At 41.6% G+C, this 57,671-nt stretch carries 45 protein-coding genes (2 of these 45 running past the window's edge); 37 read left to right on the forward strand and 8 right to left on the reverse strand.

The features are described 5' to 3' along the window. The 23 genes from NML69_RS04800 to NML69_RS04910 form a co-directional block, all read left to right on the forward strand. A protein-coding gene (locus tag NML69_RS04800) for an ABC transporter ATP-binding protein (RefSeq protein WP_254725486.1) crosses the window boundary here: on the forward strand, nucleotides 1-1,227 show its 3' portion. Its footprint begins 534 nt before the window's first position; 1,227 of the gene's 1,761 nt are visible here — the last part of the coding sequence; the start codon falls outside the window, past its left edge; it ends in the stop codon at nucleotides 1,225-1,227. Between the two features lie 96 nt (nucleotides 1,228-1,323). Further along, complete coding sequence (locus tag NML69_RS04805) at nucleotides 1,324-1,827, forward strand: phosphatase PAP2 family protein (RefSeq protein WP_254725487.1); 504 nt, start codon at nucleotides 1,324-1,326, stop codon at nucleotides 1,825-1,827. 113 nt (nucleotides 1,828-1,940) lie between these two features. Continuing rightward, the gene (locus tag NML69_RS04810) at nucleotides 1,941-2,387 is read left to right on the forward strand and encodes a LytTR family DNA-binding domain-containing protein (RefSeq protein ID WP_198459189.1); all 447 of its coding nucleotides are present in this window, start codon (nucleotides 1,941-1,943) and stop codon (nucleotides 2,385-2,387) included. 6 nt (nucleotides 2,388-2,393) lie between these two features. Further along, entirely contained in the window at nucleotides 2,394-3,068 is a 675-nt protein-coding gene (locus tag NML69_RS04815) for a hypothetical protein (protein ID WP_198459190.1), read from the forward strand. Between the two features lie 104 nt (nucleotides 3,069-3,172). Next, the gene (gene rpmB, locus NML69_RS04820; RefSeq protein WP_001140948.1) at nucleotides 3,173-3,361 is read left to right on the forward strand and encodes a 50S ribosomal protein L28; all 189 of its coding nucleotides are present in this window, start codon (nucleotides 3,173-3,175) and stop codon (nucleotides 3,359-3,361) included. Nucleotides 3,362-3,513: 152 nt separating this feature from the next. Beyond that, nucleotides 3,514-3,879, forward strand: a complete 366-nt coding sequence (locus NML69_RS04825; protein ID WP_000216434.1) for an Asp23/Gls24 family envelope stress response protein — start codon at nucleotides 3,514-3,516, stop codon at nucleotides 3,877-3,879. 2 nt (nucleotides 3,880-3,881) lie between these two features. Beyond that, complete coding sequence (locus NML69_RS04830) at nucleotides 3,882-5,549, forward strand: DAK2 domain-containing protein (RefSeq protein WP_254725488.1); 1,668 nt, start codon at nucleotides 3,882-3,884, stop codon at nucleotides 5,547-5,549. Between the two features lie 176 nt (nucleotides 5,550-5,725). Then, the gene (locus NML69_RS04835) at nucleotides 5,726-12,661 is read left to right on the forward strand and encodes a YSIRK-type signal peptide-containing protein (RefSeq protein ID WP_254725489.1); all 6,936 of its coding nucleotides are present in this window, start codon (nucleotides 5,726-5,728) and stop codon (nucleotides 12,659-12,661) included. A gap of 110 nt (nucleotides 12,662-12,771) precedes the next feature. After that, nucleotides 12,772-12,978 carry a hypothetical protein gene (locus NML69_RS04840; RefSeq protein WP_000390700.1) on the forward strand — a complete coding sequence of 69 codons (207 nt, stop codon included), beginning with the start codon at nucleotides 12,772-12,774 and terminating at the stop codon, nucleotides 12,976-12,978. Beyond that, a complete protein-coding gene (locus NML69_RS04845; protein ID WP_000709174.1) occupies nucleotides 12,975-13,169 on the forward strand; it encodes a hypothetical protein in 195 nt (64 codons plus the stop codon). Before NML69_RS04840 ends, NML69_RS04845 begins: the two co-directional genes overlap by 4 nt. Next, on the forward strand, nucleotides 13,156-14,031 hold the full coding sequence (locus tag NML69_RS04850; RefSeq protein ID WP_254725490.1) for an ABC transporter ATP-binding protein: 876 nt from the start codon (nucleotides 13,156-13,158) through the stop codon (nucleotides 14,029-14,031). Before NML69_RS04845 ends, NML69_RS04850 begins: the two co-directional genes overlap by 14 nt. 12 nt (nucleotides 14,032-14,043) lie before the next feature. Continuing rightward, the gene (locus tag NML69_RS04855; RefSeq protein ID WP_138099729.1) at nucleotides 14,044-14,778 is read left to right on the forward strand and encodes an ABC transporter permease; all 735 of its coding nucleotides are present in this window, start codon (nucleotides 14,044-14,046) and stop codon (nucleotides 14,776-14,778) included. Nucleotides 14,779-14,782: 4 nt separating this feature from the next. Then, nucleotides 14,783-15,880 (forward strand): sensor histidine kinase, encoded by a 1,098-nt coding sequence (locus tag NML69_RS04860; protein WP_254725491.1) that lies wholly within the window; start codon nucleotides 14,783-14,785, stop codon nucleotides 15,878-15,880. 1 nt (nucleotide 15,881) lies between these two features. Then, nucleotides 15,882-16,481, forward strand: coding sequence for a response regulator transcription factor (locus tag NML69_RS04865; RefSeq protein WP_000772063.1), 600 nt, complete (start codon nucleotides 15,882-15,884; stop codon nucleotides 16,479-16,481). A gap of 318 nt (nucleotides 16,482-16,799) precedes the next feature. Beyond that, complete coding sequence (rpsL, locus tag NML69_RS04870) at nucleotides 16,800-17,213, forward strand: 30S ribosomal protein S12 (RefSeq protein WP_001142332.1); 414 nt, start codon at nucleotides 16,800-16,802, stop codon at nucleotides 17,211-17,213. A 19-nt stretch (nucleotides 17,214-17,232) separates the two neighbouring features. Then, complete coding sequence (rpsG, locus tag NML69_RS04875) at nucleotides 17,233-17,703, forward strand: 30S ribosomal protein S7 (RefSeq protein WP_000087873.1); 471 nt, start codon at nucleotides 17,233-17,235, stop codon at nucleotides 17,701-17,703. Nucleotides 17,704-17,981: 278 nt separating this feature from the next. Next, nucleotides 17,982-20,063, forward strand: coding sequence for an elongation factor G (gene fusA, locus NML69_RS04880; protein WP_254725492.1), 2,082 nt, complete (start codon nucleotides 17,982-17,984; stop codon nucleotides 20,061-20,063). A 325-nt stretch (nucleotides 20,064-20,388) separates the two neighbouring features. Beyond that, nucleotides 20,389-22,089, forward strand: coding sequence for an acetolactate synthase large subunit (locus NML69_RS04885; protein WP_000411745.1), 1,701 nt, complete (start codon nucleotides 20,389-20,391; stop codon nucleotides 22,087-22,089). Then, nucleotides 22,082-22,558, forward strand: coding sequence for an acetolactate synthase small subunit (gene ilvN, locus NML69_RS04890; RefSeq protein ID WP_001253813.1), 477 nt, complete (start codon nucleotides 22,082-22,084; stop codon nucleotides 22,556-22,558). The genes NML69_RS04885 and ilvN overlap by 8 nt, the downstream gene beginning before the upstream one ends. A 77-nt stretch (nucleotides 22,559-22,635) precedes the next feature. Next, the gene (ilvC, locus tag NML69_RS04895) at nucleotides 22,636-23,658 is read left to right on the forward strand and encodes a ketol-acid reductoisomerase (protein ID WP_000290683.1); all 1,023 of its coding nucleotides are present in this window, start codon (nucleotides 22,636-22,638) and stop codon (nucleotides 23,656-23,658) included. Between the two features lie 79 nt (nucleotides 23,659-23,737). Beyond that, nucleotides 23,738-24,988, forward strand: a complete 1,251-nt coding sequence (ilvA, locus tag NML69_RS04900) for a threonine ammonia-lyase IlvA (RefSeq protein ID WP_000947300.1) — start codon at nucleotides 23,738-23,740, stop codon at nucleotides 24,986-24,988. Nucleotides 24,989-25,070: 82 nt separating this feature from the next. After that, nucleotides 25,071-25,967, forward strand: a complete 897-nt coding sequence (locus NML69_RS04905; RefSeq protein ID WP_000244062.1) for an SPFH domain-containing protein — start codon at nucleotides 25,071-25,073, stop codon at nucleotides 25,965-25,967. A gap of 106 nt (nucleotides 25,968-26,073) precedes the next feature. Beyond that, nucleotides 26,074-26,289 (forward strand): hypothetical protein, encoded by a 216-nt coding sequence (locus NML69_RS04910; protein WP_001130031.1) that lies wholly within the window; start codon nucleotides 26,074-26,076, stop codon nucleotides 26,287-26,289. A 92-nt stretch (nucleotides 26,290-26,381) separates the two neighbouring features. On the opposite strand, the gene NML69_RS04915 is transcribed toward NML69_RS04910, so the two are convergent. After that, nucleotides 26,382-27,122 (reverse strand): amino acid ABC transporter ATP-binding protein, encoded by a 741-nt coding sequence (locus tag NML69_RS04915; RefSeq protein ID WP_254725493.1) that lies wholly within the window; start codon nucleotides 27,120-27,122, stop codon nucleotides 26,382-26,384. Further along, nucleotides 27,119-28,684: an ABC transporter substrate-binding protein/permease gene (locus NML69_RS04920; protein ID WP_254725494.1), complete on the reverse strand. Its 1,566-nt coding sequence runs from the start codon at nucleotides 28,682-28,684 to the stop codon at nucleotides 27,119-27,121. Before NML69_RS04920 ends, NML69_RS04915 begins: the two co-directional genes overlap by 4 nt. Before the next feature lie 129 nt (nucleotides 28,685-28,813). Between NML69_RS04920 and NML69_RS04925 the strand changes: the two genes are divergently transcribed. Both NML69_RS04925 and NML69_RS04930 read left to right on the forward strand, forming a co-directional pair. After that, on the forward strand, nucleotides 28,814-30,709 hold the full coding sequence (locus NML69_RS04925) for a DUF2207 domain-containing protein (protein ID WP_254725495.1): 1,896 nt from the start codon (nucleotides 28,814-28,816) through the stop codon (nucleotides 30,707-30,709). Nucleotides 30,710-30,768: 59 nt separating this feature from the next. Further along, on the forward strand, nucleotides 30,769-31,614 hold the full coding sequence (locus tag NML69_RS04930) for an undecaprenyl-diphosphate phosphatase (protein WP_000273567.1): 846 nt from the start codon (nucleotides 30,769-30,771) through the stop codon (nucleotides 31,612-31,614). Between the two features lie 34 nt (nucleotides 31,615-31,648). On the opposite strand, the gene dinB is transcribed toward NML69_RS04930, so the two are convergent. Then, a complete protein-coding gene (gene dinB, locus NML69_RS04935; RefSeq protein WP_129313466.1) occupies nucleotides 31,649-32,710 on the reverse strand; it encodes a DNA polymerase IV in 1,062 nt (353 codons plus the stop codon). Between the two features lie 232 nt (nucleotides 32,711-32,942). Between dinB and pflB the strand changes: the two genes are divergently transcribed. Continuing rightward, nucleotides 32,943-35,258, forward strand: a complete 2,316-nt coding sequence (pflB, locus tag NML69_RS04940) for a formate C-acetyltransferase (protein ID WP_254725496.1) — start codon at nucleotides 32,943-32,945, stop codon at nucleotides 35,256-35,258. A gap of 396 nt (nucleotides 35,259-35,654) precedes the next feature. Further along, nucleotides 35,655-37,760 carry an ATP-dependent Clp protease ATP-binding subunit gene (locus NML69_RS04945; RefSeq protein WP_254725497.1) on the forward strand — a complete coding sequence of 702 codons (2,106 nt, stop codon included), beginning with the start codon at nucleotides 35,655-35,657 and terminating at the stop codon, nucleotides 37,758-37,760. Between the two features lie 59 nt (nucleotides 37,761-37,819). Here the strand turns inward: NML69_RS04945 and NML69_RS04950 are convergent, their stop codons facing one another. Next, nucleotides 37,820-38,302: an S-ribosylhomocysteine lyase gene (locus NML69_RS04950; RefSeq protein WP_254725498.1), complete on the reverse strand. Its 483-nt coding sequence runs from the start codon at nucleotides 38,300-38,302 to the stop codon at nucleotides 37,820-37,822. Between the two features lie 156 nt (nucleotides 38,303-38,458). On the opposite strand from NML69_RS04950, the gene NML69_RS04955 reads away from it, so the two are divergent. From NML69_RS04955 to NML69_RS04975, 5 genes are all read left to right on the forward strand, one after another. Beyond that, on the forward strand, nucleotides 38,459-39,448 hold the full coding sequence (locus NML69_RS04955) for a LacI family DNA-binding transcriptional regulator (RefSeq protein WP_254725499.1): 990 nt from the start codon (nucleotides 38,459-38,461) through the stop codon (nucleotides 39,446-39,448). 160 nt (nucleotides 39,449-39,608) lie between these two features. Next, complete coding sequence (locus NML69_RS04960; protein WP_198459306.1) at nucleotides 39,609-40,526, forward strand: sugar ABC transporter permease; 918 nt, start codon at nucleotides 39,609-39,611, stop codon at nucleotides 40,524-40,526. Nucleotides 40,527-40,536: 10 nt separating this feature from the next. Next, nucleotides 40,537-41,427, forward strand: coding sequence for a carbohydrate ABC transporter permease (locus tag NML69_RS04965; protein WP_198459307.1), 891 nt, complete (start codon nucleotides 40,537-40,539; stop codon nucleotides 41,425-41,427). 29 nt (nucleotides 41,428-41,456) lie between these two features. After that, nucleotides 41,457-43,073 (forward strand): ABC transporter substrate-binding protein, encoded by a 1,617-nt coding sequence (locus NML69_RS04970; protein WP_198459308.1) that lies wholly within the window; start codon nucleotides 41,457-41,459, stop codon nucleotides 43,071-43,073. Nucleotides 43,074-43,082: 9 nt separating this feature from the next. After that, the gene (locus NML69_RS04975) at nucleotides 43,083-44,402 is read left to right on the forward strand and encodes a glycoside hydrolase family 32 protein (protein ID WP_254725500.1); all 1,320 of its coding nucleotides are present in this window, start codon (nucleotides 43,083-43,085) and stop codon (nucleotides 44,400-44,402) included. A gap of 64 nt (nucleotides 44,403-44,466) precedes the next feature. Here NML69_RS04975 and NML69_RS04980 read toward each other — a convergent pair whose 3' ends face one another. Beyond that, nucleotides 44,467-45,951 carry a DUF1846 domain-containing protein gene (locus NML69_RS04980; RefSeq protein ID WP_254725501.1) on the reverse strand — a complete coding sequence of 495 codons (1,485 nt, stop codon included), beginning with the start codon at nucleotides 45,949-45,951 and terminating at the stop codon, nucleotides 44,467-44,469. Nucleotides 45,952-46,103: 152 nt separating this feature from the next. Between NML69_RS04980 and NML69_RS04985 the strand changes: the two genes are divergently transcribed. Continuing rightward, on the forward strand, nucleotides 46,104-47,714 hold the full coding sequence (locus NML69_RS04985) for an alpha-glucosidase (protein WP_254725502.1): 1,611 nt from the start codon (nucleotides 46,104-46,106) through the stop codon (nucleotides 47,712-47,714). Nucleotides 47,715-47,879: 165 nt separating this feature from the next. Here the strand turns inward: NML69_RS04985 and NML69_RS04990 are convergent, their stop codons facing one another. Then, complete coding sequence (locus NML69_RS04990; RefSeq protein ID WP_254725503.1) at nucleotides 47,880-53,624, reverse strand: alpha-L-fucosidase; 5,745 nt, start codon at nucleotides 53,622-53,624, stop codon at nucleotides 47,880-47,882. 343 nt (nucleotides 53,625-53,967) lie between these two features. Next, nucleotides 53,968-54,444 carry a glutathione peroxidase gene (locus tag NML69_RS04995; protein ID WP_254725504.1) on the reverse strand — a complete coding sequence of 159 codons (477 nt, stop codon included), beginning with the start codon at nucleotides 54,442-54,444 and terminating at the stop codon, nucleotides 53,968-53,970. Between the two features lie 201 nt (nucleotides 54,445-54,645). On the opposite strand from NML69_RS04995, the gene NML69_RS05000 reads away from it, so the two are divergent. Genes NML69_RS05000 through NML69_RS05015 form a run of 4 tightly spaced genes read left to right on the forward strand, consistent with a single transcriptional unit; the run spans nucleotide 54,646 to nucleotide 57,556 of the window. Next, nucleotides 54,646-54,924 carry a TIGR04197 family type VII secretion effector gene (locus NML69_RS05000; RefSeq protein WP_254725505.1) on the forward strand — a complete coding sequence of 93 codons (279 nt, stop codon included), beginning with the start codon at nucleotides 54,646-54,648 and terminating at the stop codon, nucleotides 54,922-54,924. After that, complete coding sequence (locus NML69_RS05005) at nucleotides 54,921-55,280, forward strand: hypothetical protein (protein WP_254725506.1); 360 nt, start codon at nucleotides 54,921-54,923, stop codon at nucleotides 55,278-55,280. The genes NML69_RS05000 and NML69_RS05005 overlap by 4 nt, the downstream gene beginning before the upstream one ends. Then, a complete protein-coding gene (locus tag NML69_RS05010; protein ID WP_254725507.1) occupies nucleotides 55,270-56,922 on the forward strand; it encodes a T7SS effector LXG polymorphic toxin in 1,653 nt (550 codons plus the stop codon). Before NML69_RS05005 ends, NML69_RS05010 begins: the two co-directional genes overlap by 11 nt. 10 nt (nucleotides 56,923-56,932) lie before the next feature. Continuing rightward, nucleotides 56,933-57,556 (forward strand): TipC family immunity protein, encoded by a 624-nt coding sequence (locus tag NML69_RS05015; protein ID WP_254725508.1) that lies wholly within the window; start codon nucleotides 56,933-56,935, stop codon nucleotides 57,554-57,556. A gap of 113 nt (nucleotides 57,557-57,669) precedes the next feature. On the opposite strand, the gene NML69_RS05020 is transcribed toward NML69_RS05015, so the two are convergent. Then, on the reverse strand, nucleotides 57,670-57,671 hold a 2-nt sliver of the coding sequence (locus NML69_RS05020) for a DUF3278 domain-containing protein (RefSeq protein ID WP_254725509.1). Its footprint extends 538 nt past the window's final position; a 2-nt sliver of its 540-nt coding sequence is all that appears in the window; its start codon lies beyond the right edge, outside the window; the stop codon is cut by the window's right edge — 2 of its three bases fall inside, at nucleotides 57,670-57,671.

Here is a 57,671-nt window from a genome sequence, read left to right on the forward strand (position 1 = left end):
TTTGCGGCGGTTTCCGTAATCATGGCCAAGTCACAGGGTTATTTTAAAGCTCAGCAAAATAATCTAGCGGCCGTCAATGGTTACGTAGAAGAAATGTACTCAGGTCATAATGTTGTGACCAGCTACAACGCAGTGGACACCTCCAAAGCGAGATTTGCAGGTTTAAACCAAGACTTGCATGATAGTATCTGGAAATCTCAGTTTATCTCTGGTATCATGATGCCAGCCATGTTCTTTGTTGGGAACTTTAGTTATGTCTTAGTCATCATCGTTGGGGCCGCGCTGGCGTTAGAAGGGCATATCACTATAGGGATTATCGTAGCCTTTATGGTTTACGTACGGACCTTCTCTCAACCTCTGTCACAGATTGCCCAAGGGATTACGAGCTTGCAACAAGCGAGCGCAGCCATGACTCGTGTATTAGAATTTCTAGCTGAAGCAGAGATGCAGGATGAATCTCACAAGGAAAGACAATTGAGTAGCATGAAAGGGGAAGTGGTTTTTGATCACGTATCCTTTGGCTATACACCAGAGCGCACCATCATCCATGACTTTTCTGCGACAGCTCATGCAGGTCAGAAAGTCGCTATCGTTGGACCGACTGGAGCTGGTAAGACAACCATTGTCAATCTTTTGATGAAGTTCTATGAGCTAGATAAGGGAAGTATCCGCATCGATGGTGTGGATACCAAGGACATGAAGCGCTCAGAAGTACATGATGCCTTTTCAATGGTCTTGCAAGATACTTGGCTCTTTGAAGGAACGATTCGAGAGAACCTGATCTATAATCAGACAGACATCAGTGATGAACGAATGATGGAAGCCAGCAAGGCTGTGGGAATCCACCACTTTATCATGACTTTGCCAGATGGTTACGATACTGTTTTGGATGACACCGTGACCTTGTCTGTTGGACAAAAACAGCTCTTGACCATTGCTCGTGCCCTTCTCAAAGATGCACCGCTCTTGATTTTGGATGAAGCGACCTCTTCTGTCGACACACGTACAGAGGAATTGATTCAAAAAGCCATGGACCGTTTGATGGAGGGCAGAACTTCCTTTGTCATCGCCCATCGCTTGTCTACTATTCGTAATGCCGACTTGATTCTTGTCATGAAAGATGGCAATATCATCGAGCAAGGCAATCACGAGGAGCTGATGGCGCAAGGTGGCTTCTACGCTGATTTGTACAATAGTCAATTTACAGAAGACGAAGCAGAAGAATAAATCAAAAGAAGGCTTGACGGCCTTCTTTTTCTGCACTATACTAGAAGATAAACGTCTCACCTGTAGACGAAAACAAGGTAATGAATGAGAAATTTAATGAAAAATTATCAAGAATGGTATAGCAACCTTAGCTCCAAACTAACTAGCCATCCCACCCTTCTATTTCTGTTACGCAGTTTTAATCGCTTGATGACAGTCGCCATGCCCCTGGTCTATCTGACCTTGCTAGTCACTACTTATCTGAAACTGGGACTGGGTCAGCAAGTTGGGGTTTATGTGCTTATTCCTGCATCAGGTTTTGTGATTTTGTCTCTTTTTCGTAAGAGAATCAACCACCCGCGACCTTATGAAACTTGGGACATCCGTCCCCTGCTTGACAAGGATAGTTCGGGACAGTCGTTGCCCAGTCGCCATGTCTTTTCGGCAACTATCATCTCCATGGGCTGTCTGCATGCTAGTCTACCTGTTGGCTTAGCATGCTTGATCTTTTCAGCTTTGCTGGGCTTGGTGAGGGTTTTAGGGGGTGTTCATTATCCCGAGGATGTCTTGGTTGGCTATGCTTGTGGTCTGATGTGGGGATTCCTTTTCTTCCTATTCTGACATGTAAGTTAAGCTAGTCCTACAACCACTTACTGCTTCAAAATGACCACTTGCTTTTTTGCCCTTGTATTCCTGACTTAGCTTTGATATAGTAGAGTCAGAAAGGAGATGTGATGAAGTTACGAATTGAGATTGACGGCAATTTAGAGGAGACTGAAATTGTCATCAAGACACCCACTTTGACAGATGAAATTGCAGATTTGCAACGACTTTTGCAAGAGTCGAAGGCTCCGAGGTTGACTTTTTACAAGGGGACAGGTGAATATTATCTAGATCTGTCAGAAATTCTCTTCTTTGAAACAGAAGGGAGCAAGATCTACGCTCATAACCAGAAGGAAGCCTATGAAGTTCGTCTCAAACTTTATGAATTGGAGTCCATCTTGCCTCGCTATTTTAGTCGAGTTTCCAAGTCAACGATCGCAAACATCCGTCAGATTTACTCAGTGGACAAGTCCTTTTCAGGAACGGGCACCATTTCCTTTTATCATACGCACAAGGAGGTTCATGTCTCACGGCATTACCAATCCCTCCTAAAAGAAAATCTAAGAAACATGAGGTAAAAAAACATGAAAAAGAAAGCATTTGGTATTGTTTTATTGGTTTTAGCAGCTTGGATCTTGCTGCAAGGGAATTTTGGAATTCCTTCTTTGGATGGCAAGATATGGCCTTTGCTAGGTATTGTTTTCTTGGCTTATAAGTCCATTGAGTCCCTCCTTAGACGCCATCTCACTTCGGCAGTTTTTACAGGGTTACTAGCGCTCATCATTGCAAATTACGCTTATGACTTGTTGCCATTTGCCAATCATTCTCTCATCTGGGCTAGCATCTTAGCGGTGCTAGGTGTTGGTTATCTGACGCATTCGAGTAAGTTCTGGAATGAAAAAAAATGGTGGTACAATGGAAAAAAAACAGTCGTCACGGATAAGGAAGTCGCTTTTGGTAGCGGGACCTTCTATAAGCAAGATCAAGATCTCGTAGATGACCAAGTGGAGGTCGCTTTTGGGGATGCTAAAATCTACTATGATAATGCAGAGATGCTAGGTGATTTTGCAACTTTAAATATTGAAGTGGCCTTCGGGAATGCAACTGTCTATGTTCCACAACACTGGCGTGTCGATTTGAAAGTAGAAACCTCCTTTGGTGCAGCTAAGGCAGATGCTCCTGTAGCACCAACAAACAAAACCTTGATTATCCGTGGAGAAGTTGCTTTTGGTAAACTTGGAGTTGTTTACGTTAAATAAAAAAATAGTTTAGGCCCTTGATAAATTCAAGAAAGTGTGATAACATAGTACGGTATGTGGTGCTAGCACATCCGCTATATTAGATCTAATAGGAGGAAAACACAATGGCTAAAGTATGTTACTTTACAGGTCGTAAGACTGTATCAGGAAACAACCGTTCACACGCGATGAACCAAACAAAACGTGCCGTAAAACCAAACCTTCAAAAAGTTACTGTTCTTATCGATGGTAAACCTAAAAAAGTTTGGGCTTCAGCTCGTGCTTTGAAATCAGGTAAAGTTGAACGCGTTTAATAAAAATGAAAAGACCGCTTAGGTCTTTTTCTTTTGCTCTAGAGATAAAACCATTTGAAAAATAGAGTAAATATCCGCCGATACAGCATTCTGCTTTTACACTTGGGATGAAATATGATAAAATAGAGTATCAACTAGTTGAGGTAAAAAAAATGACTGTAAAAATTAATACAAAAGATGGTCAAATCGAACTGACAGATGAAGTGATTGCAACCGTAGTAGGTGGTGCCGCAACTGAGATTTTTGGTGTGGTCGGTATGGCTAGTAAAAATGCCCTCAAAGACAATTTTCAAGCCCTTCTTGGTAAGGAAAATTATTCTAAGGGTGTTGTTATAAAAGCAGCCGAAGATGGTAGCATTGCAGTTGATGTTTATACCGTATTGAGCTACGGAGTAAAGATAAGCGAAGTGTCAAAAAACATTCAAGAGCGTGTTCGTTTTAGTTTAGAAAATCAACTAGGAATTACTGCTCAGACTGTGAATGTCTACATTCAAAATATCAAAGTTGTAGGAGAATAATCGTGTCAAAAATTACTACCAGTTTATTCCAAGAGATGGTGCAAGCTGCATCAACTCGTTTGAATAAGCAAGCAGAATATGTCAATTCATTGAACGTCTTTCCAGTTCCAGATGGAGATACTGGGACAAACATGGGAATGACCATTGAAAATGGTGCCAAAGAAGTAGCAGACAAGCCGGCTTCCACAGTAGGAGAAGTAGCGAGCATTCTTGCTAAGGGGCTCTTGATGGGTGCGCGTGGGAACTCAGGGGTTATCACTTCTCAGCTCTTCCGTGGCTTCTCTCAGGCTATCAAGGAAAAGGATGAATTAACAGGTCAAGACTTGGCTCTTGCCTTCCAATCCGGTGTTGAAGTAGCTTATAAAGCGGTTATGAAACCAGTTGAAGGAACCATTTTGACTGTCTCTCGTGGTGCTGCCATTGGTGCTAAGAAAAAAGCCGAGGAGACGGATGATGCTGTTGAGGTCATGCGTGCAGCCTTGGAAGGCGCAAAAGCAGCTTTGGCTAAGACACCAGAAATGCTTCCAGTCCTTAAGGAAGTTGGTGTGGTAGACTCAGGTGGTCAAGGTTTGGTCTTCATCTACGAAGGATTCCTTTCAGCTCTTACTGGTGAATACAGTGCTTCTGAAGACTTTGTAGCGACTCCTGCAAACATGAGTGAAATGATCAATGCAGAGCACCACAAGTCTGTAGCAGGGCATGTGGCAACTGAGGATATTACCTTTGGTTACTGTACAGAAATCATGGTAGCCCTCAAACAAGGTCCAACTTATTCTAAGGACTTTGACTACGATGAATTCCGTAACTACTTGAATGACTTAGGCGACTCACTGCTTGTTGTCAACGATGATGAGATTGTCAAAGTTCACGTCCATACAGAAGATCCAGGTCTTGTCATGCAAGAAGGTCTCAAATATGGTAGCTTGATCAAGGTAAAAGTGGACAACATGCGTAACCAACACGAGGCGCAAGTTGAAAAAGAAGCAAGTCAAGGCAACAAGCCTGTTGAAACAAAAGAGTATGCCCTTATCGCAGTAGTAGCTGGTCAAGGTTTAGCAGATATCTTCCGTGCTCAAGGTGTGGATTATGTCATCGAAGGCGGGCAGACGATGAATCCTTCAACAGAAGACTTTATCAAGGCTGTTGAACAGGTCAATGCTCGCAACATTATCTTCTTGCCAAACAACAAAAATATCTTTATGGCAGCTCAGTCTGCGACTGAAGTGCTTGAACAACCAGCTGTTGTAGTAGAAGCACGTACAATTCCTCAAGGGTTGACCAGTCTTCTTGCCTTTGATCCTAGCAAGTCTATCGAAGAAAACAAAGAACGCATGACTGCAGCCCTTGGCGACGTCGTAAGCGGAAGTGTAACGACTGCCGTTCGTGATACAACTATCGATGGATTAGCAATTCATGAAAATGACAATCTTGGTATGGTCGATGGGAAAATCCTCGTGTCAAATCCTGACATGCACCAAACCTTGACTGAAACTTTGAAACATATGTTGGACGAAGATAGTGAAATCGTGACTTTCTATGTCGGTGAAGACGGAAGCGAAGAACTTGCCAATGAAATTGCCCAAGAAATCGCAGAAGAATTCGAAGATGTTGAAGTAGAGATTCACCAAGGTCAACAACCCGTATATCCATATCTTTTCAGTGTGGAATAATCGTGAAAATTAAATGAAAACAACAGAAGGAAGCTGGTTTTACAGCTTCCTTTTTCTATGCAAATGGAGTTATAAAGAAATTTATGTAGAAATGAACATTCTATTGGAAATTCTATTTACTATAAGTTATAATGATAAAGCTGTTATGTTAGATTAAGTATGAATATAAAGGAGAAATGATGAAGAAAAAATTTTTTAATCAATCTTTTTCCCGCTTTTCAATTAGAAAGTTAAGTGTTGGGACCTGTTCGGTATTGCTAGGAACCTTTATGGTGATGGCTACTTCTCCGGTGCAAGCAGATGAAGCTCAAGTCAACAATAAGGAACAACAAACGCAGGCAGAAATTCAACAGAAGGAAAAAAGTGCTGAGAATGGACAGGAAGTCATTTCTGAGCCTCAAAAAGTGGTAACACAGAACGAAGCGGTTAAGGACCTGAAGGATAAAGCTGAGCCGTCCAAAACAGAAGTATCTGCACCAGTCGCTCAGAGCCAACCAGTTTCTCAAGTTGACAATATCAAGGAAGCGAGTCAGCCTTCTTTAGATGAGGAGAAAAAGCAATCTATAGAATCAACTCAAACTGAGCAGAAAAGCAAGGAAGAAAGTGGCTCTAGCGGGAAAACTTCTTCTAGGCGCAAGAGATCGCTAGATGAAGTCAATGCAGCATTTAAAGCTCATTCGCCAATCAAGGATATCCATGCGGTAGATAGTGTCCGTGAATCCTTGACTTTTAGTATTACTGGGCATGAAGCAGACTATTCTGGTGGGTATATTAAAATTCATTTCCAAAATGGGAAGGCTATTAAATTGACCCCTTCTCCAGTCGGTGGTGTAAAGTTTAGCCAAGAAAAAGCGAATGGGGATCTTGATTTAAAGATAGAACCTGCGAATCTGAGAGGTGGGGCAAACTATAACTTCGTCTATACTTTTCAGATAGATCCTTTGACGCAGAATTGGGGAGGCGCTGTCCAAGCCCTTGGACCAGACCATAAGGTGACCGCAACTGCTAAGCTCTATGACAAAAATGGCAATGTCCTCAAAGAACTTGGAAGCATTGAACACACATGGAAAGTCTTAGAAAACGGTGTAGGTGGTCTGACACCAATGTCTAACAATCAGGTCATTGGCTATGATCGAGACAACGATGGTATCGTTGACGATGGTTCGTCGGTTGTGTCTTTCTACCTATTTAATGGTGCGAAAGATCCTAAGAATAATACGGCAAGAAATGATTATTTCAACTATGGAAATGGTGTCTTTGATGGTCGTATGATCAATGGTATGGGGATTAGTGATGTCGGGGGACATATCATTGATCCTGTCACTTCTTATACCTATAATGTAGATCTAAAAGAAGGTTATGAATTGACAGATGAAGCCAAAGCTTTGGGATGGACTGCCGATGCGACGGGTTACCATCTGACCATTAACAGAGCTAACAATCCGCTTCAAGATATCAATAACAATAAAAATAAGCTCATTCCAATTTCTTTTAAGTTAAAGAATGCCAAAGTAGCAGATATCAATAGAAAAGCGCAAAACCTAACTGTGACAGGTATCTATACAAAAGCAGATGGGACTAGTTATCAAAATACGGCCGTTCTTCCCTATACTCTCTTTGTTCAAAAAACAGATCAGCCAGAGTCTTCTCTCTTCGAATATAGACACTATAATCAGTCTGACTCGGAGATGATTCGTTCCTATGGTGAAACAGAATACCGTTCTTATGTTCGACTCTCATCGGTCGCAGAGGTTGAAAAGGATTATCTTATCAATGACTATACTGTCACTCATAAAATACAGGACCCACGAGAGTCTTATCGAGAAGTCAATGCAATCGAGGAGCGTTATTGGAATGAATTTTTCTCTTCACCGGATGCATCTGTAGAAGTATACAATAAAGCTACAGGTGAGTTGTTAGGGACTTTTAATAGTAACACTCGTAGCCTACGACTGACGGAAGAGCAAGATGTGAAGGAACTGGAGTACAAGTTTAAAAATATCAAGATGAGGAAGTCCTCAACAAATGATACATCAATGTTTGTTTTCCAGACCAAAACACGTTTTAATAATTGGGAAAGTCTCTATAAAGATTCGACAATCAGTAAGTTGGATTCTAGAACGGATTTCACATTTAACAATACTGGTAACACTGTTTCCTTATCTCAAACGGCCTCAGCTGAATTAACACGCGTTAGCCAGCAAATTTCGATGGTTGGACGCCGTCGGACAGATGTCTTTAATCGACACACAGATGCTTCTGGTTTTAAAGAAGATTTTATCACAAGGACTGCGGGTAAAGAAACTCCTACTCAGAACTTCGCAAACTTGACAGGAGTTTACCATCTGGCTTATTTGGCTGATCCACAATTAAACTTTAGTGGGAACCCTAATTTTAAGGTCTATTATAATTACAAAGATACTGGGAAAACTCTCTACTATGCCCAAGTGAAGGGGACCCCAGATTCCCCTATGCCTGCAACTCTTTTGAGGTTGGAAAACAAGACGATTCCAAACGGAACCTATACCTATAAAGCGATTGCTTTTTGGGATGAGGAACTTCCTGACGTTCAAGCTCAGAATGGCTATGACTTGGGGGAACTAGATGGGATTACAGTTACTTCGAAAAACTCGGTTTCTTATGATTTCAATGTGGTCGTACAGGCGTCTGAAGCGAGTGGTGTCTACTCTGAAGTGAAGAGAGCTACAAATCAGCACTTTGCCTACAATACCCAAGAGCACTATCCTGGTGATGAGATTGATTTCAGAGTGACCTATAAAAACGCAGCGAAACAGCCTGTTTCAGACGTTTATGTTTTATCATCCTTGCCGATGAAAGGTGATAAACAGCTAGAATCCAGAAATCGTGGTTCTAAATTTACAGTGAGTTTGACCAAAGCTCTAACACCACCTTCAGGCTGGGAAGTTCAATATAGTCGTATTGCGGGCACTGCTGCAGAAATTAATGCTTCACAATGGCTCACAGCGGATCAAGTGTCGGATTGGTCAGAGATTCGTGCAGTTCGTTGGCATTCGACTGCTCCGGTTGCTGCTGGAAGTAGGGTTCAGTTTCCTATCGATGGAGCAGTTATCGGGCAAGATACTGTCCCAGGTGCTACAGCTTATCTTTCTTCGGCTTTGGCAAATGGCAGTTCCAAGTACACTGAGTCCAATAATGTTTCTATCCAAATGTCCACCAAGCTGTCATCTGCAAGTTTCACCTTTGTGGATGTAAATGATCCGTCTAAGGAAGTGCAACTAGGACAGGTAGACACAGTTGTAGGTAAACCAAACGGACCAATTTCTTATGACCCTGCTGATCGAATTAAGGAATTAGAAGATGCAGGATATGAACTGATCCGTAACGATTTTACAGATCCTACCTTTGGTGACTCGGCTAGTCCAAAACAATTCAAGTTTCAGTTTAGACACAAGATTACAGAACTAACCGAAACTGTTCGTGGAACTCGCGAAATTGATTTTGAATATCTCAAAAAAACAAACCATTCTGATTTATCACTCCTTCCTCCAAAACATGTTGAGACTCATTCGTTTACTCGAACCAAGAGAATTGACCAGGTTTTGGCGAAACAGCAACCAAATGATGCGACAGCTGGTGTGACATACTCAGCCTGGTCTGCAGACCAAACTTGGTCTCAAGTGATTTCTCCTGAAATTCCTGGCTATTATCCAAGAGAGGATATTGATGCAAACACAATGTCGGGAGAAGGAGCTCTCTATGAGTATTTAATGAACGCGGATGATCCTAGAGATGAAGAGTTGGAAAAAGAATTTACCTGGTATCGGGTGGTGTATTATGTTCCGCTTCCAGTTGTACCTTCAGCAAGTGCAGCGAAATCTAAAGGCCTTCAAGGACAGAAGCAGGCAGCAACGATTCAATTTGATGCGGATAGAGCAAGCGAGAGCGAGGTCCACTTTACAAAAGGGACAACAACCATTAATGAAGCAAAGAAATCCGTTGAACTAGTCCAAAGTAGTGTCTTTCTTTATGATGAGAATGGACAAAAGGTAACTTCGCTAACCATTGCCGATCAAGGGACATACGATTTAGATCTTGTAAATAAAACAATTGTCTTTACTCCCCTGAAAACCTTCTATGGTCCGGCAACTCCAGTTCAAGTTGGAGTGGTGGATAAAAATGGAGAGTCTGCTGTAACGACCTATACCCCAGTTGTTGAGAAAGTAACACCAACTGGTTCAGGTGATAAGACAGAAGGACTTCAAGGTCAGGTCCAAGAAGGTAAAGTGACCTTCACTCCAGGCCACGACTCTGTTCCATTCCCAGCTGATTCAACACCACTATTTGACAATGGGACAGCTGAGAAGGAAGTGCCAAATGTTGGTAAGTTCGAAGTGGACGCAGACGGCAAGGTGACCTTCACCCCAGACAAGCAGTTCAAAGGTGAAACACCAGAGCTTGAATTGACTCGAGTGGATGTCAACGGAACTCCTGTTACAGTCAAGTACCAAGCAGTGGTGAAAGAAGTAGTTCCAACTTCAACGAATGCCACTTCAAATGGTATCCAAGGCCAACCGCAAAAAGGTACCCCAACCTTCACAGAAGGTAATCCATTGGTTCCAATTGATGATACGAAACCAATGACTTTCGAAGATGGTCAATCAACGAAGACCGTTTCAGGTGTAGGTGAATACAGCATCAATCCAGATGGCTCTATTACCTTTACGCCAGAAAAACAATACGTTGGTACTCCAGCTCCAGTCACAGTGAAACGTGTGGATAAGAATGGTACCCCAGTCACTGCGGCCTATACCCCAACAGTGACTAAGGTAACCCCAACAGGAACTAGCGCAACCAGCACAGGTCCTCAGGGTGTTCCACAAACCGGCACTCCAAGCTTCCAAGGTGGTGATCCACTGGTTCCAATCAATGAAACAGTAGAGCCAACTTTCGAAGATGGAAGCAAAGAGAAATCTATTCCAGGCCAAGGAACTTACACGATTGCACCAGATGGAACTGTAACTTTCACCCCAGACAAGCAGTTTGTTGGAAACCCAGATCCAGTTACAGTGAAACGTGTGGATAAGAATGGTACAGAAGTCATTGCGACTTACAGTCCAGAGTTTACTAAGGTGACTCCAACTGGAACAGGTGATAAGACAGAGGGTCTACAAGGTCAGGTCCAAGAAGGTAAAGTGACCTTCACGCCAGGCCATGACTCTGTTCCATTCCCAGCTGATTCGACTCCACTATTTGACAATGGGACAGCTATGAAAGAAGTGCCAAATGTTGGTAAGTTCGAAGTGGATGCAGATGGTAAGGTGACCTTCACCCCAGATAAGCAATTCAAGGGCGAAACACCAGAGCTTGAATTGACTCGTGTGGATGCCAACGGCACTCCTGTTACAGTCAAGTACCAAGCGGTGGTGAAAGAAGTGGTTTCAACCAGCACTAACTCAACCAGCACAGGCCCTCAAGGACTTCCGCAAACAGGCACTCCAACGTTTAAAGGTGGTGACCCACTGGTTCCAATCAATGAAACAGTAGAGCCAACCTTCGCAGATGGAAGTAAAGAGAAGTCTATTCCAGGTCAAGGAACATACACAATTGCGCCAGATGGTACAGTAACCTTCGCCCCAGACAAACAGTTTGTCGGAAACCCAGATCCAGTCATAGTCAAACGCGTAGATAAGAATGGCACCCCAGTTACTGCGACTTACAGCCCAGAGTTTACGAAAGTAACCCCAACTGGAACCGGTGCAACCAGCACAGGTCCTCAAGGTGTTCCACAAACGGGTACTCCAAGCTTCCAAGGTGGTGACCCACTGGTTCCAATTGATGAAACAGTAGAGCCAACCTTCGCAGATGGAAGCAAGGAGAAATCTATTCCAGGCCAAGGAACCTACACGATTGCGCCAGACGGTACAGTGACCTTCACTCCAGACAAGAAGTTCGTTGGTAAACCAGATCCAGTCACAGTCAAACGTGTAGATAAGAATGGTACTCCAGTGACTGCAACCTACAGTTCAGAGTTTACGAAAGTAACACCAACTGGTAAAGATACTTCTTCAGTTAACATTAAGGGGCTTGTTCAAACAGGTACCCCAACCTTCCAAGGTGGTGACCCACTGGTTCCAATCGATGAAACTGTGGTAGCAACATTTGAAGATGGATCAACTGAAAAAGTGATTCCAGGTGAAGGAACTTATGCAATCTCACCAGATGGCACCGTCACCTTCACTCCAGAGGCAGACTTTGTAGGAAAAGGAACAGGCGTAACGATTGTCCGTAAGGATAAGAACGGAACTCCAATTACTGCAAGCTATCGCCCGACAGTTGTAGATCCATCTACTGGTCATGACACGATTTCTACAGGAGCAAAAGGCCAACCACAAGTGGCGACCCCAACGTTTGAAGGACATATCGATAGTACTGTTCCACCAACATTTGAGGATGGTAGCACGACTATGGTTGTTCCGGGTGAAGGAAGTTATACAATTGATAAAGATGGTAAGATTACCTTTACTCCAGAACCAGACTTTGTTGGTACAGCTAAAGGATTGGTTGTGAAACGTTTGGATGTGTATGGAAATGTAGTTACTGCTCGCTACACACCAACTGTCCTTGGACAAACACAAGTGAGTGATGCGACATCAGAAGGTCTTAAAGGTCAAACTCAGACTGGTAAACCAAACTTTACAGGTGATGTCGATCTGACAGTTCCGCCAACCTTTGAAGATGGAACAACTGAAAAAGTCGTTCTAGGTGAAGGAACTTATGTAATCTCACCAGATGGCACCGTCACCTTTACCCCTGAGGCAGACTTTGTAGGACAAGCTAAAGGTGTGAAAGTGATCCGTAAAGATCGCAATGGAAATATTATTTCAGGATTCTATACCCCAACAGTAGTAGAACTTCCAGAGCAAGTGAAGCCGTCTGATAAAAAAGAACTTTCAGTATCTGATTCGAAACCAGATCAATTGACTCAAAACATCTCTGTAGAAAAAAATCAACTTCCAAATACAGGAAGTCAAGAAGATGGTTTGAAAAATCTAGGAATCCTGATAGCTCTAACAGGTGTCATGACACTTGGATTGCTGGGTAAAAAGAAACGAAACGATGAATCAGACTAATCATTTTTAAGAACCGAGAAATCGGTTCTTTTTTATGACATTTGTCATATTTCCTAGTGACAGAAGCATCTAGCTCAGTTAACTTCAAAGGACTATAATTGAAGTATGAAATGGAGGAAGAAGAAATGAAAAATAAAATGATTGTCGCAGTGAGTTTAGTAGCAGCAGGAGTTATGACCTATCTCATGTTTTCAGGATTGGACGAGGGTTTCTATCATTTTCCTTGGGAGCTCTTTGCCGGCTTTGGAATGATGTCTTGGCTTGTCAGAGAAGGTTTAAAATTATTCAGAGATGTGAAAAAGGAGTTTGAGGAATGAAAAAAGCAATCATCTATCTCTTTATCGGCCTGTCACTCTTGGTATGGTTAGTGGAAATGTTTACTGGTTGGTTTGACCAAACCTTGCTTCGCCAATTCATTCGTGGTGCTTGGGGTTTTGGATTTATGATTTTCGTCGTTTTCCCTATGGGAATGAAGTGGTTGAAAGGAGAATCTCATGACTGTGATTAAAGTTGAGAAATTGAGTAAGAAAATAAAAGACAAAGAGATCTTGCGAAACATCTCTTTTGAAATCAATGACGGAGAATGTGTCGCCTTGATTGGGCCTAACGGAGCAGGAAAAACAACCTTGATTGATTGCCTCTTGGGCGACAAGTTCATGAGCTCAGGTCAGATAGCTATTCAAGGCTTTGCACCAACAGATCCTCGATTAAAGCAGCTTATTTCTATCTTACCTCAAGAAAATACGGTGGTTCAAGACTTGAAAGTGAAAGAACTTCTATCATTTTTCAAGTCACTTTATCCCGACAGTCTTTCAGACAAAGAAATTGATGACTTGCTTAGATTCTCAGACAAGCAGAAAAATCAGCTAGCGGGCAAGTTGTCTGGTGGGCAAAAACGTTTGTTCTCTTTCGTGTTGACTTTAATAGGTCGTCCGAAAATTCTATTCTTAGACGAACCAACTGCTGCCATGGATACCTCGACACGTCAGCATTTTTGGGAGATCGTCGATCAGTTAAAGAAAAATGGTGTCACCATTGTCTACTCTTCTCACTATATCGAAGAGGTAGAACATACGGCTGACCGCATTTTGGTCCTCCACAAGGGTGAATTGATTCGCGATACGACGCCTTATGCCATGCGTAGTGAAGAACAAGAAAAGCATTTTACGTTACCTCTAACTTATCAGGAAGTTATCAGCACTTTGGACCAGGTTCAAGAGATTGAAATCAAGCAAAATGCACTTTCCTTCACAACCAAAGAAGCCAGCCAGGTATGGAAAGTCTTGCAAGAACAGGGCTGCACGATTGAAGAAATTGAAGTTCGCAATCGAACTCTCTTAGACAGTATCTTCGAAACGACTCAAGACTAAAGGAGATTGACGATGAAAAATATGACAAGTCTCATGAAAGTAGAAATCATTCTGATGAAACGGCAAGCCATCTACTACTTGCTATCCATCGGACTTCCAAGTGTGTTTTACCTTATTTTCTCTGGTATGATGTCAGGATCAGACATTCCAGAAATTGCTCTTCAAGCCTATCTCTTTGCCATGACGCTCTTTAGTATCATGTCAAGTGCTTTTTTCAGTATCCCTAGCACACTCGAGTCTGATAAGACAAACAACTGGCAAAAATTGATTCAACATTCTCCTGTATCTATGGTAGAATATTATGTATCAAAACTGTTCAGCACCCTACTGACTTTCTTGTTATCAATTATTGTTGTCTTTTCGGTTGGTCATTTTGTCCGTGGAGTGACTCTGCCTTGGCTTGATTGGTTGGTGATCGGAGTTATGTTACTGGTCGGAAGCGTGGTCTTTATCAGTATGGGTGTCTTGGTGAGCTTGCTACCCAGTGCTCAACTGATGACGGTTGTTGGAAATATTGCCTATATTGCTTTGGCTGTCCTAGGTGGACTGTGGTTCCCCTTGGATTCCTTCCCAGAATGGCTCCAATCTATTGGAAAGCTGACTCCAACCTATCAACTGATGCAGGTCGTCTCTACTTATTTGGAACACCATGAATTTAGTATTCTTTCTGCCTTGGTTGTACTAGGTTATACAGTTTTCTTTGGTGTATTGGTCATTCAACTGAAAAAACGGATTGAGGTAAAATAAATCTATGTTGGAAAAATTTAAAAACATTCATTATATGTTTCATATTTCAATAGTGTTTATCATCTTTCCTATAGCGGGTGTCATCGTTGGAGATTACCCGCTTTTAACCTTGCTATGGACCCTACTATTTGTACTTGCCTTCTATTCGGTTTTAATCAGTCAGAATCGCACCGTGCAGTGGCTAGCATGGTGGTCCATGCTTGTCTACATTTTTTATACATCTGTTTGGCTAAGTTCAGGTTTCACATGGTTTATCTTTTATTTATCCAATCTCCTTATTTATGAGCTGGATGAGATTTCTTTTCACTCTTGGCGTTTTGTCAGTTTTATTGTCCTGCAACCATTTATTCTGACCGGAATCTATATGGTCAATCATGTTAGTCCCTGGCAGCTACTCTTTTTCTTGGTGACCTTTATCTTTTCCGATGCAATGACCTTTGGTCTTTATCGAATTCGATTGTCGGAGGACATAAAAGAAGAAAAGATGAAACAAAATGCCAAGCTCAATCTTTTCTTGGCTGAAAACGAACGCAGTCGTATCGGCCAGGATCTTCATGACAGTCTAGGCCATACTTTTGCCATGCTGAGTGTGAAGACGGACCTTGCACTCCAGCTTCTCCAAATGCAGGCCTATCCTCAAGTGGAAAAAGAATTAAAAGAAATTCATCAGATCAGTAAAGAATCCATGAATGAAGTTCGTACAATTATCGAAAATCTTAAAACCAGAACCCTTGCTTCTGAATTTACGACTGTTAAAAAAATGCTGGAAATTGCAGGAATTGAAACAGAAATCAATCACCAACTAGATACAGCTAGCCTAACTCAGAAATTAGAATCAACGGCCTCCATGATTTTGCTTGAGTTAGTGACCAACATCATCAAACATGCCAAAGCATCCAAAGCCTACTTAAAATTAGAACGAACTGAGAAGGAACTCATTCTAACAGTGAGAGATGATGGCTGTGGCTTTGCTTCACTAAAAGGAGATGAACTCCATACCGTTCGGGACCGTGTCCTTCCTTTTTCAGGAGAAGTAACAGTGATCAGTCAGAAACAGCCGACTGAAGTGCAGGTTCGGCTACCTTATAAGGAGAGAAACTAAGATGAAACTACTTGTTGCAGAAGATCAAAGTATGTTGCGAGATGCTATGTGCCAGTTGCTTACCTTTCAACCAGATGTAGAGTCTGTCCTACAAGCCAAGGATGGCCAAGAAGCAATCCAACTCTTAGAAAAGGAGCCCGTAGATATCGCCATTCTTGACGTAGAAATGCCTGTTAAGACAGGCCTCGAAGTCTTGGAGTGGATACGAGCAGAAAAGTTAGAAACAAAGGTGGTTGTGGTGACGACCTTCAAGCGCCCTGGCTATTTTGAACGTGCGGTCAAGGCTGGAGTGGATGCTTATGTCTTAAAAGAAAGAAGCATTGCAGACCTCATGCAAACCTTGCACACTGTTCTTGAAGGACGTAAGGAATATTCGCCTGAATTGATGGAAGTGGTGATGACGCATCCTAACCCGTTAACAGAGCAAGAAATCGCAGTTTTAAAGGGAATCGCACAGGGCTTATCTAACCAAGAAATCGCAGACCAACTCTATCTATCAAATGGAACCGTCCGAAACTATGTCACCAATATTCTTTCGAAACTAGATGCTGGTAATCGAACAGAGGCAGCCAACATTGCAAAAGAATCTGGTTGGCTTTGATAAGAAGGGTTAAACAATTCCGAAATGATAACTTGAATCGAAGGAAATCCATACTAGAAAGGAGGAGGCAAATTGCCTCCTTTTCTGGTTTAGAAAAGCGGTGAAAGCTAGTGTCAAAGAGTTAAAAGATCAGAATAAAAATGAAAAATATCTTGACAATGAAGGAAAAATTGTGTTACAATAATAGACGGTACTTTTTACTTTTGGTCTCTCAAAAGTGTACAGGGACGTGCTGACAAATGTTGCAAAAGTACACACAGATGGTAGCTGTCACCAAGTGTATCATCACCAAAAATAAAAAAACACAGGAGAATGTAGATGCCTACAATTAACCAATTGGTTCGCAAACCGCGTAAATCAAAAGTAGAAAAATCTAAATCACCAGCTTTGAACGTTGGTTACAACAGTCATAAAAAAGTTCAAACAAATGTTTCTTCACCACAAAAACGTGGTGTTGCAACTCGTGTGGGAACAATGACACCTAAAAAACCTAACTCTGCCCTTCGTAAATTCGCTCGTGTACGTTTGAGCAACCTTATCGAAGTTACTGCCTACATCCCAGGTATCGGACACAACTTGCAAGAGCACAGCGTGGTGCTTCTTCGTGGTGGACGTGTAAAAGACCTTCCAGGGGTACGTTACCATATCGTCCGTGGTGCACTTGATACTGCAGGTGTTAACGATCGTAAACAAGGCCGTTCTAAATACGGTACTAAACGTCCAAAAGCATAAGGAAAGGGGATAAAGAGAAATGAGTCGTAAAAATAGAGCTCCAAAACGTGACGTATTGCCAGATCCGCTTTACAATTCACAACTAGTTACTCGTCTTATCAACCGCGTTATGCTTGATGGTAAACGTGGTACAGCTGCTTCAATCGTTTACGGTGCTTTTGAGCAAATCAAAGAAGCTACTGGTAACGATGCACTTGAAGTATTTGAAACAGCTATGGAAAACATCATGCCTGTACTTGAAGTACGTGCACGTCGTGTTGGTGGATCTAACTACCAAGTCCCAGTTGAAGTTCGTCCAGAACGCCGTACAACACTTGGACTTCGTTGGTTGGTAACCATCGCTCGCCTTCGTGGTGAACACACAATGCAAGACCGTCTTGCAAAAGAAATCTTGGATGCTGCTAACAACACTGGTGCAGCAGTTAAGAAACGTGAAGACACTCACCGTATGGCTGAAGCTAACCGTGCCTTCGCACACTTCCGTTGGTAATAAAATGATACTAAGAGCGGCAAAGGCCCAAGGCAAAAATAGGAAACTGGTGCAGTGTTCCGTGAACACAAAGCAGTTTATCTTTTTTGCACCGGGCCTCGCTCGGGTTCAAATCAGTTAACTTGAGCTTTTAGCCCGAGTTCAATTCAACTTGTCTACAAGTTGAAACCAACAAAAACAAGATAAACATTGAGAACGGGTAGGTCCTGCCTATCCGTTTTTATTAAAATCGTGTTATAATAGAATAGAAATTAAAATAAATAGGAGAAACAAACCTCATGGCACGCGAATTTTCACTTGAAAAAACTCGTAATATCGGTATCATGGCTCACGTCGATGCCGGTAAAACAACAACTACTGAGCGTATTCTTTACTACACTGGTAAAATCCACAAAATCGGTGAAACTCACGAAGGTGCGTCACAAATGGACTGGATGGAGCAAGAGCAAGAACGTGGTATCACTATCACATCTGCTGCGACAACAGCTCAATGGAACAACCACCGCGTAAACATCATCGACACACCAGGACACGTGGACTTCACAATCGAAGTACAACGTTCTCTTCGTGTATTGGACGGTGCGGTTACTGTTCTTGACTCACAATCAGGTGTTGAGCCTCAAACTGAAACAGTTTGGCGTCAAGCAACTGAGTACGGAGTTCCACGTATCGTATTTGCCAACAAAATGGACAAAATCGGTGCTGACTTCCTTTACTCAGTAAGCACACTTCACGACCGTCTTCAAGCAAACGCACACCCAATCCAATTGCCAATCGGTGCTGAAGATGACTTCCGCGGTATCATCGACTTGATCAAGATGAAAGCTGAAATCTATACTAACGACCTTGGTACAGATATCCTTGAAGAAGATATTCCAGCTGAATACCTTGACCAAGCTCAAGAATACCGTGAAAAATTGGTTGAAGCAGTCGCTGAAACTGATGAAGACTTGATGATGAAATACCTTGAAGGTGAAGAAATCACTAACGAAGAATTGAAAGCTGCTATCCGTAAAGCAACTATCAACGTTGAATTCTTCCCAGTATTGTGTGGTTCTGCCTTCAAGAACAAAGGTGTTCAATTGATGCTTGATGCGGTTATTGACTACCTTCCAAGCCCACTTGATATCCCAGCAATCAAAGGTATCAACCCAGATACAGATGAAGAAGAAACTCGTCCAGCATCTGACGAAGAGCCATTTGCAGCTCTTGCCTTCAAGATCATGACTGACCCATTCGTAGGTCGTTTGACATTCTTCCGTGTATACTCAGGTGTTCTCCAATCAGGTTCTTACGTATTGAACACATCTAAAGGTAAACGTGAACGTATCGGACGTCTTGTGCAATTGCATGCCAATAGTCGTCAAGAAATCGAAACCGTTTATGCTGGTGATATTGCAGCTGCTATTGGTTTGAAAGATACTACAACTGGTGATTCATTGACAGATGAAAAAGCTAAAATCATCCTTGAGTCAATCCACGTTCCAGAACCAGTTATCCAATTGATGGTTGAGCCAAAATCTAAAGCTGACCAAGATAAGATGGGTATCGCCCTTCAAAAATTGGCTGAAGAAGATCCAACATTCCGCGTTGAAACAAACGTTGAAACTGGTGAAACAGTTATCTCTGGTATGGGTGAACTTCACCTTGACGTCCTTGTTGACCGTATGCGTCGTGAGTTCAAAGTTGAAGCGAACGTAGGTGCTCCTCAAGTATCTTACCGTGAAACATTCCGCGCTTCTACTCAAGCACGTGGATTCTTCAAACGTCAGTCTGGTGGTAAAGGTCAATTCGGTGATGTATGGATTGAGTTTAGTCCAAACGAAGAAGGTAAAGGATTCGAATTCGAAAACGCAATCGTCGGTGGTGTGGTTCCTCGTGAATTTATCCCAGCGGTTGAAAAAGGTTTGGTAGAATCTATGGCTAACGGTGTTCTTGCAGGTTACCCAATGGTTGACGTTAAAGCTAAGCTTTACGATGGTTCATACCACGATGTCGACTCATCTGAAACTGCCTTCAAGATCGCGGCTTCACTTGCCCTTAAAGAAGCTGCTAAATCAGCACAACCAGCTATCCTTGAGCCAATGATGCTTGTAACCATCACTGTTCCAGAAGAAAACCTTGGTGATGTTATGGGTCACGTAACTGCTCGTCGTGGACGTGTAGATGGTATGGAAGCTCACGGTAACAGCCAAATCGTTCGTGCTTACGTTCCACTTGCTGAAATGTTCGGTTACGCAACAGTTCTTCGTTCTGCATCTCAAGGACGTGGTACATTCATGATGGTATTTGACCACTACGAAGATGTACCTAAGTCAGTACAAGAAGAAATCATTAAGAAAAATAAAGGTGAAGACTAATCAGTCCTCACTCTAGAAGGAAGTCACTTAGTGGCTTCCTTTTTTTTTGTCTTTAACTATTCATTTTTGCTGAATATAGTATACAAATTTGGTCGCTAAGTGAGAAAAATACTAATTCTATCCAGAAAGAAAATATTCTAATTTGATAAATTAAAGTAAATAAAGGTTCCTAATTCCGTAGAAAAGTTAATAAAAATGAGGAAAAGATTCATAAATACACTTTTAGATAGAAAATTCAGAAAATTAACTCTTTTGCCTTGAAAATTTTTGAAAAAATGGTATGATAGTAACAAGCTATTTTTTTAAGAGAAGAGAAAGGGGAACAATGGAGAAAATCAGTTTAGAATCTCCTAAGACGGGGTCGGACCTAGTTTTGGAAACACTTCGAGACTTAGGGATTGATACCATTTTTGGTTATCCTGGTGGTGCAGTCTTACCTTTGTATGATGCGATATACAATTTTAAAGGTATTCGCCACATCTTAGGACGCCATGAGCAAGGTTGTCTTCACGAAGCTGAAGGATATGCCAAATCAACTGGAAAGTTGGGCGTTGCCGTCGTCACGAGTGGGCCGGGAGCAACAAATGCCATTACAGGGATTGCAGATGCCATGAGCGATAGCGTTCCCCTTTTGGTTTTTACAGGTCAGGTTGCAAGAGCTGGGATTGGGAAAGATGCCTTTCAGGAAGCAGACATCGTGGGGATTACCATGCCCATTACCAAATACAATTACCAAGTTCGTGAGACAGCAGATATTCCTCGTATCATTACGGAAGCTGTCCATATCGCAACGACTGGTCGTCCAGGTCCTGTTGTGATTGACTTGCCCAAGGATGTATCAGCTCTAGAGACAGATTTCATCTATTCACCAGAAGTTAATTTACCAAGTTACCAACCGACACTTGATCCAAATGACATGCAAATCAAGAAAATCTTGAAGCAATTATCAAAAGCCAAGAAACCTGTTTTGTTAGCAGGCGGTGGTATCAGCTATGCAGAAGCTTCTAAGGAGCTCAATGAATTTGCTGAACGTTACCAAATTCCAGTAGTCACTAGTCTTTTGGGGCAAGGAACCATTGCAACGAGTCATCCGCTCTTCCTAGGGATGGGAGGCATGCACGGTTCTTTCGCAGCCAACATTGCAATGACGGAAGCGGACTTTATGATTAGTATTGGTTGCCGTTTCGATGACCGCTTGACTGGGAACCCTAAGACCTTCGCGAAGAATGCTAAGGTTGCCCATATCGATGTTGACCCAGCTGAGATTGGTAAGATTATCAGTGCAGATATTCCTGTAGTGGGGGATGCTAAGAAAGCCTTGCAGATGCTACTGGCAGAACCAACTGTTCATAACAATACTGAAAAGTGGATTGAAAAAGTCACCAAGGACAAGAATCGAGTTCGTTCTTATGATAAGAAAGAACGTGTGGTTCAGCCTCAGGCCGTTATTGAACGCATCGGTGAGTTGACGAATGGGGATGCCATTGTCGTAACTGACGTAGGGCAACACCAAATGTGGACAGCTCAGTATTATCCTTACCAAAATGAGCGTCAGTTAGTCACTTCAGGTGGTTTGGGTACCATGGGATTCGGAGTTCCTGCAGCTATCGGAGCCAAGATTGCCAATCCAGAAAAAGAGGTCATCCTTTTTGTTGGTGATGGTGGCTTCCAAATGACCAACCAAGAACTAGCTATCCTAAACATCTACAAGGTGCCAATTAAGGTTGTCATGTTGAATAACCATTCACTAGGAATGGTTCGTCAGTGGCAGGAATCCTTCTATGAGGGTAGAACTTCCGAGTCAGTCTTTGATACCCTTCCTGACTTCCAGTTGATGGCACAGGCCTACGGCATCAAAAACTATAAGTTTGATAATCCAGAGACGATAGAGAAGGATCTAGAAGTCATTCTGGAGGATGTGCCCATGTTTATCGAGGTGGATATTTCTCGTAAGGAACAGGTCTTACCGATGGTACCAGCTGGTAAGAGCAATCATGAGATGTTGGGGGTGAAGTTCCATGCGTAGAATGTTAACAGCTAGATTGCAAAACCGTTCAGGAGTTTTGAATCGTTTTACAGGTGTCCTTTCTCGTCGTCAAGTCAATATTGAGAGTATCTCAGTTGGTGCGACAGAGAACCCCAATGTATCTCGCATCACCATCATTATTGATGTAGCATCTCATGATGAAGTAGAGCAAATTATTAAACAGCTCAATCGTCAGATTGATGTGATTCGCATTCGAGATATCACAGATAAACCACACTTGGAAAGAGAAGTTATCTTGGTGAAGGTATCTGCTCCTGCTGAGAAGCGTGCAGAAATCTTGGCCATTATCCAACCTTTCCGTGCAACGGTAGTAGATGTGGCTCCAAGCTCAATCACCATCCAGATGACGGGAAATGCTGAAAAGAGTGAAGCTTTATTGCGAGTGATTCGACCATATGGTATTAAAAATATCGCTCGTACGGGTGCAACTGGATTTACCCGCGACTAATACTCTTAGTATAAAATCCAGCATAAATTTGTTAAACCAGCCTATAAGGCAATAAAAATAGAAAAGAGAGAAAAACTATGGCAGTTCAAATGGAATACGAAAAAGATGTTAAAGTAGCAGCGCTTGACGGTAAAAAAATCGCCGTAATCGGTTATGGTTCACAAGGACATGCGCATGCGCAAAACTTGCGTGATTCAGGTCGTGATGTCATCATCGGTGTGCGTCCAGGTAAATCTTTTGACAAAGCAAAAGAAGATGGATTTGACACTTACACAGTAGCAGAAGCAACTAAATTGGCTGACGTTATCATGATCTTGGCACCAGACGAAATCCAACAAGAATTGTACGAAGCAGAAATCGCTCCAAACTTGGAAGCTGGAAATGCAGTTGGATTTGCTCATGGTTTCAATATTCACTTTGAATTTATCAAAGTTCCTGCAGATGTAGATGTCTTCATGTGTGCTCCTAAAGGACCAGGACACTTGGTACGTCGTACTTACGAAGAAGGATTTGGTGTGCCAGCTCTTTATGCAGTTTACCAAGATGCAACAGGAAATGCGAAAAACATTGCTATGGACTGGTGTAAAGGTGTTGGGGCAGCTCGTGTTGGTTTGCTTGAAACAACTTACAAAGAAGAAACTGAAGAAGATTTGTTTGGTGAACAAGCTGTACTTTGTGGTGGTTTGACTGCCCTTATCGAAGCAGGTTTTGAAGTCTTGACAGAAGCAGGCTATGCCCCAGAATTGGCTTACTTTGAAGTTCTTCACGAAATGAAATTGATTGTTGACTTGATCTATGAAGGTGGATTCAAGAAAATGCGTCAATCTATTTCAAACACTGCTGAATACGGTGACTATGTATCAGGCCCACGTGTGATTACTGAGCAAGTTAAAGAAAACATGAAAGCTGTTTTGGCAGATATTCAAAATGGTAAATTTGCAAATGACTTTGTGAATGACTACAAGGCTGGTCGTCCAAAATTAACTGCTTACCGTGAACAAGCAGCTAACCTTGAAATTGAAAAAGTTGGTGCAGAATTGCGTAAAGCAATGCCTTTCGTTGGTAAAAACGACGACGACGCATTCAAAATCTACAATTAATTCTTGTAAAGAAAGACAGAAGGCGAGTTGGGGGTACCTAACTCGTTTTTTATCTTGAACAGTATTTGAGGAGGAGACAATGCTAAGTGCAAAAGATGTGGTGAAAGCCCACAAAGTTTTGAGTGGTGTAGTAGTTGATACACCACTAGAATATGATCATTATTTATCAGAAAAATACCAAGCAAAGATTTATCTCAAAAAGGAGAATGCGCAACGAGTTCGCTCTTTTAAAATTCGTGGAGCCTATTATGCCATTTCTCAACTATCAAAAGAAGAACGCGAGCGTGGTGTAGTCTGTGCCTCTGCGGGAAATCATGCCCAAGGTGTCGCCTATACTTGTAATGAGATGAAGATTCCTGCAACCATTTTTATGCCCATCACAACACCGCAACAAAAGATTGGGCAGGTTCGCTTTTTCGGTGGAGAGTTCGTGACAATCAAGTTGGTTGGGGATACCTTTGATGCTTCTGCTAAGGCAGCACAAGAATTTACATTGACAGAAAACCGCACCTTTATCGATCCTTTTGATGATGCGCATGTTCAGGCTGGTCAAGGGACGGTAGCCTATGAAATTCTTGAAGAAGCCCGTAAAGAGTCTATTGATTTTGATACAGTACTTGTACCAGTAGGTGGTGGCGGATTGATTGCCGGTGTTTCAACTTACATCAAGGAAACCAACCCGACCATTGAAGTGATTGGGGTAGAAGCCAATGGAGCTCGCTCTATGAAGGCTGCCTTTGAAGCTGGAGGACCAGTTAAGCTCAAAGAAATTGATAAGTTCGCTGATGGGATAGCCGTACAGAAGGTTGGACAATTAACCTATGAAGCGACTCGTAAGAATGTTGAAACGCTGATTGGGGTGGACGAGGGATTGATTTCTGAAACCTTGATTGATCTTTATTCCAAACAAGGTATTGTAGCAGAACCAGCCGGAGCTGCCAGCGTTGCAGCCTTGGAAGTTTTATCAGACTATATCAAAGGCAAGACGATTTGTTGTATCATTTCTGGAGGAAATAACGATATCAACCGTATGCCAGAGATGGAAGAACGTGCCTTGATTTACGATGGAATCAAGCATTACTTTGTAGTGAATTTCCCACAACGTCCAGGAGCTCTACGAGAGTTTGTAAATGACATTTTGGGGCCAAATGATGACATCACTCGTTTTGAATATATCAAACGAGCAAGCAAGGGGACAGGCCCTGTCTTGATTGGGGTAGCCCTTGCCAATAAGCATGATTATGCTGGATTGATTCATCGAATGGAAAAGTTTGACCCATCTTATATTAATTTGAATGGGAACGAAACGTTGTATAATATGTTAGTTTAAGCTAAAATAAAATTATTATCATATTATTTGCGTAATAATGATGATGGTGCTATAATGATGGTGACGAAAGGGGGAGATTCCCATGGTTTTACAAATTTTACTTGTTTTATTGTTTTTAGTGGTGATTGCATCAGTGATTATGGTTAGTTCTGTGTATGTGGTTCGACAACAATCTGTCGCTATCATAGAACGCTTTGGTAAATACCAAAAGTTGAGCAATAGTGGTATTCATTTACGAGCTCCTTTTGGAATTGATAGGATTGCGGCAAGAGTTCAACTACGCTTGTTGCAAAGTGAGATTGTTGTAGAGACAAAGACGCAAGATAATGTATTTGTAACGATGAATGTGGCAACTCAGTATCGAGTAAATGAAAACAATGTCACAGATGCTTATTATAAATTGATGCGTCCAGAAGCCCAGATTAAATCCTATATTGAAGATGCTTTGCGTTCATCTGTACCAAAGCTAACCCTAGATGAGTTGTTTGAGAAGAAGGATGAAATCGCCTTAGAAGTTCAAAAACAAGTGGCTGAAGAAATGTCTACATATGGGTATATCATTGTCAAAACGCTGATTACTAAGGTTGAACCTGATGCTGAAGTAAAACAATCAATGAATGAAATTAACGCGGCTCAACGTAAGAGAGTTGCGGCGCAAGAGCTTGCTGAAGCAGATAAGATTAAAATCGTGACCGCAGCAGAAGCTGAAGCAGAAAAAGATCGCCTACATGGTGTAGGGATTGCAGAGCAGCGTAAAGCAATTGTTGACGGACTAGCTGATTCTATCCAAGAGTTAAAGGGAGCCAATGTTGAGCTAACTGAAGAACAAATCATGTCTATCCTATTAACGAACCAGTATTTAGATACGTTGAATAATTTTGCAGATAAAGAGGGTAATAATACAATCTTCCTACCAGCGAATCCTAATGGAGTCGAGGACATAAGAACTCATATATTATCGGCTTTAAAAGCCAAATAAAAATATGCAGAATAATATAGTTGCGACGAATATATGTTTTTTTATTGACAAATGAAATAAAAACGTATACAATTAAGTATTGTAAAGAATAATTTAGGAGAAGAACATGGCTAAGTCGAACTTTGAAAAAGTAGAAGCAGTTGTTGGCTGGGTTCGTGATAAGAAAATCACAGGCTACCGTATCTCTAAAGAAACGAATGCGCGTGAAATGTCTATCATTGCTCTAGCACAAGGACGCGCAAAAGTTAAAAATATTTCATTTGAAACAGCTCTTGGTTTAATCGATTTCTATGAAAAAAATCATGAAAAATTTGAAGATTAAACTGTGGTCACAGGCAGATTCCTGAATCGAGTCTGCCTTTTCTTTACAATTACAAATTAAAAAGACTGCATTCTTTATGCAGTCTTTGTTTATTAGCTGAGATAACGTTGAAGGAATTCTTTTGTCCGTTCTTCTTTGGGATTTGTAAAGAGTTCTTCGGGTTTGCCTTCTTCTGCAATAACGCCCTTATCCATAAAGATGACACGGTGAGAGACATCGCGAGCGAACTCCATTTCGTGGGTTACGACGATCATGGTCAAACCTTCATGAGCTAGGTCTTGCATAATTTTGAGGACTTCTCCGACCATTTCGGGGTCAAGGGCAGATGTTGGCTCGTCAAAGAGAATGGCGTCAGGATTCATGGAGAGTGCGCGGGCGATAGCCACGCGTTGTTTTTGACCCCCTGATAGTTGCTTAGGCTTGGCTTGCCAGTAGCGTTCTCCCATGCCAACTTTTTCGAGATTTTCTTTGGCAATTTTTTCAGCTTCAGAGTGGTCGCGTTTGAGTACAGTCGTTTGGGCAACAATCGTATTTTCAAGGACATTCAGATTTTCAAAGAGATTGAAAGATTGGAAAACCATACCGAGCTTTTCACGATAATGGGTGAGGTTATAGCCTTTTTCTAAGACATTTTCTCCTCGATAGAGAATCTCTCCCTCTGTAGGAGTTTCTAGTAAATTAATCGAACGAAGGAAGGTTGATTTTCCGCTTCCTGAGCTCCCGATGATGGAAATAACCTCTCCTTTATGGACGGTGAGAGAAATATCTTTTAGCACTTCGTTTTGCCCATAGGATTTTTTGAGGTGTTTGATTTCAAGGATTGGTTGTGTCATTTTTTCAAATCCTCCGTTTGCATTTGGTTAGCACCTGTAGTGTAAGTATCCATGTCCATACGACGCTCGATGAAGCGTAGGATACGGGTCACGGTAAAGGTGAGGAAAAAGTAAATCACGGCGATGATGGTAAAGGTCTGGAAGTATTGATAGGTTTGTGTTGCGACAGTATTTCCTGAGAAATAAAGCTCAACAACTGAAATAACGTTCAATACAGAGGTATCTTTGATATTGATGACAAACTCATTACCAGTAGCAGGCAGAATATTACGGACAACCTGAGGTAGGACAATCTTACGCATGGTTTGATTGTGGGTCATACCAAGAGCAGTTGCAGCTTCAAACTGTCCTTTGTCAACTGCTAGAATACCACCACGAACGATCTCTGTCATGTAGGCACCTGTGTTGATTGAGACGATGAAGATAGCGGCTAGTGTCCGGTCAAGGTTGATACCGAAAGCTTGGGCAGTTCCATAGTAGATAACCATAGATTGAACAATCATCGGTGTACCACGGAAAATCTCAATATAGACATTGAGAATCCAACCGACTAGTTTCTGTAGGGCATACATTGCCTTGTTCTCAGATAGTGGGGCGGTACGGAAGACCCCGATCGCAAGTCCGATAAAAAGACCTGTGATGGTTCCGATAATGGAAATTAAGAGTGTGATACCAGCACCACGCAAGAGTTGTTGCCAGTTTTCAGAAAGGATCTTAGCGACTTGGCTAAAGAAGCTACTTTCTTCCTCCGTTGTTGTAGATTCCACAGGTTGCTCTTTGATCATACGATCCATGAGGGCTATTTGTTCATCCTTAGAGATGGTTTCGATGCTCGCATTGATTTGGCTAATGCGGCTGTCATCTTTACGAAGTCCAATGGCAATAGCTGTATCTTCTTCGCCAGTTTTGAAACCTGGTTGGGGTTGGATCATTTTGGACTTAGCGTTGGCAGACTCAGCGGTCAGTGCTTCAGGTCGTTCAGAAACGTAGGCATCAATAACACCAGCCTCCAGAGCTTGACGCATTTGGGCGAAGTCACCCATAGCTGTTTCTTTCTTGGCACCTGGAATTTGAGAAATCAGGTCATAAAGGTAAACACCTTGTTGAGACGTGATTTTTGCCCCACTAAAGTCCTCTAAAGATTTCGCATTGGCATAAGTAGAGTCCTTTTTGACCAATAGAACCGGTTCGCTAGTATAGTAACTGCTTGAAAAAGCAATTTCTTGTTTGCGTTCAGCAGTTGGGCTCATACCTGCAATGATCATATCGATTTTACCAGAAGTAAGGGCTGGAACAAGTCCTTCCCATTTGGTTTTCACGACCAAAGGTTCCTTACCAAGGTCTTTGGCAATCTTTTTAGCAATTTGAACATCGTAGCCGTTGGCATATTGGTTGGTACCGTCGATTTTGACGGCGCCGTTACTATCGTCGTCTTGGGTCCAGTTGAAGGGGGCGTATGCAGCCTCCATCCCGATGCGTAAATATTCGTCGGCTTGGACTTGGCTAACTAGTCCTAAGGTAAGGGCTAGGCTAGCAAGGATAGATAAGCATAATTTTTTCATGTTTTCTCCTATTTCTAGTCTAAAAATGACTCTCTCTATTGTATCTAAAAATAGTGAGATTTTCAATACAAGTAAGCCTTTACTTATAAAAAATGATATAATGGTAAAAAGATTGAAAGGGAACCGATTATGAAAAAAAGATGGCTGTTGGCTTTGGTATTTGCTTATTTATTATTTATACCGAGCCTGGTTTTTGCAGTAGACTTTAATATCTTATCCTATCAGGGTGATTTGAATATTCATGCAGATAATACTGCAATTTTTAAGGAAACAATTACCTACCGCTTTGGAGATAATTATAACGGTCAGTTAGTTGGACTCGGAAAAGCTGGGAAAATGCCAGAAGGGTTTGACATTGATCCCGATCCAACCGTTCAGGTCTCTAAAAATGGAAAAATTGTTCAAAATATTTCCTTCTATACTATGGAGGAAGAGGACGGCTACAAGGTAAAAATTTACAATGCTGGATACGCCGGAGATACTGTTCGGGTAACGGTTACCTGGAAACTAACAAACCTTCTCTTCTTATATAAGGATATCGCAGAGCTAAATTGGCAACCCTTGACAGATAGTACTGGAGACATCAAAGAGATTGAGTTTAAGGTCAGCTCTGATACTCCAGCAGAGAAACTCTATTTTCATGCAGGCCAACTCCTAAGGGATTCTAGTGTTGAAAAAGTAAATAATCTCTATCATATCAAAATGAAAGACCTTCCTAGAAAGCGACAGATCGAATTACATGCTTACTGGCCTAGAAGTGCTTTTGCAGGAGCACCAGATCAAGGATTAGAGGAAGAACGTTTAACCGATTTTAACCGGATTGAAAGCAATATAGCGACAGAAAAAGCGCAAAGTGAGATTTTGATGAAATGGGTATTCCCCGTCATTTTTATGAGTCTCTTACTTCTAGTTCCTATCTTCTATAGGATGTTTCGTCAGAGTACAAGCATTAAAAAGGTCTTTCCAAAAGATCATCGACTCTACGAACCACCGATGGATTTGCCTCCAATGGTTCTAGCAGAAGCTGTGTATTCAACTTCCTTAGAGGAAGTTAATCCCCTAAACAAATCAGGGTTTGGTAAATTTACTTTTGAACGTTTGATTCAGGCAACCTTGTTGGATTTAGTAGATCGAGGTCATTTATCTATTTTCCAAGGGGATGAGGAACCTTATGTGCGCATTATCAGTGAAAAGGGTTTGTCCAATTTTGAGAAAGAATGTCTACGCATGACCTTGTCAAATAAGAAAGAATTGGCTATTTCAGAGCTCTTCCCTGATTACCAAGTTTCATCTTCCCTTTACCGTGGTGCCAAAGAGTCAGATGAAAAACATATCCGAGAAACAGGACTGCGCCTTAAACGCTCCTTTGAAGGAAGACTTCAACGCATTCAGTCTTGTGTCAAGGATAAAGTCCGTGTACTCCGTATCCCAAGCTACTATCGTCCCTTGACAAGCGAGGAACGTCGCCTTGCTCTAGGGATGCGGGTCTGTTCAGCCATAACAGCTCTAGGTGGACTGCTTTTCTTTTACTATAGCTGGCAAACACATGGCTTCTTTTCGATCCCATTTCTACTCTTAGGATTGACAGGATTAGGGGCTAGTTTCTGGGTTTATCTTGCCACGCGAGGGGCCTATCGAGATGGAGTTCTAACAGAGGAAGGAGCAGAGATCTTCTATCTCTGGACGAGTTTTGAAAATATGCTTCGGGACATCGCTCATCTGGATCAGGCCGAGCTAGAGAGCATCGTCCTTTGGAACCGTCTACTGGTCTATGCGACTCTCTTTGGTTATGCCAAGAAGGTGAGCAAGTTAATGAAAGTCCGCCATATTCAGCTTGAAAATCCGGATTTGAATCTTTATATAGCCTATGGTTGGCACTCACAGTTCTACACCTCAACTGCACAAATCAAGCAATATACTGCTGTAGCGAATACAGCTAGCAATTACTCTGTATCTTCTGGAAGTGGAAGTTCAGGTGGAGGATTCTCAGGAGGCGGAGGCGGTGGTAGCATCGGTGCCTTCTAAAAAATCTATCGCAATATCCGAAATTATGCTATAATAGAGGACAGAAAAAGGAGTAATGTATGTATTTTATTGAAATTTTGAAGTCAATCTTTTTTGGGATTGTTGAAGGAATTACAGAATGGTTGCCCATTTCAAGTACTGGCCACTTGATCTTGGTTGAAGAATTTGTACAATACAAGGACCAAAATGAAGCCTTCATGTCCATGTTTAATGTTGTCATTCAGCTTGGTGCCATTTTAGCAGTTATGGTCATTTACTTTAACAAGCTTAACCCTTTCAAACCTGGTAAAACTAAGGTCGAAGTTCGTAGAACTTGGCAATTGTGGTCAAAAGTCTTCGTTGCGACCTTGCCTTTGCTATTGGTCTTTAAATTAGATGATTGGTTTGATGCCAACTTCCATAACATGGTTTCAGTTGCGATTATGTTGATTATCTATGGTGTTGCCTTTATCTATCTTGAAAAACGAAATAAGGCGCAAGCCATTGAACCAACAGTAACAGAGCTAGACAAGTTGCCTTATAAAACAGCCCTTTACATCGGTCTCTTCCAAGTCCTTGCCCTTTTCCCAGGAACGAGCCGTTCAGGTGCGACTATCGTTGGTGGTTTGTTGAATGGAACAAGTCGCTCAGTCGTAACAGAGTTTACCTTCTATCTCGGAATTCCTGTTATGTTCGGAGCCAGTGCTTTAAAGATTTTCAAATTTATTAAAGCAGGTCAACTTTTGAGTTTTGGACAACTGTTCTTGCTCTTGGTTGCTATGGGTGTTGCCTTTGCAGTCAGCATGGTTGCCATTCGTTTCTTGACCAGCTATGTGAAGAAGCACGACTTTACACTCTTTGGGAAATACCGTATCGTACTCGGTAGTGTTTTGTTGCTCTATAGTTTTGTGCGTTTATTTGTATAAGAAAAAAGCTTGAGGGAATTTTCCTTCAAGCTTTTTAAAATCCTGTTACCGTAATTCCTAATAGACGGATACCTTTTTCTTTTTCAGCTAGTTCTTCGTAGAGTTGAAGGGCAGTTTGAGAAATCTGACTAGCGTCCTGTGTTGCTTGTGGGAGGCTTTTTCGTCTAGTAAGAGTGGAGAAGTCAGCATATCTTATTTTAAGGATAATGATTTTTCCAGCTTTGTTCTGCATGCTGAGATTGTGAGCTACTTTCTCAGAGAGAAGAGTCAGCTCTTTTTTGATATCTTCGTCAACCTGGAGAATCTTCCCATAGGTTTTCTCCTTGCCAATGGACTTACGAATGCGGTCGGGCTTGACCGGTGAGTTATGAATGCCTCTTGCCTTTCTATAAAGGTCAAAACCGAGTCTGCCAAAGCGATCGATTAAAGTGACTTCAGAGACGTCCAATAAGTCTGCACCAGTATAAATGCCCATTTCATGAAGCTTTTCTACTGTCTTCTTTCCTACACCATGAAATTTAGCAATGTCCATTTGTTTGAGAAAGTCTTGGGCTTGGTCAGGTAGAATCACTGTCAAACCATGTGGCTTCTGATAATCACTGGCCATTTTAGCTAGAAATTTATTGTAGGAAACGCCTGCAGAAGCAGTCAGGTGTAGTTCCTGCCATATATCCTCTTGGATGAGACGAGCTATTTTGACGGCTGACTTGATACCGAGTTTATTTTCCGTCACATCTAAGTATGCCTCGTCGATACTCATAGGTTCAATCAAATCAGTGTAGCGTTTAAAAATAGCTCGAATCTCAAGTCCCACAGTCTTATACTTTTCATAATTTCCAGAGATAAAGACAGCTTGGGGACAGCGCTCATAAGCTTCTTTAGAACTCATGGCTGAATGAACACCAAAAGCTCGTGCCTCATAGCTACAGGTAGAAACGACACCACGCCCACCAGTTTGTCTGGGGTCGCTTCCGATAATGACAGGTTTGCCCTTTAACTTAGGATTATCTCTAATTTCCACCGCAGCAAAAAAGGCATCCATGTCGATATGGATGATTTTTCTGGACAGATCATTTATCAATGGAAATATGAGCATTATTATCCCTTTCTAGTGTCATTTTCTATTTATTATACCCTTTTTTCTGAAAAAATGGGAAAGTTCAATCTGACTTTCAAAAATATAATACAGATAAGAGCATAAAAGAGACTGTATTATAAAAGAAAGCGTCTAAAATGCCGGTTTTCTCTTGTTGAAATCGGTTACTGTATGGTATACTTGACTCAAGAATGTAACAGATAACTGTTACTAGAAAAAAGAGGACATTAACATGGTTGTTAAGACAGTTGTTGAAGCGCAAGATATTTTTGATAAAGCTTGGGAAGGCTTCAAAGGCGTAGATTGGAAAGAAAAAGCAAGTATTTCTCGCTTCGTTCAAGCTAACTACACACCTTACGATGGAGATGAAAGTTTCCTTGCTGGACCAACAGAACGTTCACTTCACATCAAAAAAATCGTAGAAGAAACAAAAGCACACTACGAAGAAACTCGTTTCCCAATGGACACTCGTCCAACATCTATTGCTGATATTCCTGCTGGATTTATCGACAAAGAAAACGAAGTGATCTTTGGTATCCAAAATGATGAACTCTTCAAATTGAACTTCATGCCAAAAGGTGGTATCCGTATGGCTGAAACTACTTTGAAAGAAAATGGATACGAACCAGATCCAGCTGTTCACGAAATCTTCACTAAATACGTAACAACAGTTAACGACGGTATTTTCCGTGCCTACACTTCAAACATTCGTCGCGCTCGTCACGCTCACACTGTAACTGGTCTTCCAGATGCCTACTCACGTGGACGTATCATCGGTGTTTACGCGCGTCTTGCTCTTTACGGGGCAGACTACTTGATGCAAGAAAAAGTCAACGACTGGAATGCAATCAAAGAAATCGATGAAGAAACAATCCGTCTTCGTGAAGAAGTAAACCTTCAATACCAAGCATTGCAACAAGTTGTTCGCTTGGGTGACCTTTACGGGGTTGATGTTCGCAAACCAGCGATGAACGTGAAAGAAGCCATCCAATGGGTTAACATTGCCTTCATGGCTGTCTGCCGTGTTATCAACGGTGCTGCTACATCTCTAGGTCGTGTACCAATCGTATTGGACATCTTTGCAGAACGTGACCTTGCTCGTGGTACATTTACTGAATCAGAAATCCAAGAATTCGTTGATGATTTCGTTATGAAACTTCGTACAGTTAAATTTGCTCGTACAAAAGCTTATGACCAATTGTACTCAGGTGACCCAACCTTCATCACAACTTCTATGGCTGGTATGGGTAACGACGGTCGTCACCGTGTTACTAAGATGGACTACCGTTTCTTGAACACTCTTGACAATATCGGTAACTCTCCAGAGCCAAACTTGACAGTTCTTTGGACTGACAAATTGCCATACAACTTCCGTCGCTACTGTATGCATATGAGCCACAAACACTCTTCTATCCAATACGAAGGTGTAACAACAATGGCTAAAGACGGATATGGTGAAATGAGCTGTATCTCATGCTGTGTGTCACCACTTGACCCAGAAAACGAAGATCAACGCCACAACATCCAGTACTTCGGTGCTCGTGTAAACGTTTTGAAAGCCCTTCTTACTGGTTTGAATGGTGGTTACGACGATGTTCACAAAGACTACAAAGTATTTGACATCGATCCTATCCGTGACGAAGTTCTTGAATTCGAATCAGTTAAAGCAAACTTTGAAAAATCTCTTGACTGGTTGACTGACACTTACGTAGATGCTTTGAACATCATCCACTACATGACTGACAAGTACAACTACGAAGCTGTCCAAATGGCCTTCTTGCCAACTAAACAACGTGCCAACATGGGATTCGGAATCTGTGGATTTGCTAACACTGTTGATACATTGTCAGCGATCAAATACGCTACAGTTAAACCAATCCGTGACGAAAATGGCTACATCTATGATTACGAAACAATCGGTGAATACCCACGTTGGGGTGAAGATGACCCACGTTCAAACGAATTGGCAGAATGGTTGATCGAAGCTTACACAACTCGTCTACGTAGCCACAAACTTTACAAAAACGCAGAAGCTACAGTATCACTATTGACAATCACATCTAACGTTGCTTACTCTAAACAAACTGGTAACTCACCAGTCCACAAAGGTGTATACCTCAACGAAGATGGTTCTGTGAACTTGTCTAAACTTGAATTCTTCTCACCAGGTGCTAACCCATCTAACAAAGCTAAAGGTGGATGGTTGCAAAACTTGAACTCACTTGCTAGCCTTGACTTTGGTTACGCAGCTGATGGTATCTCATTGACAACTCAAGTTTCTCCACGTGCTCTTGGTAAAACTCGTGACGAACAAGTGGATAACTTAGTAACAATCCTTGATGGTTACTTCGAAAACGGTGGACAACACTGTAACTTGAACGTAATGGACTTGAAAGATGTTTATGACAAGATTATGAATGGTGAGGATGTCATCGTTCGTATCTCAGGATACTGTGTAAACACTAAATACCTCACTCCAGAACAAAAAACTGAATTGACACAACGTGTCTTCCACGAAGTTCTCTCAATGGATGACGCATTGAGTTAATATTCAATTAGGATAGAAAGAAAGCCAGTTAATCTAACTGGTTTTCTTGTGTTTTAAAAACTTTTTTAAAAAATAGTCAAATTTGGTCAAAAAGTTATTGACTTTTACTGACCAAAGTGGTATAGTAGAAACATAAGGAAAATGACTTCCTTAGAAAACCTCATTTTCAATGATTCTATTTCTTGAAAATGTATGATAGATACCCTAGAAAGGGGTGAGGCCTATGTTAAACCTACGAGATTTTGAAAAGAAGATTATAGAAGGCTTATGTAAAAAAGAAAAACCAGAAATTATACGTAGGGTAGCTAGTTAGCTAGTCTAAAATTTTTAAAACAAAGGTCAAAGATAGTCAATATCAGATATCGCAAATAATTAACAATAAACGAGGTAAAAAATATGAACAACAACTTTAATAACTTTAACAACATGGATGATTTATTTAACCAATTGATGGGTGGTATGCGAGGATATAGTTCTGAAAACCGTCGCTACTTGATAAATGGACGAGAAGTGACCCCTGAGGAATTTGCTCATTATCGTGCAACGGGACAATTACCAGGAAATGCAGAATCTGATGCGCAAATGCAACAACATGCTTCAGGTATGAAACAAGACGGCGTCCTTGCTAAGCTAGGTCGTAACTTGACGGCGGAAGCTCGTGAGGGCAAGTTGGATCCTGTTATCGGACGAAACAAGGAAATTCAAGAAACAGCTGAAATCCTCTCACGTCGTACGAAAAATAATCCTGTACTTGTCGGAGATGCAGGTGTTGGTAAGACCGCAGTTGTCGAAGGTCTAGCACAGGCCATTGTGAACGGAGATGTTCCGGCTGCTATTAAGAACAAGGAAATTATTTCTATTGATATCTCAGGTCTTGAGGCTGGTACTCAATACCGTGGTAGCTTTGAAGAAAATGTTCAAAACCTAGTCAACGAGGTGAAAGAAGCAGGAAATATTATCCTCTTCTTTGATGAAATTCACCAAATCCTTGGCGCTGGCTCAATCGGAGGTGATAGTGGTTCTAAAGGTCTTGCAGATATTCTCAAACCAGCTCTCTCTCGTGGTGAATTGACCGTTATTGGAGCGACAACTCAAGACGAATACCGTAATACCATCTTGAAGAATGCAGCACTTGCTCGTCGTTTCAACGAAGTGAAGGTCAATGCTCCTTCAGCAGAGGATACCTTTAAAATCCTTCAAGGAATTCGTGACCTCTATCAACAACACCACAATGTCGTCTTGCCAGATGAAGTTTTGAAAGCAGCAGTGGATTATTCTGTCCAATACATTCCTCAACGCAGCTTGCCAGATAAGGCTATTGACCTTGTCGATGTAACGGCAGCTCACTTGGCAGCTCAACATCCTGTAACAGATGTGCATGCTGTTGAACGGGAAATCGAGGCAGAAAAGGACAAGCAAGAAAAAGCAGTTGAGGCAGAAGATTTCGAAGCAGCTCTCAATGCCAAGACACGTATTGCTGAATTAGAGAAAAAAGTCGAAAACCACACAGAAGATATGAAAGTGACCGCGAGTGTCAACGATGTGGCTGAATCTGTAGAACGTATGACTGGTATTCCGGTATCACAAATGGGAGCATCAGACATCGAACGTTTGAAAGATATGGCCCATCGTTTGGAACACAAGGTTATCGGCCAAGATAAGGCAGTAGAAGCAGTGGCTCGTGCTATCCGTCGTAACCGTGCTGGTTTTGATGAAGGCAATCGCCCAATCGGTAGCTTCCTCTTTGTAGGGCCTACTGGGGTTGGTAAGACAGAACTTGCTAAGCAATTGGCGCTCGATATGTTTGGAACCAAGGATGCGATCATCCGCTTGGATATGTCTGAATACAGTGACCGCACAGCCGTTTCTAAGTTAATCGGTACAACAGCAGGTTATGTGGGTTATGATGACAATAGCAATACCTTGACAGAACGTGTTCGTCGCAATCCTTACTCTATCATTCTCTTGGACGAAATTGAAAAGGCTGATCCTCAAGTCATTACCCTTCTCCTCCAAGTCTTGGATGACGGTCGTTTGACTGATGGTCAAGGAAATACAGTGAACTTCAAGAACACTGTCATTATCGCGACATCAAATGCTGGATTTGGCTATGAAGCTAACTTGACGGAAGATGCGGATAAACCAGAATTGATGGATCGTTTGAAACCATACTTCCGTCCAGAATTCCTCAATCGCTTTAACGCAGTTATCGAGTTCTCACACTTGAATAAGGAAGACCTTTCTAAGATTGTGGACTTGATGTTGGCTGAAGTCAACCAAACCTTGGCTAAGAAAGACATTGATTTGGAAGTTAGTCAAGCGGCTAAGGACTTTATCACAGAAGAAGGTTATGACGAAGTTATGGGTGTTCGTCCTCTCCGTCGCGTGGTTGAACAACAAATTCGTGATAAGGTGACGGACTTCCACTTGGATCATCTAGATGCCAAACATCTGGAAGCAGATATGGAAGATGGCGTTTTGGTCATTCGTGAAAAAGCCTAACTCGCGATTTTGAGAATAAAAAAAGAAGGAACTAGCTAAAAAGCTGGTTCCTTTTGTGTTTAGATGACATGACGCTCAAAGGCATCATCTGAGATTCCTTGTTCCAAGATGAGCTTCGCCCATTCCTTAGCAGAAAAGAGGCTGTGGTCCTTGTAGTTTCCGCAAGATTCGATGGCTGTTCCAGGAACATCTTCCCAAGTAGTGGTTTCAGCAATTTCTTTGAGAGAATCCTTGATAACAGCCGCGATTTCAGCACTGGTATGTTGACCCCACATAATCATGTGGAAGCCTGTACGGCAACCAAATGGTGAACAGTCAATCATGCCATCAATACGGGTACGAATGAGTTTGGCTAAGAGATGCTCAATGGTGTGAAGGCCAGCGGTAGGGATTGAGTCTTCGTTTGGTTGCACCAAGCGAATATCAAAGTTGGAGATGACATCTCCCTTTGGTCCTGTCTCTTCCCCAATCAAGCGAACATAGGGGGCTTTAACAATAGTGTGGTCAAGTTCAAAACTTTCAACAATAACTTTTTTTGACATGGTAGTTCCTTTCAGTTTTCTTCTTTCATTATATCATAAAGGGGGATGTTGAGACATATTACTGCTTATAGGATAGTTAGAAAACGAGGGAATTTATAAGAAATAGTTGCTAAAAAAACGCTTGCATGATACTATATATTAAAAGGAGGTGAGAATATGGTAGAGCAAAAAAAATCCATTACCATGAAAGATGTTGCTCTAGAAGCGGGAGTTAGCGTTGGGACTGTTTCACGTGTGATCAACAAAGAAAAAGGCATCAAAGAAGTAACCTTGAAAAAAGTGGAACAAGCGATTAAAACCTTGAATTATATTCCAGACTACTATGCAAGAGGAATGAAAAGAAACCGAACGGATACGATAGCTCTAATTGTACCAAGTATCTGGCATCCATTTTTTTCTGAATTTGCCATGCATGTGGAAAATGAAGTGTATAAGAGAAATAATAAATTACTCTTATGTTCAATAAATGGTACAAATAGAGAGCAAGACTATCTTGAGATGTTGCGTCATAATAAGGTTGATGGAATTGTTGCCATTACCTATAGTCCAATTGAGAACTACCTAACTTCAGGAATTCCCTTTGTTAGTATTGACCGTACCTACTCAGATCTTGAGATCCCGTGTGTATCTTCTGATAATGATGCAGGTGGACGAGAAGCTGCGAGGCAACTAATTAAAAAAGGCTGTCAGCATTTGGCCTTTGTAGGTGGACACAATACAACCATTAATGAAACTAAACGACGTAGGACTTCATTTGAGAAATATGTCCAAGAAAAAAACATACTCTTTAGTATTTTTGACCTAGATGAAACCGTTGCAGATTATCACGGAAAGTTAGAACAATTCTTGGCAGAAAATCGTTCCATAGACGGAATTTTTGCCATTAATGATTTTGCAGCTTTAGATGTTATTGAAATACTAGAGTCAAATGGTAAACATATCCCCGATGATGTACAAATCATTGGATATGATGGGATAAAAATGGCTGAGAGTCGAGAGTATCTACTTTCAACAATTAAACAACCTTTGGAAGAAATGGCAAAAGAAGCTGTTCGTATTTTGTTTGATATTCTTGATGGAAAGACTGTTAATTTACAGACAATCTTACCAGTAGCATTTATTAAAGGAAAAACAACAAAAAAATAAAAGTAAGTCTTGACAGAAAACGCTATCAATGTTAAAATGAAGTCAAATAAAAGAGATTTATTTTTTAAAACAAAATTGAAACGTTTCAAATAATGATTAGAGAGCGCCGTGCGCTATCTTTTCTGAAACAAAATTGAAACGTTTCAAAAAGGAGGTTGCTATGAATAGCAAAGCGAAGCAAGTTTCTCTTTGGGAACGAATCAAGAAACAGAAACTCTTGTTATTGATGACCGTCCCCGGTTTAGTTTTGACATTTATCTTCAAGTACATTCCTATGTATGGTGTTTTGATAGCCTTTAAAGATTATAATCCCCTAAAAGGAATTATGGGAAGTGACTGGGTAGGATTTTCTGAGTTTACAAAATTTTTGTCTTCACCCAACTTTGGAATCTTGTTGGCTAATACTCTTAAATTGAGTGTTTATGGCTTGTTGCTTGGTTTTTTACCACCAATTATACTTGCGATTATGCTCAATCAGCTCTTGAGTGAAAAAGTTAAGAAACGGATTCAGCTTATTCTATATGCTCCAAACTTTATTTCTGTAGTTGTTATTGTCGGAATGATTTTCCTCTTCTTTTCAGTTGGAGGACCAATCAATAGCTTTCTTTCTATGTTTGGTATCAAAGCGGATTTTCTAACGGATCCAGACTTCTTCCGTCCGCTCTATATCTTTAGTGGTATCTGGCAAGGAATGGGTTGGGCTTCGACACTCTATACAGCGACCTTGGTGAACGTCGATCCTGCCTTGGTAGAAGCCGCTAGACTTGATGGTGCTAATATTTTCCAACGAATCTGGCATATTGACCTTCCTGCTTTGAAGCCAATCATGGTTATCCAGTTTATCTTGGCGGCAGGTGGCATTATGAATGTCGGTTATGAGAAGGCCTTCTTGATGCAAACATCTCTAAACCTTCCAACATCTGAAATTATCTCAACCTATGTCTATAAAGTTGGTCTTGTGTCGGGAGATTATTCTTACTCAACAGCTGTCGGTTTGTTTAATGCAGTGATTAATGTGGTCTTGCTAGTCGCTGTTAACCAAATCGTTAAACGTATGAATAATGGTGAAGGAATTTAAGGAGGAAAACATGAAAAATTCGATCATGGATACAAAATTTGATAGACGTATCTTGCTCTTAAACAAAATCATTATTGTCTTTATCGTTTTGATTACCTTGCTTCCTTTACTTTATATCGTAGTGGCATCCTTTATGGATCCGAAAGTTTTGGTTAGTAGGGGGATTAGTTTTAATCCAGCGGACTGGACAGTAGAAGGGTATCAGCGTGTATTTAGTGACCAATCCATTCTAAAAGGCTTTATTAACTCATTGCTCTATTCTTTTGGCTTTGCAACGTTGACAGTCTTACTATCGGTATTCACTGCCTATCCTTTATCTAAAAAAGATTTAGTAGGGCGTCGTTGGATTAACTATTTCCTTATTGTGACCATGTTCTTTGGTGGAGGTTTGGTTCCAACTTACTTATTGGTAAAAGATTTGGGCATGCTCAACACCCCGTGGGCTATTATCGTACCAGGTGCAATCAATGTTTGGAATATTATTCTTGCTAGAGCTTATTTCCAAGGATTGCCTGAAGAATTGGTTGAAGCTGCGGTCATTGATGGAGCAAATGATTTACAGATATTCTTTAAAATCATGCTTCCTCTTGCAAAACCAATTATGTTCGTTCTCTTTCTTTACGCTTTTGTTGGTCAGTGGAACTCATACTTTGATGCAATGATTTATATCAAGGATCCAAACTTGGAACCATTGCAACTGGTTCTTCGTAAAATTCTCATTCAAAGCCAACCAGGTCAGGACATGATTGGAGCGCAGGCAGCCATGAATGAAATGAAACGCTTGGCTGAATTGATCAAATATGCAACCATTGTCATTTCAAGCTTACCATTGATCGTTATGTATCCATTCTTCCAAAAATACTTTGATAAAGGAATTATGGCTGGTTCACTTAAAGGTTAATAAAATAGAAAAAAATAAGGAGTTTTATCATGAAATTCAAAACATTCTCAAAATCAGCAGTTTTGTTGACAGCTAGTTTAGCGGTGCTTGCAGCCTGTGGCTCTAAAAATACAGCTTCTAGTCCAGATTATAAGTTGGAGGGCGTAACATTCCCACTTCAAGAAACAAAAACCTTGAAATTTATGACTGCTAGCTCACCACTAGCTCCTAAAGACCCAAATGAAAAGCTGATTTTGCAACGTTTAGAGAAGGAAACAGGGGTTCATATTGAGTGGACCAACTACCAATCAGATTTTGCAGAAAAGAGAAACCTGGATATTTCTAGTGGTGATTTGCCAGACGCTATCCACAATGACGGTGCTTCAGATGTGGACTTGATGAACTGGGCTAAGAAAGGGGTTATCATTCCAGTTGAAGATTTAATTGAAAAATACATGCCAAATCTAAAAAAAATTATGGATGAAAATCCAGAATATAAGGCATTGATGACAGCACCTGATGGACATATCTATTCATTCCCATGGATTGAAGAACTTGGATCTGGCAAAGAGTCTATCCACAGTGTTAACGATATGGCCTGGATTAACAAAGATTGGCTTAAAAAACTTGGGCTTGAAATGCCAAAAACTACTGATGAACTTATCAAAGTCTTAGAAGCGTTTAAAACGCAAGATCCAAACGGGAACGGTGAAGCAGACGAAATTCCATTTACTTTTATCAGTGGAAACGGAAATGAAGACTTTAAATTCCTCTTTGGAGCCTTTGGTGTCGGGGATAACGATGATCATATCGTAGTTGGAAATGATGGGAAAGTTGACTTTACAGCAGATAACGATGACTATAAAGAAGGTGTGAAATTCATCCGTCAATTGCAAGAAAAAGGCTTGATTGATAAGGAAGCTTTTGAACACGATTGGAATGGTTATATTGCTAAAGGTCATGATCAAAAATACGGTGTTTATTTCACGTGGGACAAGAACAATGTCACAGGAAGCAATGATAGCTATGATGTTTTACCTGTCCTTGCTGGTCCAAGTGGTCAAAAACATGTAGCTCGTACAAATGGTATGGGATTTGCGCGTGATAAGATGGTCATCACTAGTGTCAACAAAAACCTTGAATTGACAGCTAAATGGATTGATGCCCAATACGCACCTCTTCAATCTGTTCAAAACAACTGGGGAACTTATGGAGATGACAAGCAACAAAATATCTTTGAATTTGACCAAGCAACTAACAGCCTCAAACATTTGCCACTAAACGGAACTGCACCAGCAGAACTTCGTCAAAAAACTGAAGTTGGTGGGCCGCTTGCTATCTTGGACTCTTACTATGGTAAAGTGACAACTATGCCAGATGATGCCAAATGGCGTTTAGATCTCATCAAACAATACTATGTGCCTTACATGAGTAATGATAATAACTATCCGAGAGCCTTCATGACTCAGGAAGATTTGGACAAGATTGCCCACATCGAGGCAGATATGAATGATTATATCTACCGTAAACGAGCTGAATGGATTGTCAATGGCAATATTGATACTGAGTGGGAAGACTATAAGAAAGAACTTGAAAAATACGGACTTTCAGACTACCTCACTATCAAGCAAAAATACTATGATCAATATCAAGCAAATAAGAACTAGAGGTTGATTATGGTTGATAGAACATTTACAGTAGAAAAAGCCAATCGTTTTATAGCAGAAAATAAACATCTTGTTAATCATCAATTTAAGCCAGAAGAACATTTTTCAGCTGAGATTGGCTGGATCAATGATCCAAATGGATTTGTCTATTTTCGTGGAGAGTACCATCTCTTTTATCAGTTCTATCCTTATGATAGTGTCTGGGGACCAATGCACTGGGGTCATGCTAAAAGTAAGGACTTGGTGACTTGGGAGCACTTGCCGGTGGCACTTGCTCCTGACCAAGACTACGACCGCAATGGTTGCTTCTCAGGATCAGCTATCGTCAAAGACGATCGCCTCTGGCTCATGTATACTGGGCACATCGAAGAAGAAACCGGTGTCCGACAAGTGCAAAATATGGCATTTTCAGACGACGGGATTCACTTTGAAAAGATTTCTCAAAATCCAGTTGCAACAGGAGCAGATTTGCCAGATGAGCTAATCGCTGCTGATTTCCGTGATCCAAAACTCTTTGAGAAAGATGGACACTTTTACTCCGTAGTAGCTGCCAAACATAAAGATAATGTGGGCTGTGTCGTTCTACTAGGGTCCGATAACTTAGTAGAATGGCAGTTCGAATCCATCTTTTTAAAAGGGGTAGAACACCAAGGCTTTATGTGGGAATGCCCAGATTACTTTGAGTTAGATGGAAAAGACTGTATCATTATGTCACCAATGCGTTATCAACGTGAGGGTGATTCTTACCACAATATCAATTCTTCAGTTTTGGTTACAGGTAAGGTAGATTGGGCAGCTAAACAGTTCATTCCTGAGACAGTAGAAGAAATCGACCATGGTCAGGACTTCTATGCGCCTCAAACATTGTTAGATGACCAAAATCGTCGTATTATGATTGCTTGGATGCAGATGTGGGGGCGTACACTTCCAACTCATGATCAGGGTCACAAGTGGGCTGGTGTCATGACTGTGCCTAGAATTCTCCGATTGGAAGATGGCAAACTAAGACAATTCCCTATTAAAAAAGGCCAATATCAAATCCAAATAGATAAAGATTGCCGTTACCGCTTAGGAAATGATACAGATTATCTTGAATTTGGTTATGATAGTAAGGCGCAGCAAGTTTACATTGATCGTAGCCATATTGCTCAAGAGATTCGTGGGGAAGAAGAACAGGATACAAGCCGACGATATGTAGATATTGAAGCTAAGGAATTGGAAGTTATTCTAGATAAAAATTCCATCGAGATTTTTGTCAATCAAGGTGAAGCAAGCTTGACTGCAACTTATTACTTAACAGTGCCAGCTGAGCCATTACGAATCAATTAAAAATTAAGTTATTTCTCCTAAAGAAAAAATTCTCTTTCTAGTTTGCTAGAAAGAGAATTTTTCTTTATTTTCGATACAAGCGATCGTATTGGTAGAATGGATCAAAGGTTACGTTGATACCTAGTTTGCGAAGGACGTTCTTGTCTTCGTCTGTCAAGATGATGGTTGAGTGGGCTTCGCTACCTTTGAGGTTGCCAAGTTCTTCCATGGCACGCGCAGCATCAGGATTTTCCATAGCTGTGATGGCTAGCGCAATCAAAATTTCATTTGAATGCAGGCGTGGATTGCGACTACCGAGATGGTTAATTTTAAGGCCTTGGATTGGTTTGACAACTTCAGGCTCGATTAGTTTTACTTCTTTAGCGATATCAGCTGATTTCTTAATGGCGTTGATCAAGGCGGCAGCTGTAGGACCAAAGAGTTCTGAGTTTTTACCAGTGACAATGTCACCAGATGGTAATTCGAGAGCAAGGGCAGGCCCGCCGGTTTCTTCAGCTTTTTGACGTGCAGCGACAGCAACCTGACGGTCTGCAGGTGTGATACCGAGGTCGTTCATGAGCAACTCGATTTTCTTGACAGCAGATTCCCCGACTTTTTCAGCCTTGAAGTCAAGAACTGTTTGATAGTAACGGCGGATGATTTCTTGTTTAGAGGCTTCGATAGCAGCCTCATTATCTGTAATAGCGAAGCCAACCATGTTGACACCCATGTCTGTTGGTGAAGCGTATGGAGATTCACCGAGAATGCGTTCCAACATACGTTTGAGTACTGGGAAAATTTCGATATCACGGTTGTAATTGACAGTGGTTTCTCCGTAGGTTTGGAGATGGAAGGGGTCAATCATGTTGACATCGTCAAGGTCTGCTGTGGCAGCCTCATAGGCCAAGTTGACTGGATGATGAAGGGGAAGGTTCCAGACTGGGAAGGTTTCAAATTTAGCGTAACCAGACTTGATACCATTGAGTTGGTCGTGGTACATGTTTGACATACAAGTGGCCAATTTTCCAGAACCAGGTCCAGGAGCGGTTACGACAATCAAGTTGTGACTGGTTTTGATGTAGTCGTTTTTTCCCATGCCTTCTGGAGAGATGATGTGGTCCATATCAGTCGGATATCCTTTGATTGGATAATGAAGATAGGAATCAATCCCGTTTTTATCTAACTGATTGCGGAAGGCATCTGCAGCGGGTTGGCCAGCGTATTGTGTGATGACAACCGAACCAACAAAAATTCCCAGCTCATTGAATTTGTCAATCAAACGAAGAACTTCTTGGTCATAGGAAATACCCAAGTCACCACGTGATTTGGAATGTTCGATGTTGCTAGCATTAATGGCAATCACAACCTCAACCTGCTCTTTCAATTCTTGCAAGAGCTTGATTTTATTGTCAGGCTCATAACCAGGAAGTACACGAGCAGCGTGGAAATCTTCTAACATTTTGCCACCAAACTCCAAATAGAGCTTGCCATCAAATTGGTTAATGCGCTCCAAAATGTGGTCGCGCTGTAGATTCAGATATTGTTCAGAACTAAAAGCTTGTTTTTTCATTTTTTTACCTCTGACCTCTATTATAATAAAAAATTGGGAGTTAGGAAACTACGGAGCTAAAAAAGAAATCAAAAAGATTGAGCAAACGCTTGCACTAAGTTTAAAAAAGCGCTATCATAGACTATAGATTATTAAAATAATGAGGTAAGAAGATGCAAGAAAAATGGTGGCATAATGCCGTAGTCTATCAAGTCTATCCAAAGAGTTTCATGGATAGCAACGGAGATGGGATTGGCGATTTACCAGGAATTACTAGTAAGTTAGACTATCTAGCTAAGTTAGGAATCACAGCGATTTGGCTTTCTCCCGTTTATGACAGTCCGATGGATGATAATGGCTATGATATTGCCGATTATCAAGCGATTGCAGCTATTTTCGGAACCATGGAGGACATGGACCAACTCATCGCAGAAGCTAAGAAGCGTGGCATTCGAATTATCATGGACTTGGTGGTCAATCATACCTCAGATGAACATGCTTGGTTTGTCGAGGCATGTGAAAATCCTGACAGCCCTGAACGTGACTACTATATCTGGCGAGATGAGCCTAATGATTTGGAGTCTATCTTTAGTGGGTCTGCTTGGGAATACGATGAAAAATCAGGTCAATACTATCTTCACTTTTTCAGCAAGAAACAGCCTGATCTCAACTGGGAGAATGAAAAACTACGCCAGAAAATTTACGAGATGATGAACTTCTGGATTGATAAAGGCATTGGCGGTTTCCGTATGGATGTTATTGACATGATTGGGAAAATTCCTGATGAGAAGGTGGTTAATAATGGTCCCATGCTCCATCCCTATCTCAAGGAAATGAATCAGGCGACCTTTGGAGATAAGGATCTCTTGACAGTAGGGGAGACCTGGGGAGCAACGCCCGAGATTGCTAAGCTCTACTCTGATCCAAAGGGTCAAGAATTGTCTATGGTCTTCCAGTTTGAGCATATCTGTCTTCAGTATCAGGAAGGGCAACCTAAGTGGCACTATCAAAAAGAACTAAATGTAGGGAAATTAAAAGAAATTTTCAACAAATGGCAGACTGAGTTAGGAGTTGAAGACGGCTGGAATTCCCTCTTCTGGAACAACCATGACCTTCCTCGCATCGTCTCTATCTGGGGAAATGACCAAGAATACCGTGAAAAATCCGCCAAAGCCTTTGCAATCCTGCTTCATCTCATGAGAGGGACGCCTTATATCTACCAAGGTGAAGAGATTGGGATGACCAACTATCCGTTTGAAACACTGGACCAAGTAGAAGATATTGAATCCCTCAACTATGCGCGTGAAGCTCTTGAAAAAGGCGTTCCGATTGAAGAAATCATGGACAGCATCCGTGTCATTAGTCGTGATAATGCCCGTACCCCAATGCAATGGGATGAAAGCAAAAATGCTGGCTTCTCAACAGGTCAACCTTGGTTGGCAGTTAATCCAAACTACGAAGCAATCAACGTTCAAGAAGCACTGGCAAATCCAGATTCTATTTTCTATACTTATCAAAAACTCGTTCAAATTCGCAAGGAGAACAGCTGGCTGATTCGAGCTGATTTTGAATTGCTTGATACGGCTGATAAGGTCTTTGCTTATATCCGTAAGGACGGTGAGCGCCGCTTCCTAGTTGTGGCCAACTTGTCCAATGAGAAACAAAACTTTTCAGTAGAAGGAAGAGTTAAGTCGATCTTGATTGAAAACACTACTGCTAAAGAAGCAGTTGAAAAACAAACCTTAGCTCCATGGGATGCTTTCTGTGTGGAACTAACGGATTAAAATTAGTGAACAGCACCCCAAAAGTTAGATTTTTTCTGTCTGACTTTTGGGGTGCTGTTTAATTTGTAGATGTTTTTTAATTTTACAGATAGAAAAAGAGAAGACCAAATGGTCTTCTCAACGGGGGAACTGAAATAATGGAAAAGAATTAATCAAAGAGGGTTATTAGTCTTTGAAATTCTTTTGGAAGATGAGGAGAGACAAGATAGAAGTAATGGCTGCCAAGAAGAGGAAGGCAGTTGCTTCTTGTTCCCCAGTTGCAGGGAGTAGTCTTTCCTTGTCTTCTTTGATTGTAGCTGTGACAGAAGCTTTTTCATCTTTTGCTGATGAATTATCTGTTACGGCTGGAGTAGGTTTTTCAGTCTCTCTTGGTAGAACATACTCAGGAAGAGTCACAACTGGTGGCGCTTCTGTACCAACTGAGCTTTGTTTGCTACCTACCTCAATCACTCGATCTATAGCTGGAGTTGCTTCTGTTTGGAGAACCTTGCGATTGTCACCGTCCACTTCAACATACTCGACTAAGAGACCGTCTTTTCCTTCTGATAGAACCTGCTCTCTTCCTTTGTCTAATTGTGGGTTTTCGCGACGAATAGTCTTAAACGGCACGATCTTATTGACGATTTCCAAACTTGGAAGTGTAAAGACAAGATCTTTAACCCCTTCCTCAGGACTTGAAGAAGTAATTGGTTTCTCAGGTTGCGTCGGTTTTTCAGGCTGAGCAGGTTTTTCCGGTTGCGCCGGTTTCTCAGGTTGAGTCGGATTTTCAGGCTGAGCTGGCTTTTCAGGCTCGGCAGGTTTTTCCGGTTGCGCTGGAGTTTCCGGTTGCGCTGGCTTTTCAGGCTGAGCCGGAGTTTCCGGTTGAGTTGGTTTTTCAGGTTCAGCAGGTTTCTCAGGCTGAGCTGCTTCGAGCTTGCTGATTTGTTCGAGAGCAGTTTTTAGCGCTTGATTGACTGCTTCCTGGGTTTTAGCTTCTTGGATTGCAGCAATGGCTTGGTCAGCAATTGTTAGCAATTGCTTCTTAGCTTCCTTGTTGGATCCAAGCTCAGCGACTTTTTTCTCGATAGCTTTCGTCAAGCTGTCCATAGCCTTATCGTACTCAATTTCCGGTTGTTTTGGTTCAGCAGGTTGATCAGGTTTAGAAGGTTCTTCAGGCTGTTCCGGTTGCGCTGGACTAGGTTCCTCTTGGCCTCTTTGATAGTTCTCGTCCTTGGACAGGATATCTTGTAAGGCGCTGACAGTCAACATGACTTCTTGAACATCCACAGCTTCTGTACTGAGTTGGTTTCTCAATTTTTCTAGATTTGCTTGGAAAGCTTGACGTGCAGTAGCCGTATTTTTCAAACCTGCTGGATCAAAGTTTGACAGATCATCTTTCCATTTAGAGATAGACTGGATGATATCTGCCTTGCTGTAGAGTTCACTACCTTCGCCACGAGTGATAAATTGGTCTACCTGGATACCGATATTTCGAGATAAATCGTTTCGTTCAGGATCGAGTTGAAGGGTGACTGCGTGCAAGTTTTCATCCAGACCTTTTAGGCTAACCAGAGTTTGATTGCCTTGGCGTTGGGCAGCGTGACCGCTAAAGTATTTCTTGCCATCAATGGTTGAAGCATTTCCCATGCCATCTTGGTAAGGAACTTCTTTGCCATCTAGAAAGACTTTGTAGATACCATGATTTGGATCGACATAGCCCTTGATATCAAGACCAGTACCGTAGAAGTAAGCTGTTACGGTTGTCTTTTTCTTTTGCTCGTCAGTTAAGCGACCAAAGGAAGCCCAAGACTCCGTTTTTTGGTACTTGTCTGCCGAATTGGTTTCATGGTGCCAGCCAGGACTGTAATCCAACTGACTAGCTTGGTCATCATAACTTGTTTGGTCCTTGATCAGCAATTCAGCTTTCATCACTTGGATGGTTGCATCGGTAGCAAAACCGAGCAGGGCACCATCAGTGACAGAAGTGAGCTTGGCTTTGAAGTCAAAGACAGAGTCGGCTTGTTCTGTAAAGTCAATCGTTGGGATGGTCACAGTCTTTTCTGTTTCTCCGTCTTTAAAGGTCACATCTTGAGTTGTATCTTGGTAAACTTTACCGTGAACCCCAGTTCCAGGTTCTGTGATAAAGCGAACAGTAGCAGCTCCCTTGCTTCCACCAACACGTTTAATTTTAACAGTGACTGGTTTTCCTTTTTCGACTTCGTAGTTGGTAGACTCGAGTTCAAACATTCCCTTGCTATCATTGTTTAGGGTGTAGATTCCTTCTGTAGCAATTGGTTCACCTGTTTTATTAACAAGGGTAATGGTATGTTGGCCTGGTGCTAAATCGCCTGTCTCAAAGACTTTTTGGCTACGTTTACGGCTAGCGTTCTTAGTTTGCACATCCGCAACTTTTTGGCCATCAACGTAGACGGACATTTCTCCATGACCTGGGTCGACTGTAGAGACGACATAGGCCTTGGTTCCTGTGAAGGTATAGCTGACTTTGGCATCTTTTTGATTGGTCCACATAGAAGTGCCACGAACACCTTCAGATTCATTGTACCAAGTTGTACCGGCTGTATCCGCTGTTGTATTTGAGTGGTATTCAAGTCCAAGAGGGTAGCCGTCTGTCTTTTCGATACTACTTGGTGTTTTGTAGACAGAGAAGTTATTCAAGATTGGTGTAGCTTGTGCTCCTGTGATGGTCACACGAATTTTTTGTGCCTCTACAGGTTTACCTTGAATCAAGCGACGGTAACCAACAGTTGAACCTTCCCCGTAAGTCACCCAACGTCCGTTGATTTCGACTTCAATCTTGAAACCAGAGATACGTTGACCTTTGGCGATGTCTTCTTTGAGTTCGACAACGTCAAAGCGTCTCTTTTGTCCTAAATCGACTGTAAAGCTACCGGTTGTGGCATCATTTGAGAGCGCCCAGCTGGTGTCATCTTTACCGTCTGTGAGGTGGCTTTCTTTGTAAAGGTGGTTTTGACGAGTAGAACTTGCTGTTACAGTGGCATCTTTGGCAAAGTCAGTCGCATACATTTGGTCTAGGGTTGCCTTGAATTCCTTCAAGCGAGCCACATCCGCATCTGCGAATTTTCCTTCTTTATTTGGTGGAATATTGAGAAGGAGTGGCGTTCCACGACCAACAGACTTGAAGTAGATATCCATCAACTCTTTGAGTGATTTCGGCTGTTGATTGTCGTGGTAGAACCAGCCTGAACGGATCGAAACGTCAGCTTCCCCTACAGAGTACATATCACCATCAGGGTCACCATGGTTGAGGTATTCATTTTTCACATCGTCTGTGATGTTAGCTCTCTTGACTTTATGCCATACAGGGTCACCTGCGATCCCCCGTTCATTTCCGATCCAGCGAACGCTTGTCGGCTGAGCAGAGAAGATGGCGATATCTCCTTCGGCTTCTTTAATGTATTTGAACCATTCATCAAAGGTATAGGTTACTTTTTGGGCACCGCTACCACGCGCACCGTCCATCCAAACCTCGATAAATTTCCCTTTATTACCGTATTTTGGATTACCAAGGATTTCTTTCAGTTGGTTGAGATAGTATTGGTTGTATTCTTTTTCGGTTGCGACATGGTATTTTGGATGATTGGCATCCCATGGGGATAGGTAAACACCCATGTTCATGTCGTACTTGCTAGCAGACTTGGAAACTTCTTCGAGAAGGTCACCCTTACCATCTTTCCATGGGCTAGCAGCTACGGTATGATTCGTATACTTAGAAGGGTAAGCAACGAATCCGTCGTGGTGTTTAACAACCATAATGGTTCGTTTGAAGCCAGTTTCCTTCAGAGTGCGAATCCACTGGTCAGTATCCAAGTTGGTTGGATTGAAGTATCGAGGGTCTTCTTTCCCATTTCCCCATTCAGAATTGGTATAGGTGTTCATTCCGTAGTGGATGAAGGCTGCCAATTCTTCCTTGTGGTAATCGAGTTGGGCCTTGCTTGGAAGAGGTCCATGGTTGCCAATCTCGGTTTCTTTATCTTCTGGATGAGCGACTGGTGGAGTCGGAGTCGTTGGATTAGCCGTATCAGCGACCGGCTCGTATTCAAAGACGACCTCATTCACACCTTTATGCTGGATGGTTGCTTCCAGGCTAGTCTTGACTGGAAGGTAGCCAGCAATGTCTTTTGCATGGAAGGTGTTGACAAAGGAAACATCGTACTCTTGGCCGTCATTGTTATCAACTGTCGTTTCCGCTAGTTCAGTAGTGGTTCCTTTTTGACGGTAGTAAACTTTGAAGGAGCCTTTGTTGACTTTATAGACCACCTTGATGACACGTATACCGGCAGGCGCTTTGCTGACAACATTGTGATCTTCAGCCCAAGTATCTTTTAGCTGTTTATTGACTGCTACGCCATCAATGGATACAATTTCGTATTTGTCTTTATTCTTTTGATAGAAGTCCATCTTCTCGATTTCTTTTTTAAAATTATAGTCAAATGGCGAATCAACAGCTGTCTGTTCGATAAAGGTGTCATTATCTTTGACAGGATTTCCTTCTTCGTCTTCGTGTTGGATAACCACACGTCCGTATTCAACTCCCTTGGTCAAGGTAGCAATCCCATCTTGGTTGAAGGAATATTCGTTGCTTCCGATAACAGCTGTTTCGTTCCGAAGCATACGCCCCTCATCAGTAAAGTAGTAACGATTTCCGTTGTCTCCCTGGTACCAGCCTTTCACACCATATTTGGCAATCATGTCCTTAACCCATTTCAGTTGTTCAGGTGAAAGGACGAGTCCGCCACCAAAGCGATCCTTTTCAGGAACACCATTGTCAACGGTTCCGTGTTGGTGAACCCCCAGAACTTTTCCTTGGCTATCCACAATTCCACCACCAGACAAACCAGATACAGAAGTGGTTTGGTAGGTGATACCGGTCGTTCCCTTATCATCATAGGACTCAACAGATCGGATGCTCCCATCTGCCTTGTAAAGTTGGCCAGCTAGGATAGGCTGTTTCAGTTCTTTTGAGCTCGAGTCAGTTGGGTAGCCAATCGTACTGATGGCTTCTCCTGGCTGATGCGTCTTGTGATCCGCTAAAGGTGCAAAGGTTGCTGCTTTGTTTGGACTAGCAATCGGAAGAGGAATAGGAGCTTCTACAAGAGCAAGGTCGTTCTTATAGCCTTTTCCAAACTCCTTCTTGTTCCAGAAATGGATGTCCTTTTCTCTGAATAAAACCGTAGTTCCAGAAGAAGGTAGTGAGTTTTTCTTTTCGCTGTTTGAACCAACGTTATAGTAGAACTGGGCAGATTTTCCACCACGAATGTGACCTTCGCCAGTTTCTTTATTGGCCTCTAGGAAGTTATGAGCAACGGTAAGAATTAGATTAGGGGCTACAAAGATACCTGAGCCTGAAACGAGGTAGCGTTGTTCTCCTGCATTGTAAGTGCTGTAAACCATAGTAGCAGCAGTGGCAGGTTGCCCCTCGTAGTTGATGTGTTTGAGGTCTTGTCCACCGTTAATGATGGCACGGTTTCCGTTTTCAGCTTCTTTTGGAGTTTCTTCCTTATCCTTTAGAATGCTCTTAGTTTCTACTTTTGGACTAGCTTTTTGGTCAACGATAGTAGTCGTATCGAGTTCTTTGACAGGTGTGTCGGGATAGGCACGGTCCTGAACGTCTTCAGGGAGCAAGTCAGCACTGTTGGTATCGGCAGCAGGTGTTTCTTGTTTTTCAGCTTCTACACGGCCTTCTTCTTTGACTGGTTCAGCCTTGCTTTCTTCTATATCTGCGACTTGTTCAATTTGCTGATCTAAATTGGATGTCGTGGTAGGAGACGTTTCGTCTGCACGCACAGTTCCAGAAGCAAAAAATGCCAGTCCGACGATAACAGAGGCCACACCTACAGTCAACTTCCGAATGCTAAATGTTTGCCCTTTTTCAAAAAGGTATCGATTCATAATATACTCCTAGTTTTTAGAAAGGCAGTCAGCTACTGCCCAAGCCCAAGTCTGACTTGGTTACAACTTGATTTAAGGAAAACAACTCTCTGGTAATTTGTAAGCCACCTTACCTCCTTTGTATAAAGCGCTTTCATTTTAAGATAAAAAAATTTAATAGGCTATTTCTCCCTTAAAATGACTAAAAGTTTTTAATATAACAAATATACTAAATTAATGAAAGAAATGCAATAGCAAAAAAGCAAAAAATAAATATAAATTAAAGAAAATAAGCTACTTTTTAAAGAAAAAAAGCATCCTTTCAAGTCTCAAACTAAATGAAAGGACACGTTTTAAAAAGAAATTAGAGTATCTTTTGGAGAGACTCTTGGATGGTTTTGGGGTCTGTTTTGGAAGAGAAGCGCTCAAGGACTTGCCCATCTCGACCAATGAGAAACTTAGCAAAATTCCATTCGATTCGTTTTCCTAGCGGGCCAGACTTCTGGTCTTTTAGCCAAACATAAAGAGGATCTGCTTCCTTGCCGTTGACCTTGATCTTGGCAAAGCGAGGGAAAGTGGTCTGATAGTGTAGACTGCAGAAGCTATTGATTTCCTCTGCGCTGCCGGGTGCTTGTCCCATGAACTGATTGCAAGGGAAATCTAGGATTTCAAAGCCCTTATCTTGATAGCGTTCATAGAGTTCTTGGAGTCCCTGGTACTGGGGCGTTAGACCACATCCTGTAGCAGTGTTGACAATCAAGAGAACCTTGCCACGATAGGTCTCCAGGGGAGTTGCTTGGTTGTTTTGGTTCAAAACAGAAAAATCATATATACTGGTCATGAGGGCCTCTTTTCTTTTTCTACATTGTAACAGTTTTTACCCTTTTCGTCGAGTTGGATGAGAGAAGTTGTTGAAAAAATACATAATTGTACATAAATCAGGACAAAATGATGCTCCTTTTATGAAACATGGTATAATAGGCCTATGTAGCTAAATGGAGTGTACCTATCACTAGGGAATGAGAAAAAGGATAAAACAGTCATGTCAACAGTAAAAAGTGATCTAAATCTTGCGCAAACATATGCGACTCAGCTTAAAAATGCTTGTCAATCGTTAACAGCGATCGCTGCGGCTAGTCAGGATGACTTAACGACTCTTCAAGGGAATAACAAGGCCCATCAATGTCTGAAAAAGGATCAAAATCTAGCTAGTCAGATTTCGGCTGCTGTCACCCTAACTTCCGAACGACTTCACTCTGTAGCGAGTGATTTTGAGGCGCTAGATGTGGCTGCGGCCAATGGTTTTAGGAGTCATACATGAGCAAGTTAGATGAGTTGAAGAAAAGAGAGCGAGAACTCTTGTACCAGCTAGAAGACAATGGAAAAGAGAAATATCGCACCAAAGAACTGATAGAAACCTTTGAAGGATATGATAGAGCTAGCCACCGTTATCAAAGTGATTTGTGGGAGGCAGCCTATCAGAGCCGATATGCAGGACAGTTGGAAGAAACGCTCCTGCAGAGAAATCATCTCAAAAACCAAATCTTTGAGGACCTCACCTACCACATGGATGATTTGAAGAAAGAAAAGTTCCGGTTAGAGGGAGAGTTGGATGCGGTTTACTATGAAAGACGCAAGGAACTAGAAAGAGAGGAGGAGACACGTCATGGGCATTGATATGTACTTGGAACAATCACAACTTCAAAGTTCAAGTGTAGTAACCATGTGCCAATCTCAGGTGGAGGCTTATCAAGACTTGCAATCAGCCATTCAAAAGTTTTCAGAGGACACAGAGAGTCTAAAAGGAGATGCTTATGATTCGGCTAGAAGTTTTTTTGCAAGTGTTCTACTGCCCTTGAGTAAAGGGGGCCAACTCTATGCAGAAACCTTCTCTCAAGCTATCAAGAAATTTCCAGAAGACTACCAAACGATGGTCGACAGCAAGAGTTGGCGTGAGGATGATCTACTTGATAAGATCCGCCAGGAAGACCAAATGATTGCCTATCTAGATGAAGTCAACCAATCCCTTTCTAGCTTGACCATGGATAGTGAAGAAAAGGGGAGATTGAGACGCAGTAATGTGGAACTCATGCGAGGACACCATGCCAATAAACGCGTCTATGAAACGATCTTGAGAGACCTGCGTGCCTATGATAGCTATTCAGGAGGACTTTTCGATGAACTAGACAGTATCGATGTGCAGTTGAGTCGTGGACTAGCTCAGATTGAAACGAGTTGGGATGCAAAGACAGGGGTCTTTAAAGTCCCATCTGATCTGGCTTGGGCCAACTACCTATCTGCCTATTCTGACACAAAGGACATAAAACTTCGTCGTCAAGAGAAGGTCTTTGTCCAAACCATGATGGCAGAATACGGCTTTGACGCAGAGACAGCCCAACAGCTCTTGACCATCAAGCAAGGAATAGACAAGAAGTTCCCAACCTCAAGTCAAGAGTTCCGTGACTATATCTTTTTACGAGTCGTCGGTGCGGCGTCTTACAACGAATCAAAGTGGGATGAAACAGCAGGCTATTTAAAAAATTATTTTTATGATGAGGTTGTTAGCAGTCCATCTACAGTTGAAAAAATGAGAGTAGAAAAACCACTTTTTGAAATTTTTAAAGAACTTGGAATCAAAGAAGAAACAGATGCCAAAAAAATGATTTATAATCTTAGACTGCAGCATGTGTTAGCTAGCGGCGGAAGTAGTGTTAAAAAAATGAAGGAAATTGATAATAAAACAGGAACTACATTTTATAGTGATGCTCGAGATAAGTATGAAAAAGTTTATGGCAAAAATAACAAATTTGACCAATTTTGGGACAGTAAATTAAAGTCATACTCTAATAATGGTGCGGGCCACGCAGACTTTACCCACCAGTCCATCACTATGGCTACTCATCTAAATCCTAGCAGTTTCCAGTTATCCGACGTCTATGGCGGTAGAGAGCATGTCAAGGACCTTTCAGGTTGGGAGGGAGATACAACATTTAACGCTAACGATATGAAGCCAAGCATTGGCGAAGATGACTACAAGGCGGATTTGGACTCGGTCAACCTTATCGGCCGCATGCAAGAGGGGCAATCCTATGACCAAGCTATATCTTCCTACTATGCTGACCTTCAGAAGGATTCGACTCTGAGAGAAAGAGAATTCTTGAAAAATAAAGATTGGAAGAAGGTAAGGGGCACAATCTATTCCAGTCTAGTGCCAGCAGATATTTTGAAAAAGGGTGAGGTATCTATTAAAGAGTACATTGATAAAAACCATTCAGATGTATCAACATTTTTAAATCGCTTAGAAGCTGTGGGAAATTAGGAGGATGATGATGAAAAAAATATTAGGTTTAGTAGCCTTATTCGTGATAATCGTATCATCTTGTTTTTACTTTTTTTTCCATCAACCTAAAAATATTTTTGATGAGATTTATCAGGAGACGGAGAAGACTTATCTTGGGAACAATGTTTTTAACAAGCTGAAAGATGTTGAAGTACATAAGTATGAAATATATGATAAAGATATGCAGGGAACAGGAAAGTATACTCCCAAGGTAATTTACATTGATAATTATCTTCCTGAAAATTATTCCGAGACTGAAATAGAGTTTAATTTCGATAGTATAAACAAAGGAATGTTTATTTGGTTTGAGTGGAAAGTTAATTCAAAGTTTTCTTTGTGGTATTTAAGTTATTACAATATTAAGAGTAAGACTCTAGAGAAAGAACTTGCAATTTTAGAGGAGCCAAGAAAGGCTGGAGAGTACCTCAAAGATGAAGAAAAAATAAGAGAATATTTAAAAAAATATAACATATCCAAAGAAGATTTAGACAAGCATTACGACGAAATCGTCAACCAGAAAGTTTTGAAGGACTGGTGTTCCATTTATGACAGTAAGTATTCACCAAGCAACTATGGCGATGTCAAGGTTGAAACCCAGTGGGAGAATTGGTGACGAGGGTCAGTAGATATTTTGGAAAATATCCTATGAATTGAAGAGGAAATCCCACCTAGAATGAGCTAGGTGGGATTCTTTACCTATAAATTAAAAAATTAGCGAATCTTGATCT

The organism is Streptococcus sp. CF8-6, from assembly GCF_024295845.1.
Taxonomy (GTDB): domain Bacteria; phylum Bacillota; class Bacilli; order Lactobacillales; family Streptococcaceae; genus Streptococcus; species Streptococcus oralis_BO.

Bases quoted from the DNA above. Each gene is read 5' to 3' on its own strand.
- NML69_RS04960 (WP_198459306.1), top strand. From the start codon at position 39,609: ATGAATAGCAAAGCGAAGCAAGTTTCTCTTTGGGAACGAATCAAGAAA.
- NML69_RS04840 (WP_000390700.1), top strand. From the start codon at position 12,772: ATGGAGGAAGAAGAAATGAAAAATAAAATGATTGTCGCAGTGAGTTTA.
- NML69_RS04885 (WP_000411745.1), top strand. From the start codon at position 20,389: ATGGAGAAAATCAGTTTAGAATCTCCTAAGACGGGGTCGGACCTAGTT.
- ilvA (WP_000947300.1), top strand. From the start codon at position 23,738: ATGCTAAGTGCAAAAGATGTGGTGAAAGCCCACAAAGTTTTGAGTGGT.
- rpsG (WP_000087873.1), top strand. From the start codon at position 17,233: ATGAGTCGTAAAAATAGAGCTCCAAAACGTGACGTATTGCCAGATCCG.
- NML69_RS04925 (WP_254725495.1), top strand. From the start codon at position 28,814: ATGAAAAAAAGATGGCTGTTGGCTTTGGTATTTGCTTATTTATTATTT.
- NML69_RS04865 (WP_000772063.1), top strand. From the start codon at position 15,882: ATGAAACTACTTGTTGCAGAAGATCAAAGTATGTTGCGAGATGCTATG.
- NML69_RS05010 (WP_254725507.1), top strand. From the start codon at position 55,270: ATGGGCATTGATATGTACTTGGAACAATCACAACTTCAAAGTTCAAGT.
- NML69_RS04985 (WP_254725502.1), top strand. From the start codon at position 46,104: ATGCAAGAAAAATGGTGGCATAATGCCGTAGTCTATCAAGTCTATCCA.
- NML69_RS04815 (WP_198459190.1), top strand. From the start codon at position 2,394: ATGAAAAAGAAAGCATTTGGTATTGTTTTATTGGTTTTAGCAGCTTGG.
- NML69_RS04850 (WP_254725490.1), top strand. From the start codon at position 13,156: ATGACTGTGATTAAAGTTGAGAAATTGAGTAAGAAAATAAAAGACAAA.
- NML69_RS04860 (WP_254725491.1), top strand. From the start codon at position 14,783: ATGTTGGAAAAATTTAAAAACATTCATTATATGTTTCATATTTCAATA.
- rpmB (WP_001140948.1), top strand. From the start codon at position 3,173: ATGGCTAAAGTATGTTACTTTACAGGTCGTAAGACTGTATCAGGAAAC.
- rpsL (WP_001142332.1), top strand. From the start codon at position 16,800: ATGCCTACAATTAACCAATTGGTTCGCAAACCGCGTAAATCAAAAGTA.
- NML69_RS04970 (WP_198459308.1), top strand. From the start codon at position 41,457: ATGAAATTCAAAACATTCTCAAAATCAGCAGTTTTGTTGACAGCTAGT.
- NML69_RS04855 (WP_138099729.1), top strand. From the start codon at position 14,044: ATGAAAAATATGACAAGTCTCATGAAAGTAGAAATCATTCTGATGAAA.
- NML69_RS04975 (WP_254725500.1), top strand. From the start codon at position 43,083: ATGGTTGATAGAACATTTACAGTAGAAAAAGCCAATCGTTTTATAGCA.
- NML69_RS04980 (WP_254725501.1), bottom strand. From the start codon at position 45,951: ATGAAAAAACAAGCTTTTAGTTCTGAACAATATCTGAATCTACAGCGC.
- NML69_RS05005 (WP_254725506.1), top strand. From the start codon at position 54,921: ATGAGCAAGTTAGATGAGTTGAAGAAAAGAGAGCGAGAACTCTTGTAC.
- NML69_RS04835 (WP_254725489.1), top strand. From the start codon at position 5,726: ATGATGAAGAAAAAATTTTTTAATCAATCTTTTTCCCGCTTTTCAATT.
- NML69_RS05015 (WP_254725508.1), top strand. From the start codon at position 56,933: ATGAAAAAAATATTAGGTTTAGTAGCCTTATTCGTGATAATCGTATCA.
- NML69_RS04995 (WP_254725504.1), bottom strand. From the start codon at position 54,444: ATGACCAGTATATATGATTTTTCTGTTTTGAACCAAAACAACCAAGCA.
- NML69_RS04905 (WP_000244062.1), top strand. From the start codon at position 25,071: ATGGTTTTACAAATTTTACTTGTTTTATTGTTTTTAGTGGTGATTGCA.
- NML69_RS04950 (WP_254725498.1), bottom strand. From the start codon at position 38,302: ATGTCAAAAAAAGTTATTGTTGAAAGTTTTGAACTTGACCACACTATT.
- NML69_RS04920 (WP_254725494.1), bottom strand. From the start codon at position 28,684: ATGAAAAAATTATGCTTATCTATCCTTGCTAGCCTAGCCCTTACCTTA.
- NML69_RS04930 (WP_000273567.1), top strand. From the start codon at position 30,769: ATGTATTTTATTGAAATTTTGAAGTCAATCTTTTTTGGGATTGTTGAA.
- NML69_RS04810 (WP_198459189.1), top strand. From the start codon at position 1,941: ATGAAGTTACGAATTGAGATTGACGGCAATTTAGAGGAGACTGAAATT.
- NML69_RS04910 (WP_001130031.1), top strand. From the start codon at position 26,074: ATGGCTAAGTCGAACTTTGAAAAAGTAGAAGCAGTTGTTGGCTGGGTT.
- NML69_RS04915 (WP_254725493.1), bottom strand. From the start codon at position 27,122: ATGACACAACCAATCCTTGAAATCAAACACCTCAAAAAATCCTATGGG.
- ilvN (WP_001253813.1), top strand. From the start codon at position 22,082: ATGCGTAGAATGTTAACAGCTAGATTGCAAAACCGTTCAGGAGTTTTG.
- NML69_RS04825 (WP_000216434.1), top strand. From the start codon at position 3,514: ATGACTGTAAAAATTAATACAAAAGATGGTCAAATCGAACTGACAGAT.
- pflB (WP_254725496.1), top strand. From the start codon at position 32,943: ATGGTTGTTAAGACAGTTGTTGAAGCGCAAGATATTTTTGATAAAGCT.
- NML69_RS04965 (WP_198459307.1), top strand. From the start codon at position 40,537: ATGAAAAATTCGATCATGGATACAAAATTTGATAGACGTATCTTGCTC.
- dinB (WP_129313466.1), bottom strand. From the start codon at position 32,710: ATGCTCATATTTCCATTGATAAATGATCTGTCCAGAAAAATCATCCAT.
- NML69_RS04955 (WP_254725499.1), top strand. From the start codon at position 38,459: ATGGTAGAGCAAAAAAAATCCATTACCATGAAAGATGTTGCTCTAGAA.
- NML69_RS04945 (WP_254725497.1), top strand. From the start codon at position 35,655: ATGAACAACAACTTTAATAACTTTAACAACATGGATGATTTATTTAAC.
- NML69_RS04845 (WP_000709174.1), top strand. From the start codon at position 12,975: ATGAAAAAAGCAATCATCTATCTCTTTATCGGCCTGTCACTCTTGGTA.
- NML69_RS05000 (WP_254725505.1), top strand. From the start codon at position 54,646: ATGTCAACAGTAAAAAGTGATCTAAATCTTGCGCAAACATATGCGACT.
- fusA (WP_254725492.1), top strand. From the start codon at position 17,982: ATGGCACGCGAATTTTCACTTGAAAAAACTCGTAATATCGGTATCATG.
- NML69_RS04805 (WP_254725487.1), top strand. From the start codon at position 1,324: ATGAAAAATTATCAAGAATGGTATAGCAACCTTAGCTCCAAACTAACT.
- ilvC (WP_000290683.1), top strand. From the start codon at position 22,636: ATGGCAGTTCAAATGGAATACGAAAAAGATGTTAAAGTAGCAGCGCTT.
- NML69_RS04990 (WP_254725503.1), bottom strand. From the start codon at position 53,624: ATGAATCGATACCTTTTTGAAAAAGGGCAAACATTTAGCATTCGGAAG.